This window comes from Moraxella bovoculi (assembly GCF_000988745.2).
GTDB lineage: Bacteria > Pseudomonadota > Gammaproteobacteria > Pseudomonadales > Moraxellaceae > Moraxella > Moraxella bovoculi.
Window position 1 is genome coordinate 2,076,174 of record NZ_CP011381.2, and the last position, 57,671, is coordinate 2,133,844.

The 57,671-nt window shown below is 47.2% G+C and carries 56 protein-coding genes and 7 pseudogenes (2 of these 63 cut by a window edge); 46 read left to right on the plus strand and 17 right to left on the minus strand.

Annotated features, from left to right (window positions below):
- Both AAX10_RS09640 and mpl read left to right on the plus strand, forming a co-directional pair.
- On the plus strand, window positions 1–161 hold the final stretch of the coding sequence (locus tag AAX10_RS09640) for a disulfide bond formation protein B (protein WP_036366902.1). It extends 340 nt beyond the left edge of the window; 161 of the gene's 501 nt are visible here — the last part of the coding sequence; its start codon lies beyond the left edge, outside the window; it ends in the stop codon at window positions 159–161.
- A gap of 26 nt (window positions 162–187) precedes the next feature.
- Complete coding sequence (gene mpl / locus AAX10_RS09645) at window positions 188–1,567, plus strand: UDP-N-acetylmuramate:L-alanyl-gamma-D-glutamyl-meso-diaminopimelate ligase (protein ID WP_036366901.1); 1,380 nt, start codon at window positions 188–190, stop codon at window positions 1,565–1,567.
- Between the two features lie 64 nt (window positions 1,568–1,631).
- Here the strand turns inward: mpl and AAX10_RS09650 are convergent, their stop codons facing one another.
- The 3 genes from AAX10_RS09650 to argH all read right to left on the minus strand — a co-directional run bounded on the left by AAX10_RS09650 (window position 1,632) and on the right by argH (window position 4,009).
- Window positions 1,632–2,105, minus strand: coding sequence for an acyl-CoA thioesterase (locus AAX10_RS09650; protein ID WP_046700486.1), 474 nt, complete (start codon window positions 2,103–2,105; stop codon window positions 1,632–1,634).
- Window positions 2,105–2,398 (minus strand): oxidative damage protection protein, encoded by a 294-nt coding sequence (locus AAX10_RS09655; RefSeq protein WP_036363899.1) that lies wholly within the window; start codon window positions 2,396–2,398, stop codon window positions 2,105–2,107. The genes AAX10_RS09650 and AAX10_RS09655 overlap by 1 nt, the downstream gene beginning before the upstream one ends.
- 243 nt (window positions 2,399–2,641) lie before the next feature.
- A complete protein-coding gene (argH, locus tag AAX10_RS09660) occupies window positions 2,642–4,009 on the minus strand; it encodes an argininosuccinate lyase (protein ID WP_173944416.1) in 1,368 nt (455 codons plus the stop codon).
- Between the two features lie 108 nt (window positions 4,010–4,117).
- Here argH and AAX10_RS09665 point away from each other — a divergent pair, with 108 nt between their 5' ends.
- The 12 genes and pseudogenes from AAX10_RS09665 (at window position 4,118) to AAX10_RS09730 (ending at window position 16,083) form a co-directional block, all read left to right on the plus strand.
- Entirely contained in the window at window positions 4,118–4,924 is an 807-nt protein-coding gene (locus AAX10_RS09665; RefSeq protein WP_052585290.1) for a LytR/AlgR family response regulator transcription factor, read from the plus strand.
- 44 nt (window positions 4,925–4,968) lie between these two features.
- Window positions 4,969–5,940 carry a hydroxymethylbilane synthase gene (hemC, locus tag AAX10_RS09670; protein ID WP_036363893.1) on the plus strand — a complete coding sequence of 324 codons (972 nt, stop codon included), beginning with the start codon at window positions 4,969–4,971 and terminating at the stop codon, window positions 5,938–5,940.
- Window positions 5,933–6,730, plus strand: coding sequence for a uroporphyrinogen-III synthase (locus AAX10_RS09675; RefSeq protein ID WP_052585289.1), 798 nt, complete (start codon window positions 5,933–5,935; stop codon window positions 6,728–6,730). Before hemC ends, AAX10_RS09675 begins: the two co-directional genes overlap by 8 nt.
- 116 nt (window positions 6,731–6,846) lie before the next feature.
- On the plus strand, window positions 6,847–7,368 hold the full coding sequence (gene grpE / locus AAX10_RS09680; protein WP_036363889.1) for a nucleotide exchange factor GrpE: 522 nt from the start codon (window positions 6,847–6,849) through the stop codon (window positions 7,366–7,368).
- Between the two features lie 280 nt (window positions 7,369–7,648).
- Window positions 7,649–9,562 (plus strand): molecular chaperone DnaK, encoded by a 1,914-nt coding sequence (gene dnaK / locus AAX10_RS09685; protein WP_046700487.1) that lies wholly within the window; start codon window positions 7,649–7,651, stop codon window positions 9,560–9,562.
- A gap of 152 nt (window positions 9,563–9,714) precedes the next feature.
- Entirely contained in the window at window positions 9,715–10,443 is a 729-nt protein-coding gene (locus tag AAX10_RS09690) for a response regulator (RefSeq protein ID WP_046700488.1), read from the plus strand.
- Window positions 10,444–10,488: 45 nt separating this feature from the next.
- Window positions 10,489–11,069, plus strand: a pseudogene (locus AAX10_RS09695) (transposase).
- A gap of 130 nt (window positions 11,070–11,199) precedes the next feature.
- Window positions 11,200–12,015: a benzoate/H(+) symporter BenE family transporter gene (locus AAX10_RS09700; RefSeq protein WP_080947169.1), complete on the plus strand. Its 816-nt coding sequence runs from the start codon at window positions 11,200–11,202 to the stop codon at window positions 12,013–12,015.
- Window positions 12,006–12,473 (plus strand): annotated as a pseudogene (locus AAX10_RS09705) (CoA-transferase); the annotation flags it as partial. The gene AAX10_RS09700 and the pseudogene AAX10_RS09705, both read left to right, overlap by 10 nt.
- Window positions 12,474–12,530: 57 nt before the next feature.
- Window positions 12,531–13,736: pseudogene (gene pcaF, locus AAX10_RS10430) on the plus strand (3-oxoadipyl-CoA thiolase).
- A gap of 46 nt (window positions 13,737–13,782) precedes the next feature.
- A pseudogene (gene pcaD, locus AAX10_RS09725) lies at window positions 13,783–14,568 on the plus strand (3-oxoadipate enol-lactonase).
- Between the two features lie 63 nt (window positions 14,569–14,631).
- The gene (locus AAX10_RS09730; RefSeq protein ID WP_046700491.1) at window positions 14,632–16,083 is read left to right on the plus strand and encodes a mechanosensitive ion channel family protein; all 1,452 of its coding nucleotides are present in this window, start codon (window positions 14,632–14,634) and stop codon (window positions 16,081–16,083) included.
- Between the two features lie 221 nt (window positions 16,084–16,304).
- On the opposite strand, the gene AAX10_RS09735 is transcribed toward AAX10_RS09730, so the two are convergent.
- A complete protein-coding gene (locus AAX10_RS09735; RefSeq protein ID WP_080947171.1) occupies window positions 16,305–16,946 on the minus strand; it encodes a c-type cytochrome in 642 nt (213 codons plus the stop codon).
- Between the two features lie 91 nt (window positions 16,947–17,037).
- Between AAX10_RS09735 and AAX10_RS09740 the strand changes: the two genes are divergently transcribed.
- Window positions 17,038–17,325 carry a hypothetical protein gene (locus tag AAX10_RS09740; RefSeq protein ID WP_149038896.1) on the plus strand — a complete coding sequence of 96 codons (288 nt, stop codon included), beginning with the start codon at window positions 17,038–17,040 and terminating at the stop codon, window positions 17,323–17,325.
- Window positions 17,268–17,447 (plus strand): annotated as a pseudogene (locus AAX10_RS10435) (transposase); the annotation flags it as partial. The gene AAX10_RS09740 and the pseudogene AAX10_RS10435, both read left to right, overlap by 58 nt.
- Window positions 17,448–17,474: 27 nt before the next feature.
- On the opposite strand, the gene AAX10_RS09745 reads toward AAX10_RS10435, so the two are convergent.
- Window positions 17,475–18,338: an MBL fold metallo-hydrolase gene (locus AAX10_RS09745; RefSeq protein ID WP_036363874.1), complete on the minus strand. Its 864-nt coding sequence runs from the start codon at window positions 18,336–18,338 to the stop codon at window positions 17,475–17,477.
- Window positions 18,339–18,453: 115 nt separating this feature from the next.
- Between AAX10_RS09745 and creC the strand changes: the two genes are divergently transcribed.
- The 4 genes from creC to nqrM all read left to right on the plus strand — a co-directional run bounded on the left by creC (window position 18,454) and on the right by nqrM (window position 21,818).
- On the plus strand, window positions 18,454–19,902 hold the full coding sequence (gene creC / locus AAX10_RS09750; protein ID WP_046700493.1) for a two-component system sensor histidine kinase CreC: 1,449 nt from the start codon (window positions 18,454–18,456) through the stop codon (window positions 19,900–19,902).
- A 92-nt stretch (window positions 19,903–19,994) separates the two neighbouring features.
- The gene (gene creD, locus AAX10_RS09755; RefSeq protein WP_052585286.1) at window positions 19,995–21,305 is read left to right on the plus strand and encodes a cell envelope integrity protein CreD; all 1,311 of its coding nucleotides are present in this window, start codon (window positions 19,995–19,997) and stop codon (window positions 21,303–21,305) included.
- On the plus strand, window positions 21,292–21,453 hold the full coding sequence (locus tag AAX10_RS10140) for a hypothetical protein (RefSeq protein ID WP_155399917.1): 162 nt from the start codon (window positions 21,292–21,294) through the stop codon (window positions 21,451–21,453). Before creD ends, AAX10_RS10140 begins: the two co-directional genes overlap by 14 nt.
- 116 nt (window positions 21,454–21,569) lie before the next feature.
- Complete coding sequence (gene nqrM / locus AAX10_RS09760; RefSeq protein ID WP_080702180.1) at window positions 21,570–21,818, plus strand: (Na+)-NQR maturation NqrM; 249 nt, start codon at window positions 21,570–21,572, stop codon at window positions 21,816–21,818.
- Window positions 21,819–21,906: 88 nt separating this feature from the next.
- On the opposite strand, the gene rlmB is transcribed toward nqrM, so the two are convergent.
- Window positions 21,907–22,752: a 23S rRNA (guanosine(2251)-2'-O)-methyltransferase RlmB gene (rlmB, locus tag AAX10_RS09765; RefSeq protein ID WP_080702179.1), complete on the minus strand. Its 846-nt coding sequence runs from the start codon at window positions 22,750–22,752 to the stop codon at window positions 21,907–21,909.
- Window positions 22,753–23,031: 279 nt separating this feature from the next.
- Between rlmB and recN the strand changes: the two genes are divergently transcribed.
- From recN to AAX10_RS09810, 9 genes are read left to right on the plus strand one after another with little or no spacing between them, the layout of a single operon-like run.
- On the plus strand, window positions 23,032–24,747 hold the full coding sequence (gene recN, locus AAX10_RS09770) for a DNA repair protein RecN (RefSeq protein ID WP_036363871.1): 1,716 nt from the start codon (window positions 23,032–23,034) through the stop codon (window positions 24,745–24,747).
- An 18-nt stretch (window positions 24,748–24,765) separates the two neighbouring features.
- On the plus strand, window positions 24,766–25,332 hold the full coding sequence (locus AAX10_RS09775) for a YqgE/AlgH family protein (RefSeq protein WP_046700494.1): 567 nt from the start codon (window positions 24,766–24,768) through the stop codon (window positions 25,330–25,332).
- Window positions 25,332–25,820, plus strand: a complete 489-nt coding sequence (gene ruvX, locus AAX10_RS09780) for a Holliday junction resolvase RuvX (RefSeq protein WP_046697328.1) — start codon at window positions 25,332–25,334, stop codon at window positions 25,818–25,820. The genes AAX10_RS09775 and ruvX overlap by 1 nt, the downstream gene beginning before the upstream one ends.
- A 32-nt stretch (window positions 25,821–25,852) precedes the next feature.
- Window positions 25,853–26,314 (plus strand): hypothetical protein, encoded by a 462-nt coding sequence (locus AAX10_RS09785; protein WP_046700495.1) that lies wholly within the window; start codon window positions 25,853–25,855, stop codon window positions 26,312–26,314.
- The gene (gene tusA / locus AAX10_RS09790) at window positions 26,311–26,541 is read left to right on the plus strand and encodes a sulfurtransferase TusA (RefSeq protein WP_046700496.1); all 231 of its coding nucleotides are present in this window, start codon (window positions 26,311–26,313) and stop codon (window positions 26,539–26,541) included. The genes AAX10_RS09785 and tusA overlap by 4 nt, the downstream gene beginning before the upstream one ends.
- Before the next feature lies 1 nt (window position 26,542).
- Entirely contained in the window at window positions 26,543–27,472 is a 930-nt protein-coding gene (gene xerD, locus AAX10_RS09795) for a site-specific tyrosine recombinase XerD (RefSeq protein ID WP_036363859.1), read from the plus strand.
- A 57-nt stretch (window positions 27,473–27,529) separates the two neighbouring features.
- Window positions 27,530–28,135, plus strand: a complete 606-nt coding sequence (locus tag AAX10_RS09800) for a class I SAM-dependent methyltransferase (RefSeq protein ID WP_036363856.1) — start codon at window positions 27,530–27,532, stop codon at window positions 28,133–28,135.
- 39 nt (window positions 28,136–28,174) lie between these two features.
- Entirely contained in the window at window positions 28,175–29,518 is a 1,344-nt protein-coding gene (locus tag AAX10_RS09805) for a deoxyguanosinetriphosphate triphosphohydrolase (RefSeq protein WP_036363852.1), read from the plus strand.
- Window position 29,519: 1 nt separating this feature from the next.
- Complete coding sequence (locus tag AAX10_RS09810) at window positions 29,520–30,029, plus strand: hypothetical protein (RefSeq protein ID WP_036363849.1); 510 nt, start codon at window positions 29,520–29,522, stop codon at window positions 30,027–30,029.
- 49 nt (window positions 30,030–30,078) lie between these two features.
- On the opposite strand, the gene AAX10_RS09815 is transcribed toward AAX10_RS09810, so the two are convergent.
- Together AAX10_RS09815 and AAX10_RS09820 are read right to left on the minus strand one after the other, a co-directional pair.
- Window positions 30,079–31,770, minus strand: coding sequence for an AMP-binding protein (locus tag AAX10_RS09815; RefSeq protein WP_036363846.1), 1,692 nt, complete (start codon window positions 31,768–31,770; stop codon window positions 30,079–30,081).
- A 106-nt stretch (window positions 31,771–31,876) separates the two neighbouring features.
- Window positions 31,877–32,485 (minus strand): TetR/AcrR family transcriptional regulator, encoded by a 609-nt coding sequence (locus AAX10_RS09820; RefSeq protein ID WP_036363843.1) that lies wholly within the window; start codon window positions 32,483–32,485, stop codon window positions 31,877–31,879.
- A 249-nt stretch (window positions 32,486–32,734) separates the two neighbouring features.
- On the opposite strand from AAX10_RS09820, the gene AAX10_RS09825 reads away from it, so the two are divergent.
- The 5 genes from AAX10_RS09825 to AAX10_RS09845 all read left to right on the plus strand — a co-directional run bounded on the left by AAX10_RS09825 (window position 32,735) and on the right by AAX10_RS09845 (window position 39,532).
- Complete coding sequence (locus tag AAX10_RS09825) at window positions 32,735–33,916, plus strand: isovaleryl-CoA dehydrogenase (protein ID WP_036363841.1); 1,182 nt, start codon at window positions 32,735–32,737, stop codon at window positions 33,914–33,916.
- A 117-nt stretch (window positions 33,917–34,033) separates the two neighbouring features.
- The gene (locus AAX10_RS09830; RefSeq protein ID WP_036363837.1) at window positions 34,034–35,647 is read left to right on the plus strand and encodes a carboxyl transferase domain-containing protein; all 1,614 of its coding nucleotides are present in this window, start codon (window positions 34,034–34,036) and stop codon (window positions 35,645–35,647) included.
- A gap of 65 nt (window positions 35,648–35,712) precedes the next feature.
- Window positions 35,713–36,504, plus strand: coding sequence for an enoyl-CoA hydratase-related protein (locus tag AAX10_RS09835; RefSeq protein WP_036363834.1), 792 nt, complete (start codon window positions 35,713–35,715; stop codon window positions 36,502–36,504).
- Between the two features lie 45 nt (window positions 36,505–36,549).
- Entirely contained in the window at window positions 36,550–38,526 is a 1,977-nt protein-coding gene (locus AAX10_RS09840; RefSeq protein ID WP_036363830.1) for an acetyl/propionyl/methylcrotonyl-CoA carboxylase subunit alpha, read from the plus strand.
- A gap of 106 nt (window positions 38,527–38,632) precedes the next feature.
- Window positions 38,633–39,532, plus strand: coding sequence for a hydroxymethylglutaryl-CoA lyase (locus tag AAX10_RS09845; RefSeq protein ID WP_036363827.1), 900 nt, complete (start codon window positions 38,633–38,635; stop codon window positions 39,530–39,532).
- Between the two features lie 65 nt (window positions 39,533–39,597).
- Here AAX10_RS09845 and AAX10_RS09855 read toward each other — a convergent pair.
- Window positions 39,598–40,494, minus strand: a pseudogene (locus AAX10_RS09855) (LysR family transcriptional regulator).
- A gap of 128 nt (window positions 40,495–40,622) precedes the next feature.
- Between AAX10_RS09855 and AAX10_RS09860 the strand changes: the two are divergent.
- The 12 genes and pseudogenes from AAX10_RS09860 to AAX10_RS09910 all read left to right on the plus strand — a co-directional run bounded on the left by AAX10_RS09860 (window position 40,623) and on the right by AAX10_RS09910 (window position 49,438).
- Window positions 40,623–41,750: a YbfB/YjiJ family MFS transporter gene (locus AAX10_RS09860; RefSeq protein WP_036363824.1), complete on the plus strand. Its 1,128-nt coding sequence runs from the start codon at window positions 40,623–40,625 to the stop codon at window positions 41,748–41,750.
- Window positions 41,751–41,815: 65 nt separating this feature from the next.
- Complete coding sequence (locus AAX10_RS09865; RefSeq protein ID WP_036363821.1) at window positions 41,816–42,034, plus strand: tautomerase family protein; 219 nt, start codon at window positions 41,816–41,818, stop codon at window positions 42,032–42,034.
- Between the two features lie 216 nt (window positions 42,035–42,250).
- Window positions 42,251–43,060: an acyl-CoA thioesterase domain-containing protein gene (locus AAX10_RS09870; RefSeq protein ID WP_046700497.1), complete on the plus strand. Its 810-nt coding sequence runs from the start codon at window positions 42,251–42,253 to the stop codon at window positions 43,058–43,060.
- A gap of 12 nt (window positions 43,061–43,072) precedes the next feature.
- Window positions 43,073–43,171, plus strand: a complete 99-nt coding sequence (locus AAX10_RS10440; protein ID WP_226997776.1) for a TPMT family class I SAM-dependent methyltransferase — start codon at window positions 43,073–43,075, stop codon at window positions 43,169–43,171.
- A 67-nt stretch (window positions 43,172–43,238) separates the two neighbouring features.
- On the plus strand, window positions 43,239–43,400 hold the full coding sequence (locus tag AAX10_RS10445; RefSeq protein WP_226997777.1) for a hypothetical protein: 162 nt from the start codon (window positions 43,239–43,241) through the stop codon (window positions 43,398–43,400).
- A gap of 10 nt (window positions 43,401–43,410) precedes the next feature.
- Window positions 43,411–43,653 carry a class I SAM-dependent methyltransferase gene (locus AAX10_RS10450; RefSeq protein WP_226997778.1) on the plus strand — a complete coding sequence of 81 codons (243 nt, stop codon included), beginning with the start codon at window positions 43,411–43,413 and terminating at the stop codon, window positions 43,651–43,653.
- A 222-nt stretch (window positions 43,654–43,875) separates the two neighbouring features.
- On the plus strand, window positions 43,876–44,643 hold the full coding sequence (locus AAX10_RS09880; RefSeq protein ID WP_036363815.1) for a hypothetical protein: 768 nt from the start codon (window positions 43,876–43,878) through the stop codon (window positions 44,641–44,643).
- A complete protein-coding gene (locus tag AAX10_RS09885; RefSeq protein WP_036363812.1) occupies window positions 44,631–45,905 on the plus strand; it encodes a replication-associated recombination protein A in 1,275 nt (424 codons plus the stop codon). Before AAX10_RS09880 ends, AAX10_RS09885 begins: the two co-directional genes overlap by 13 nt.
- Before the next feature lie 73 nt (window positions 45,906–45,978).
- Window positions 45,979–47,163 (plus strand): MFS transporter, encoded by a 1,185-nt coding sequence (locus AAX10_RS09890; protein ID WP_036363809.1) that lies wholly within the window; start codon window positions 45,979–45,981, stop codon window positions 47,161–47,163.
- A gap of 115 nt (window positions 47,164–47,278) precedes the next feature.
- Window positions 47,279–47,812 (plus strand): annotated as a pseudogene (locus tag AAX10_RS10695) (HI_0552 family protein); the annotation flags it as partial.
- Window positions 47,813–47,889: 77 nt separating this feature from the next.
- On the plus strand, window positions 47,890–48,990 hold the full coding sequence (gene ribBA, locus AAX10_RS09905) for a bifunctional 3,4-dihydroxy-2-butanone-4-phosphate synthase/GTP cyclohydrolase II (protein WP_046700501.1): 1,101 nt from the start codon (window positions 47,890–47,892) through the stop codon (window positions 48,988–48,990).
- 199 nt (window positions 48,991–49,189) lie between these two features.
- Window positions 49,190–49,438 carry a GlsB/YeaQ/YmgE family stress response membrane protein gene (locus AAX10_RS09910; protein WP_046700502.1) on the plus strand — a complete coding sequence of 83 codons (249 nt, stop codon included), beginning with the start codon at window positions 49,190–49,192 and terminating at the stop codon, window positions 49,436–49,438.
- Between the two features lie 100 nt (window positions 49,439–49,538).
- On the opposite strand, the gene AAX10_RS09915 is transcribed toward AAX10_RS09910, so the two are convergent.
- The 8 genes from AAX10_RS09915 to nrdR form a co-directional block, all read right to left on the minus strand.
- Window positions 49,539–50,165 carry an L-threonylcarbamoyladenylate synthase gene (locus AAX10_RS09915; RefSeq protein ID WP_046700503.1) on the minus strand — a complete coding sequence of 209 codons (627 nt, stop codon included), beginning with the start codon at window positions 50,163–50,165 and terminating at the stop codon, window positions 49,539–49,541.
- Window positions 50,152–51,336, minus strand: coding sequence for a DNA-processing protein DprA (dprA, locus tag AAX10_RS09920; protein ID WP_046700504.1), 1,185 nt, complete (start codon window positions 51,334–51,336; stop codon window positions 50,152–50,154). Before dprA ends, AAX10_RS09915 begins: the two co-directional genes overlap by 14 nt.
- 63 nt (window positions 51,337–51,399) lie before the next feature.
- Complete coding sequence (thrC, locus tag AAX10_RS09925) at window positions 51,400–52,815, minus strand: threonine synthase (protein WP_046700505.1); 1,416 nt, start codon at window positions 52,813–52,815, stop codon at window positions 51,400–51,402.
- A 69-nt stretch (window positions 52,816–52,884) separates the two neighbouring features.
- The gene (gene rsmB, locus AAX10_RS09930) at window positions 52,885–54,210 is read right to left on the minus strand and encodes a 16S rRNA (cytosine(967)-C(5))-methyltransferase RsmB (RefSeq protein ID WP_226997779.1); all 1,326 of its coding nucleotides are present in this window, start codon (window positions 54,208–54,210) and stop codon (window positions 52,885–52,887) included.
- Between the two features lies 1 nt (window position 54,211).
- Window positions 54,212–55,213, minus strand: coding sequence for a methionyl-tRNA formyltransferase (gene fmt, locus AAX10_RS09935; protein WP_036363794.1), 1,002 nt, complete (start codon window positions 55,211–55,213; stop codon window positions 54,212–54,214).
- A 169-nt stretch (window positions 55,214–55,382) separates the two neighbouring features.
- Window positions 55,383–56,045 carry a riboflavin synthase gene (locus AAX10_RS09940; RefSeq protein WP_046700506.1) on the minus strand — a complete coding sequence of 221 codons (663 nt, stop codon included), beginning with the start codon at window positions 56,043–56,045 and terminating at the stop codon, window positions 55,383–55,385.
- Between the two features lie 404 nt (window positions 56,046–56,449).
- On the minus strand, window positions 56,450–57,511 hold the full coding sequence (ribD, locus tag AAX10_RS09945; RefSeq protein ID WP_046700507.1) for a bifunctional diaminohydroxyphosphoribosylaminopyrimidine deaminase/5-amino-6-(5-phosphoribosylamino)uracil reductase RibD: 1,062 nt from the start codon (window positions 57,509–57,511) through the stop codon (window positions 56,450–56,452).
- A 4-nt stretch (window positions 57,512–57,515) separates the two neighbouring features.
- Window positions 57,516–57,671, minus strand: partial view of a transcriptional regulator NrdR gene (gene nrdR, locus AAX10_RS09950; protein WP_036363789.1) — the end only. The gene runs 315 nt beyond the window's last position; the window shows 156 of its 471 coding nt (coding positions 316–471); the start codon falls outside the window, past its right edge; its stop codon occupies window positions 57,516–57,518.

Consider the following 57,671-nt stretch of genomic DNA (forward strand, 5'->3'; position numbering starts at 1 on the left):
TGCAGGTCTTTGAACAGGTGTTAAAAGGCTCAGGCGAATGCGCACTCATTGATTGGACATTCCTAGGTCTATCCATTCCCATGCAGACACTGGTTCTGTTTGTTGTTATTTTGGTGATTTTATTGGTGCAACTCACCAAGATTCTTAAACATCGCCCTTGACCCATTTATTACAAAAAGGTTATTTCATGCACGTTCATATTTTAGGTATTTGTGGTACTTTCATGGGTTCGCTTGCCCTATTGGCGCGCGATCTGGGCCACACCGTAACAGGATCGGACACTGCCATCTACCCGCCGATGAGCACTCAGCTGCATAACGCTGGTGTTGAGATCTTAGAAGGTTATAAAGCTGAACACCTACAACCTGCGCCAGATCTTGTCATCGTGGGCAATGCCTGCAAGCGCGGCATGGAAGCGGTCGAATACATGCTAAACGAACGCCTACCCTACACGTCAGGACCGCAGTTCTTAGCCGAGCACGTCCTACAACATCGTCATGTCTTGGCGGTGGCGGGCACGCACGGCAAAACCACGACCACAACCATGCTGTCATGGATTCTGCAATATGCTGGCATTGATACGGGATTTTTGATCGGTGGTGTGCCACAAGTTAGCAGTGATGATGTGCGCTTGCAAGATGCCTTTAAGCACAGCTCGCACCTGGGTAAAGATTATTTTGTCATCGAAGCGGACGAGTATGACTCGGCATTTTTTGATAAGCGTTCTAAGTTCGTGCATTATCGCCCGACGACCGCCATCTTAAATAACCTAGAATATGATCACGCTGACATCTTCCCAGATCTAAAGGCAATCCAAACCCAATTTCACCACATGATTCGCATGATTCCTGCCAAGGGTCAGATTATCATGCCTGCCAACACCCAAAGTCTAGAAGATACTTTAAAGATGGGCGCATGGACGCCTGTGGTGCGCACCTCTCTAGGCGATGATGGCGATCACAAGGCACAGCTATTAAAAGAAGACGGCTCATCATTCAATGTGACCATCGCAGGCGACAGCGCCCAAGTAAATTGGGGCATGAGCGGTCTGCATAACGTCAATAATGCACTGGTTGCCATTAGTGCCGCTCATCATGTGGGCGTAAGCGTGGCGAATGCGTGTGAAGCGTTGTCGAACTTTGGCGGCATCAAAAGACGTATGGAGCTGATCGGCGATGTTGGTGATATTCTGGTATTCGATGACTTTGCACACCATCCTACTGCCATCACCACCACACTAGACGGCGCCAAAAAAATGCTGCAAAGTCGTAGAATTTGGGCGGTCATCGAGCCACGCTCCAACACCATGAAGCTGGGCAGTCACCGCGACCATCTTGCGCCATCAGCGTCGATCGCTGACTTTGCGCTGTGGTATGAGCCTACCAATTTGGCATGGGGCTTGGCTTGCGCCATTGGCAACGCACCAAACCAACAAGTGTTGACCAGCACAGATGACATCATCGCCTACCTAAAGGCAAACGCCAAAGCAGGCGATGCCATCATCATCATGTCAAATGGCGGCTTTGAGAGCATTCACACCCGTCTATTGGACGCATTGTCTAAGTGATGTCTAGGACATAAAAAAACCTCGATGAATTTCGAGGTTTTTTTATTGATTGCATTATTTAAGCTTAAAGCTCGCGACCTTCAAACTTAGCAAAGGCTGCTCGCTCACTGTCCGTCCACGCTTGCTTTGCGCCATGTTCATCAGCGCGCACCATCACCGCCTCGGCTGTCGCTACGATGGTGTCTTGGGCGGTGCTATAATAAGCATGTTCGAACACCACGCTTGTCGTGCCCAAGTTCTTAATGCGCACACCGACCAGCAATGTGTCTGGATAAGTGACGGGGCATTTGTACTGACAGCTGCTCGCCGCCAAGATGGTCGAGATATCAGTACGCGTCTTTACCAGCCCGGACGCACGCAAATAGCTGATGCGCGCTGACTCAGCATAACGGTAGAATACCACGTTATTTAGGTGATGAAAGCCATCCATCTCGCCCCACGCCACAGGCTGAACATGGACGCTAGGATACTCCGCCAACACATCAGGGCGATCGTTGCCCACCAATATCGGCTCATACACGCCAGTCACACTAAGCATTAGGCATCCGCCTTTGGTTTATAGCCTGCGGGGCGTTCGTAATCGCCATTATCTAGAAATAACTCACGCTGTTCAGCGATGAATTTTTTGGCTTCTTTATCCACCATACTCAGGTGCTTTTCGTTGATGAGCATGGTTTGTAGTTCTAGCCACTCGCCCCATGCCTTAGCAGAGACGGTGTCTTGAATCTCCTGCCCTTTGGCATTAGGAAAAGGTGGATTGGGTAGTTTGGGTAATTCTTGTTTGTATTTACGGCACATCACAAGATTGGCTTTAGGGTTAAAGATTTCCATGGTGCTTCCAAATGATAAAAAGGTATTATAACAAATGTGGGGATGGATTTGGTGTTATCAATGATGAGTTTTTTAGTTTATAAAGATTTAGATGCGATGGCAAGAGCTACCGTAATTAACACGGTAAAAACTTAGTGTCAAAATCTAGCCATCCTGCACATCTACCACCAATAATCTATCAGACATTTCGCCCAAACAAAAACCCAACGCTTAACACATTGGGTTTTATCAATCACTTTTTAATCAGCCTTTAACCCGACCACGCCCGCGCTCAATCGCTTTTACCACCTGCTCTGGGGCAGTACCCCCGATATGATTACGAGCATTTAGCGAGCCTTCTAGGGTTAGGCAGTCAAAGACATCATCGCCGATGAGCGGACTAAACGCCTTTAACTCATCAAGGCTAAGCTCACTCAAATCCACGCCTTTTGATACACCAAGTGCCACCGCACTCCCAACCACTTCATGAGCATCACGAAACGGCAAGCCCTTTTTGACGAGATAATCCGCCAAATCAGTCGCTGTGGCATAACCTTTCATTGTGGCGGTACGCATATTTTGGGCATTTGGCGTGATGTTTGGGAGCATATCAGCAAAGGCGATGAGCGAGCCTGTCAGCGTATCCACGCAGTCAAACAAGGGCTCTTTGTCTTCTTGGTTGTCCTTATTGTACGCTAAGGGCTGATTTTTCATAAGTGTGAGCAGGGTTGTGAGCTGTCCGAACACACGAGCGGTCTTACCACGCACAAGCTCTGGCACGTCAGGATTTTTCTTTTGGGGCATGATGGACGACCCTGTACAAAAGCGGTCAGGGATATGGATAAAACCAAACTGTGCCGACATCCACAAAATCAGCTCTTCACTCATGCGAGATAGGTGCATCATCAAAATGCTGGCGTTGGCGGTAAATTCAATGGCAAAATCACGGTCAGACACCGCATCGAGCGAGTTCTCACAAATGCCGTCAAAACCAAGCAGGCGAGCGGTGATTGTGCGGTCAATAGGGTAAGTCGTCCCTGCCAAGGCTGCCGAGCCTAGTGGCATTTGATTAATGCGAGTGTGAGTCTGGGCAAAACGCTCGCTATCACGGCAAAGCATCTCAAACCACGCCATAACATGATGAGAAAAACTCACAGGCTGGGCGGTCTGCAAATGCGTAAAGCCGGGCATGATGGTCGTGGTGTGTTTGCTTGCCAAATCAAGTAGACCGTTTTGTAATTTGCCAATTAAGGCGATGATTTTGTCGGTCTCATCTCTTAGGTACAGGCGAATGTCGGTTGCCACTTGGTCGTTACGGCTACGCCCTGTGTGCAGTTTTTTGCCGACATCGCCAATCAAGGCGGTCAAGCGACTCTCAATGTTCATATGAACGTCTTCTAGCTCCACACGCCATTCAAATTCGCCACGCTCAATCTCGCCTTTGATTTGGGTCAGTCCGTCCACGATTTGACGGCTTTCATCGGCGGTGATGATACCGCACTGCCCAAGCATGGTGGCGTGGGCGATAGAGCCTTGTATGTCTTGATTTGCCATGCGTTTGTCAAAATTGACAGAGGCGGTAAATTCGGCAACAAAACGGTCGGTGGCTTCGCTAAAACGTCCGCCCCACATTTGGGCGGTGGCTTGATCATTGTGTGTATTATTGGTCATCATAACACCTATATTCAGTCTAAAATCTCATGAATTATAACACAGCCCACCTCCAAAACTGCGCCAAAGATGGGAAAATTATCACAAAAATGCTATGATGCTCGTAAATTATTCGCAAGTTTGGCCATGCAGATTTTATTATTTAGCAATCATCGCGCGCTGATAGACCACGTTCGGCGATCCCTATCGGATGACAATAGCTCACACACGCTGATTCATGCTGGCACGCTCACAGACACCATCACATCATGCAAGCTAAACCAGCCTGCCATCATCATTATTGATGTCTCTACAGCACCCATCACGTTCTTTGTTCACAGATTCATCGAGCACTATCATAGAAAGCTGCGCCCTGCCATTGTGCTGTTTAGCCAAAATGACAACCTGCCCATGGACATCGCATCGCTTGGCGTGCAGGGCGTTCACGCGTATGGCGATAACAAATTCCCCTGCATGTCAGACATCATCGAGTGCTGCACCCAGCCAACCCTAGCGCAGCGCCAGTCGCACGAGTACGTCATGATACGCAGCCATCGCGGCGATGAGCGGATTTTTATTGATGATATTTTTTATTGCCAAGCGGAACAAAAATACACCAAGATTCGCCATCGCCACGGCACCACATTCACCGACGACACCCTAAAATCCCTAGAGTCTCTACACCCCGCCAAGCTGGTGCGCATCCATCGCCACACCTTAGTAGGCATGGCGCACATCCGCGCCATCACGAGCGATGACGGTCATCAGCTGCATTTATACGGTGTCAGCGAATCACTTGACATCTCACGGCGCTGCCTGCCAGCCCTGCGTGATAAGTTAAAAAGCAGCCAAGATAACCAAAATAGGTCAGCATTTGCCCAAAGCTCATTAATGTGATTAAATATAACCAATCAAACAACCCTACGGAAAAATGAAAAATCATGACAACTGCACTTAACATCCCTGCCACCCTAACCATCGCCACACGTCAAAGCCCGCTTGCGCTATGGCAGGCGAATTTTGTCAAAGATACGCTTGAGAAGCTGTATCCTACGATGAAAGTCGAGCTGCTTGAGATGGTTACCAAAGGCGATAAAATCCTAGACACCCCTCTTGCCAAGATCGGCGGTAAGGGTCTCTTCGTCAAAGAACTCGAAAACGCCCTATATGAAAAACGCGCTGACATTGCTGTGCACTCCCTAAAAGACGTGCCGATGGTTCTGCCAGAAGGGCTGACACTAGGCGCCTATCTAGAGCGCCACGCGCCGACAGACGCCTTCGTATCGAATCGCTATGCCAGCCTAGATGAGCTGCCTGATGGCGCAGTCCTAGGCACATCAAGCCTACGCCGCGAATGCCAAATCGCTCACACCAAGGGAAACCTGATCATCAAATCCCTGCGCGGTAATGTCGGCACCCGCCTATCAAAACTCGATGCTGGCGAATATGATGCCATCATTCTGGCAACCAGCGGACTAGAGCGCCTAGGCTTGGGTGAGCGTATCCGTCATGAGCTCGATGATGAGCTTAGTCTGCCTGCGGTGGGTCAAGGGGCATTGGCGATCGAGTGCCGAGCGGATGACGAGACGATTTTACAGTTATTAGCACCGCTAAATCACCTAGCCACACGTCTGTGTGTGATCGCAGAACGTGCGATGAACAAGACGCTAGAAGGCGGCTGCCAAGTGCCGATCGCAGGCTTTGCCACCATCGATGGCGACACGCTCAGCCTTCGCGGCCGAGTGGGCAGCATCGATGGTAAGACACTACTAAAATCTCAAAACACCATCACCTTAACACACACCGCAGATGATGAACAAAATGCCGAGAACCTAGGTAAACAAATCGCCCAAGACCTACTATCCCAAGGCGCTGATCAGATTCTAAAAGAAGTCTATCAAAACAATGGCTGACACTCTGTTCATCAATACCCGCCCCACGCACCGAAGTGATGCACTCAATCGCTTGAGCGTGCGTGTGGCAAATCTGCCCTTGCTTGCCATCAATGATTTATCACTGACGGCAAGCGAGCAGGCGATGATGGGCAGATTTTGTCACACCAACCCGTATAAAGTCCTGATCGTCACCAGTGCAGAGTCCGCCAAACGCGCCATTCGTTATCTAAGCAATCAAGGCTATAATACCGCTCAAGAACTGACAGCTCTATCAGAATGCACTATTGTCGCCGTGGGAAGTGCGACCGCCAGAGCCTTGATAAATTTTGGCTTTACGGTGGTTCTGCCTGCCACCGCCAATAACGAAGGCATGTTGGCACTTGATATCATCCAGCGCCTAACATCAGGCGATCAGGTCATGGTCTGGCGCGGTGTAGGTGGGCGCAGGCTACTGCATGATGACCTAATCGGCCGCGGCGTGCAGATAGATGCCATCGAATGGTACGAACGCACCGTCCCACATGACCTGATTAACATTCATCATGCCATCGCACCACTCATCGATGATGCGATGGCAATGCGCACACCTGTATTTATGCTCATCGCCAGTCAGATGGCGTTCGAACATTGGCAAAGCCTCAACAACCCACACGCCCCACAGCTGCACTATCTCACCCTAGGCGAGCGTTTGTTTGATATCGTCAAGACCGCGCACCCCGCCGCACAGGTATATCTGATTGATAATCTCGACGCCGACCACGTCAGCGCCATCATCACACGCCTATCTCAAGACCTCCTAGACTGCTAAACTGCTAAATATTCACCAATTTTTGGCAAATTTTTCCCACGCCCCTTGAAAAACACCCAAAAGCCTTTATCAAGATAAGGATTTTATTGTTATATCTTTTCACAGGCAGGACAACCATGACCGAACAAACTCAAGACATCACCAACGAAGAGACCACAGCCACCGAGCAGGTCGCAGGCGAAACTTGCGAATTGACCGCCAAAATTGCCGAATTAGAAGCCCAAGTCAAAGAGGCCAAAGACGCAGCAGCTCGTGCCAATGCCGAGTCCTACAACGCTCAACGCCGTATGGAGCAAGAAACCGACAAAGCCAAAAAATTCGCTCTACAAAAGTTCGCCAAAGAGCTACTGGACGTGGTGGATAACTTAGAGCGCGGTCTAGAAGCCAGCGAAAAATCAGGAACGGATGAGAGCGTTCTTGAAGGCTTGCGCCTAACCCATAAATCTCTGCTTAGTGTGCTAGAACGCAATGGCGTGATAGCAGTCGGAGAAGTTGGCGAGAGTTTCAACCCTGATTTGCACGAAGCGGTGGGTATTTTCCCTGATGCGGACAAAGACACCATTGGACAAGTACTGCAAAAAGGCTACACGCTAAATGAACGCTCCATTCGTCCTGCAATGGTGCTGGTGGGAGCTTAATACCGTCCTTGAAAGTTTGATTTATGCTTAAAACTTGGGTGGATTACAACTTACCTCAAGTTGGATAAGCATAAAAACACATGGGCGAAATTTTTATGATAGCTTATGGATTTTGTTTTAAATTTCAATGGCTTAAAACAAAATTTTTATAAAAAATTTTTTAAAAATTTGTCAAATTTTCTCTTGAAAATACAAATTTGACACAAATATAACACACCAAGTTTGACAAAACTGTTTTGCAAATTTGTCAAAAATTAACTGAACAAATCGGAGAAAAATTATGGGTAAAGTTATCGGTATTGACTTAGGTACAACCAACTCTTGTGTGGCGGTACTAGAAAATGGCAACGTCAAAGTCATTGAAAATGCCGAAGGGGCGAGAACCACGCCTTCTATCGTGGCATTCAAAGACGGCGAGACCCTAGTCGGTCAATCTGCCAAACGCCAAGCAGTTACCAACCCACAAAACACCTTATTTGCCGTAAAACGTCTTATCGGTCGCCGTTATGACGAACAAGCGGTTCAAAAAGACATCGGTCTTGTGCCTTACAAAATCGTCAAAGCCGACAATGGCGATGCGTGGGTAGAAGTGAACGGCAAGAAACAAGCACCGCCACAAATCTCTGCCGAAGTTTTGAAAAAAATGAAAAAAACCGCCGAAGATTATCTTGGCGAAACCGTAACCGAAGCGGTTGTTACCGTGCCTGCTTATTTTAACGATGCCCAGCGTCAAGCCACAAAAGACGCAGGACGTATCGCAGGGCTTGATGTTAAGCGCATCATCAACGAGCCAACCGCTGCCGCCCTTGCTTTTGGTCTTGACAAAAAAGAAGGCGACCGCACCATTGCTGTGTATGACTTGGGTGGTGGTACCTTTGACGTGTCTATCATTGAGATTGCGGACGTGGACGGCGAACAGCAGTTTGAGGTGCTGTCTACCAACGGCGATACTTTCCTAGGTGGTGAAGACTTTGACATTGCTTTGATTGACTACCTTGTGGACGAGTTCAAAAAAGAGCAAAACGTCAACCTAAAAGGCGACCCGCTAGCCATGCAACGCCTAAAAGAAGCTGCCGAAAAAGCCAAAATTGAACTGTCAAGCTCAACGTCTACCGAAGTGAACTTGCCGTACATCACCGCAGATGCCACAGGTCCTAAGCACTTGGTAGTAACAGTCAGCCGTGCCAAACTAGAAGCCTTGACCGAAGAGCTGGTGGCTCGCACGATTGCCCCATGTAAAATCGCCCTAGAAGATGCTGGTCTATCTGCCAGCGACATTGATGACGTGATTTTGGTGGGTGGTCAAAGCCGTATGCCACTTGTCCAGCAAAAAGTACAAGAGTTCTTTGGTAAAGAGCCAAGAAAAGACGTGAACCCTGATGAAGCGGTGGCAATCGGGGCGGCGATTCAAGGGGCGGTACTTGCCGGCGACAAAAAAGATGTCTTGCTACTTGACGTAACTCCGCTAACGCTAGGCATTGAGACGATGGGTGGCGTGATGACGGCAATCATTGAGAAAAACACGATGATTCCCACCAAAAAATCACAAGTGTTCTCAACCGCTGCCGACAACCAGCCTGCCGTAAGCATTCAGGTGTATCAAGGCGAGCGTAAAGTGGCGAGCCAAAACAAACTTTTGGGCAACTTTGACTTAACTGACATTCCGCCTGCACCCCGTGGCGTGCCACAGATTGAAGTTACCTTTGACATCAACGCAGACGGTATCATGAACATCTCTGCTAAAGACAAAGGCACAGGCAAATCACAATCCATCCAAATCAAAGCCGACAGCGGTTTGACGGAGGAAGAGATTGAACAAATGGTGCGTGATGCCGAAGCCAATGCCGAAGCGGATAAGAAGTTTGCCGAGCTTGCGGGCGTGCGCAACGAAGCGGACGGACGTATCGCAGGGGTACAAAAAGCCCTAAAAGAAAATGGCGACAAAGCGACCGATGAAGAAAAACAAGCGGTAGAAACGGCTATCAGCGAGCTAGAACTTGCGACCAAAGAAGATGACGTGGACGCAATCAAAGCCAAGCTAGAAGCCCTTGACAACGCATTCTTGCCAATCGGTACGAAGATTTATAGCACTGACCAAGGTGCAGGTGCGGACGCAGGTCAAGCACAGCAAGCCAAACCTGCCGATGACGGTGTGGTAGATGCTGAGTTTACCGAAGTTAAAGATGATAAATAATCTTTGATTGGTAACTACTGGAAAACAAAAGAACACCGCTCAATTTGATTGGGCGGTGTTCTTTTATGGAAAATTTGTGAAAAATTTTCTTGTGCAGTATTTGTATCTAATTTTGACGTATAATATTGACATACCAACTAATACGCCACACCATGCACATTCTCATCATCGAAGACGACCCTGCCATTGCCACGACCTTGCGTTTTGCCTTAGAGCGTGAAGGCCATACCGTGTCATGGGCGGACACGGTTTCCAAAGTCGCCCCATGCCTTGATACGCCACGCCTTGACGCTGTCGTGCTGGACGTGGGATTGCCTGACGGAGACGGTTTTGGCGTGTGCCAAATGATACGCCAAGGCGACAAGCACGCCCACGCCCCCATACTGTTCTTGACAGCACGCACGGACGAGATAGACCGCATTTTGGGTTTGGAGCTGGGGGCGGATGACTACATCGCCAAGCCATTTAGCCCCCGAGAGCTGATAGCCCGACTAAAAGCGATATGGCGTAGAGAAAACATCTTTACCCAAAAATCGGACAAATCTGATACATCAGGCAAATCAGACACCGCCCACACCGACTTTACCAAAACCACAGGCAGACACACTTGGCGTTATCAAGCCCATGATTATTCACTTTCTCTAAATAATTACGCCTTGACCTTATCAAAAACCGAGCTTGGCATCATGCTCACCTTGCTTGCCAACCCCACGCACATTTTGTCCCGTGAGCAGATTTTGGCAAGCATTTCCGACCACCCCGAACACCGTCTATCACGCACCATTGACAGTCATATCAAGACTTTACGGCAAAAATTGGCAGAAGTGTGCGATGATGAGATTATCATCACGCATCGGGGGCTTGGGTATGGATTGGCTTAACTTTTGACAAATCCACGCCCACGCTCTGATGAACGAGAAAAGATAATGTTAATGCTTGCACAAGGCATAAAACCCAGTAAAATCGCAAGCATGTTAGGACGTTCTCGTTCAACAATTTCAAGAGAAATATCAAAAAATTGTAAGTTAAACCAAGCATGCAAACCTAAGTTTAAATTAGATGACAAAGAGTTATGTCAGTTGGTGCATGATAAGTTTATGAGTCACAGGTGGTCTCCAGAGCAAATCAGTAAACGTCTTAGGCTTGAGAATACAAAACACCAAATAAGTGCCAATACAATTTATCGAGCCATTTATCATGGATGGTTTGATGAAAGTGGCAGATTGGCACGTCGTAAGCTACGCCATAAAGGTAAGACAAGACATGCTAAGACTCATGATGAAAAGCGTGGTAAAATTAAGATCAGTCATGAATTATCAGAACGTCCAGTAATGAAAATACCAATGGACTGCTTAGAGAATATTTCCCTAAGCATCAAGATTTAAGCAAGTGGCATGAAAGCGATATTATCAGTAAAGTAAATGAACTCAATCATAGACCCAAAAAGTGTTTAAACTGGAAAACACCTTATGAGGTTTATTTTGATGAAGTGTTGCAGTTAGTTTGATAATTCAAGAGTTTAAACAAGATTTTTCTTTGTCGGCGATGATTGCAGGGCTTTTGGCAGTCGTAATTTCTTATGCAGATCCTTTGGTAATTTTTTTCAAGCTGGTGAAAGTGCAGGCGTTAGCACCCCTATGATAATATCGTGGATTTGGGCGGTGTCATTGGGTTTGGCAGTTGGTAGTATTGTATTGTCTTTGTATTACAAAGTACCGATTTTACTTGCTTGGTCAATCCCAGGTACAGCACTTTTGGTCAGCTTATTTCCAAACCTAAGCCTAAATGAAGCAGTAGGTGCTTATATTGTTGCAGGGTTTATCACGCTGTTGATTGGCATAAGTGGCGGTCTTGATAAAATTTTACATCATATTCCAAAAAGCATTGCAAGTGGTATGATGGCGGGAATTTTGTTTGATTTTGGGCGTGGGGCGTTTTTGGCATCTGCCAACTCACCACTACTGGCTTTTGCGATGCTTATCAGTTTTTTATTTGCCAAGCGTTTTACGCCACGCTATGCCATTGTTTGGGTGCTATTTAGTGGTCTTGTGGTGGCGTTTTATTTGGGGCTTATTCAAACCAAACAGGTACTTACTATCTATATTACTGAGCCGATTTTTATTTTTCCTGCATTTTCGGTACAAGCAATACTCAATTTAGCAATCCCTTTGGTGTTGTTAAATTTAACAGGGCAATTTTTGCCAAGTATGGCACTTGCCAAAACCCATAAATACGCCGTATCTAGCCGTCCTATCATCACGACTGTCAGTATATTATCAGTTTTGGTAGCATTTTTTGGTGGTATTAGTATCGTACTAGCAGCGGTTACATCCGCTTTATGTATGAGCAAAGACTGCCACGACAATCCTGCCAAACGCTATGTCGGTGGTGTATTTGATGGGGTGTTTTATTTGGTGGCAGCGGTATTGGCAAAGCACCCCAAAAAGGACTAGAAGACCCAAAACTTATCAATGCTGGCAAAGAATTTGTAACTATGCTAGACGGCGGTGCATTTTTTCACCACGGCGATTCATTTAGTATGATGCGTGGTGGACATCTTGATATTTGCGTATTGGGAGCATTTTAAGTGAACGAAGACGGCGACCTTGCCAACTGGCACACAGGCGAGCCTGATGCCATTCCTGCGGTGGGCGGTGCGATGGATTTGGCAATCGGTGCTAAAAAGGTCTTTGTTGCCACCGAACATACCACCAAAACAGGCGATCCCAAAATTGTCAAAGACTTAACTTACCCTATCACTGGCAAAAAATGCGTGGACAGAATTTATACCGACCTTTGTGTTATTGATGTAACCGCTGACGGTTTAAAAGTCATTGAAAAAATTGATGGTTTGTCATTTGATGAATTACAACGCCTAACAGATGCAACTTTAATAGACAGTACAAATTAATGCCAATTATTGGATAAAACAATGATTGAATATCAATTTTTTTAATAAGGATAAATTATGCAAACAGCTTATATTATTGATGCCATTCGCACACCTTTTGGGCGTTATGGCGGTAGTTTGGCAAGTGTGCGTGCCGATGATTTGGGGGCAGTCGTCATTGAAGCACTCACAAATCGCAACACACAAGTGGATTTTGGTCAAGTGGACGATGTGATTTTTGGCTGTGCCAATCAAGCAGGCGAAGATAACCGCAATGTTGGGCGAATGTCAACACTTTTGGCGGGTCTGCCTACACACGTACCTGTAACCACCATTAATCGTTTGTGTGGTTCATCGCTAGATGCCATTGCCATTGCCAATCGTGCTATTAAAGCAGGCGAAGCCAATCTCATCATCGCAGGCGGTGTGAAGAGTATGAGCCGAGCACCATTTGTTATGGGTAAAGCTGACAACGCCTTTGACCGCACCCAAAAAAAATAGAAGACACCACGATGGGTTGGCGGTTTATTAACCCACAATTAAAAGAACAATATGGGGTGGACACTGTGCCCCAAACGGCAGAAAATGTGGCAGAAAAGTTTGGCATTAACCGTGAAGACCAAGATAAATTCGCCCTAAGAAGCCAGCAATTGACCAAAATCGCCTAAGAAAACGGCTTTTTTGACAAAGAAATTACCCCTGTTAGCATACCCCAACGCAAGGCAGAGCCTGTGATTGTAAAAAAGATGAACACCCACGAGCAGATACGACCCTTGAAGGTCTAGCAAAACTCAAACCCATTGTCAAAGCAGACGGTACAATTGCCGCTGGCAACGCATCAGGCATTAACGACGGTGCAAGTGCCATACTGATTGCCTCTGATAAAGCAGTAGCAAAATTTGGTTAAAACCTCGTGCCAAAATCATCGCCAGTACCACCGTAGGCATTGAGCCACGCATTATGGGTTTTGCCCCTGCTCCTGCTATTCAAAAATTGCTTGCTATGACACATCTTAGTCTTGATGATATAGATGTTATTGAACTTAATGAAGCCTTTGCTTCCCAAGCACTTGCTTGCACTCGTGAACTAGGACTTGCCGATGATGACAGCCGTATCAATCCCAATGGCGGTGCGATTGCCATCGGACACCCCTTAGGTGCGTCTGGGGCAAGACTGGTTACCACCGCTTTAAATCAACTAGAAAATATCAATGGCAAATACGCCCTATGCAGTATGTGTATTGGCGTAGGGCAGGGCATTGCCTTAATTATTAAAAGAGTATAGACCTTATTAAATTATTAGCACCATTAAATTATCAGGATAACTTATTATGCCTATTTTTCAAAAAAAAACAATGTCAGTTTACACTACCAAACCTTTGGTAACCCCAAAAAATCCTGCCTTGGTTTTCTCCAACTCATCGGGAACAGACTACACAATGTTGCAAGCCCAAATTGACGCTTTGCAAAAAGATTTTTTTCTTATCTGCTATGACACTCGTGGACACGGTCAAAGCACCGCGCCCAATAAGTCTTATACAATAGCAGAATTGGGGTGTGATGTGGTGAGTTTATTAGAGCATTTGCACATCAAAAAAGCCCATTTTTGTGGTATCTCTATGGGGGGGCTAACAGGTATTTGGCTGTCTATTCACGCTCCTGATAAATTTGATAAAATCATTGTTGCCAATACCGCCGCCAAAATCGGTAATCAACACGCTTGGCAAGGCAGAGCAACAAGTGTACAAGCCAATGGCTTACAACCTACCGCTGACACCGCTCCGAGTCGCTGGTTTAGCAATGGCTTTATTCAAAATCACCCCAATATTGTCAAAAATTTAAGCGACAGCCTAGCAAAAGGCGACAAAGACGGCTATGCTAACTGCTGTCAAGCCCTAGCAATCGCTGATTTGCGTGATGAGTTAGAAAACACCAAAACGCCGATAATTGTCATCACAGGCGAAAAAGACCCTGTTACTACCGTGGCAGACGGACAATTTATTGTAGATAACGCCCCCAATGCACGCCTTGTTACACTCAATGCTTCGCATATTTCCAATATAGAACAAGCTGATAAATTTACCAAGGCGATAAAAGACTTTTTGACAAAAACCTAAGACAAATTTAGACTGTTTTTGGGTAATTGGTTTATAATATACCAAATCATTATACAAATACCCATGAGACAGTTATTATTCGCCCTAGCATTTACCGTGCAAGCACTTGTTGTACCAACCTATGCTCTGATTGACGAACAAGCGGTCAGCGAGCTGATTTTAAGCGACAACAACCAAGCCACAACAGACAACAAGCCAACAGACTTAGACGACATCGCCATTGACAATAAAGCCATTGCCGACAGCGACATTCAAAACCGCATTCAGGCAATTTTTGCAGAAATAGAAGGGCTTGACAAAGTGGTCGTAACCGTCAATCAAGGCGTGGTCAAACTGTTAGGCGAAACCGCCAACGACAAAAAAGCCGTGCAAGCATTTAATTTGGCAAATCGCCTACAAGGCGTGGTGGCAGTAGAAGACGAAATCAGTCGCACGCTAAGCGTTGAAGACAATGTCACGCCTGTGGTCAATGAGCTAATGAGTAAGGTTAAATCTTGGACAAAAGCCCTGCCCTTATTGCTCACTGCTTTATTGGCGTTTTTGGTGGTGGCAAGCGTTGGCAAATTTTTGTCAAACCGCACACAGTTTTGGCAAAAAGTGACCCCAAACCCTTTTGTGGCAGAGTTGTTGTCTGGCACGGTCAAATTTGTCTTTATCGTGCTTGGGCTTATTTTGGGCTTGTCTTTAATGGGGGCTCAAGGCGTGATTGGTACTTTGCTTGGCGGTGCAGGGATTTTGGGTATTGCAGTGGGTTTTGCGGTCAAAGATTCTATTGAAAACTACATCGCCTCTATTATGCTAAGCCTACGTCAGCCATTTCGGGCGACCGACCGTGTGATTATCAACGACAAAGAGGGCATTGTGGTAAGGCTTACAAGCCGTGCGACTATTTTGATGACCCTTGATGGCAATCATTTAAGAATCCCCAATTCAGAAGTGTTTAAAGGCACGATTTTAAATTATACCAAAAATCCTGAAAGGCGGTTTCGCTTTGAGCTTGGGGTGGACGCCAACAACGACCCCTTGGCGGCGATTAAAGTGGGGCTTGATGCGATAAATTCGCTAGATTTTGTGCTTGATGAGCCAAAAGCGGTGGCGGTAATTAACGAGATTGGCGACTCAAACATCGTACTTGAATTTCAAGTGTGGGTCAATCAAAGCCAAACCGATTTTGCCAAAGCACGCAGTATCGCTATTCGCCAGACGAAACACGCCCTAGAAAACACAGGGTTTAGCTTGCCTGAACCGATTTATAAGCTAAACTTTGACCAAGCCTTAGAAGATGCGATTGTCAATCTTGCCAATAAATTTGGTCAAAATCAAGTACGCCCAATCGCAAACGCTGATGACAGCGAAAAACAAAAAGCCAAACAGCGTGCCAAACAAATCCTAGACAACGCCAGCATTGATGATATGCTAAGCACCGATCCCGACCCCAAACTTCGCCAAAAAGTCCAAGACGAGATTACCAATAAAGACAATGATTTATTAAACGATACAAGCCCAGAAGAGTGAGTTAAATGTACAAAAAAAGCACAATTTAGGTTGTGCTTTTTGGGTTGCGATTAAGCAGGAAACTATTGCCTAATCACAACTTTCTGCCATTCGACGCATTAAAAATCATCATGAAAACTGGATTGACAAGGTGATTTGCTCACTTTTTGAGTAACCTACAAAACCCAAGCCCATTTTAAAGCATATTCCAATCAATACAGCCTATTTTTGATGGTTTTTGATTAGTATCTGGCATCTTTAGGTTTATCGCCATTTGGCCAGTCCTTAACTTTCCCCTCAAAATCAGGTCTTGGCTTATGGGTAAAAAACTCAGCAACATCAACAGCATCTTGGTCGCTTAGCACACCGCCATGCCCCCAAAGCCCTTGTGTTTGCATACCCATAGGCATATTATACTTGATAAAAGCCGCCGCCTTGTAGGTTCTTGCCATGTCTGCACCGATATTAAACGATTCATCACCCCAAAGCGGTGGAAAAGCAACTAACCCTAGATGGTCTTTTTTGCCCTCACCGTTGTCACCATGGCAACTGGCACATTGAGCATGGTAAATTTGCTCACCTCTGATAGGGTCTGGGACAAGACTGGTATCAACCTTACCTGCATTTTTTACATCTACCATGCTTTGTTTGGGCAGATTTTGTGAAAGCCATTTCATATAAGCAATCATTGCTGTCATCTCAGGTGAATCAGGCTTTAAGGGTTTGCCATTCATAGAACGCCTAAAACAGCCATTGATACGCATGACCAAATCCACCTCCTTGCCTGCTCGTGGCTTGTAAGTTGGGTAGGTATTAAAGCTGTTAATGTATGGGTCGCCCAAGGGGATTTTACCGCTTGCGATATGACAGCTGTTGCAGTTCATTTGAGCACCCACGGATAAAAACCGTCAAGCATGCAAACCTAAGTTTAAATTAGATGACAAAGAGTTATGTCAGTTGGTGCATGATAAGTTTATGAGTCACAGGTGTTCTCCAGAGCAAATCAGTAAACGTCTTAGGCTTGAGAATACAAAACACCAAATAAGTGCCAATACAATTTATCGAGCCATTTATCATGGATGGTTTGATGAAAGTGGCAGATTGGCACGTCGTAAGCTACGCCATAAAGGTAAGACAAGACATGCTAAGACTCATGATGAAAAGCGTGGTAAAATTAAGATCAGTCATGAATTATCAGAACGTCCAGTAATGAAAATACCAATGGACTGCTTAGAGAATATTTCCCTAAGCATCAAGATTTAAGCAAGTGGCATGAAAGCGATATTATCAGTAAAGTAAATGAACTCAATCATAGACCCAAAAAGTGTTTAAACTGGAAAACACCTTATGAGGTTTATTTTAATGAAGTGTTGCAGTTGGTTTGATAGTTCAAGCTTAAAAACTTTTAAGGCTTAAAACTGATTAACAGGAATGCGAACATACGGCTTGCCGTTTTGGGTGGTAAAAAATTCGCCTGCGTTGATATTGACCTGCACGGACGGAAGCATGAGTCTAGGCACGGATAGGGTTTTGTCCCGAGTGTCTCTCATGTTAATAAAGTCATCTCGGCTGATACCGTCTTTGACGTGGATATTATGCCGTCTTTGCTCGCCGACTGTCGTGGTTGGGCTATACGTGCGGTGCTTTGACGGATAGTCATGGCACAGATACAATACCGTCTCATCGGGCAGTGCCAGAATGCGTTGTATCGAATCATAAAGCCGACCGCTATCACCAGCAGGAAAATCACAACGAGCCGTACCAACATCGGGAGCAAAGAGCGTATCACCCACAAAGACGATGAGTCGTGTGCCGTCCGTTACCTGATACGCCATGTCCGCAGGGGTATGCCCTGCCACGTGCATGGCGGTAATGCTAAGACTGCCAAGTGCAAGAGTCGTGCCGTCATCGGTCAAATGGTCAAATTGAGACGCATTGGGAATAAAGTCATCATCAAGGTCATAGATGTCCTTAAAAATATGCTGAACCGTGGCAATGTGTTTGCCGATGACCGTCTGCCCGCCAAGTTGCTCTTTTAGATAATGGGCGGACGTAAGATGGTCGGCATGGGCGTGGGTCTCAATGATGTATTTGACCGTCAAATCGTGCGTTGTGATAAAATTGATGAGTTTATCGGCATTATCATAACTCACCCGCCCCGACACAGGGTCATAATCTAACACAGGGTCAATGATGGCACACAGTTTGGTATCATCATCGATGAGTATGTGGCTATACGTCTGGGTCTGTGGGTCTAAAAAAGAATGTACGTTCATGTGTCCGCTCCCTGATATTCGTGGGTTTAGTTATTTATAGCATAATTTACCCACCCCTACAATGCTATTTTAGATAATTCTAAAATAAGAAGAATCAATCAAAATAATTATCATCATGCCAACTTTTCACACCCTACTTGACCGCATTTTTAAAAAACGCCTAAGTTTTAGCATTTTTGTGCGGATATGGCTCACCTTTGCCTTGATTACCCTGTTGTCATCGTCCCTTGCCCTATATTATGTCCAAAAAACCGTGCGACCGTCCGCCAAGCGTGTGGTAGAAGACAGTCTTGTAGATACATCAGTGCTACTGTCGCACATCGTGGCAGATGACGTGGCAGATTTATCAAAAGATGAGTTAAATCAATCCCTTAACGCCAAATTATCCCACGCCTTTACCAACCCTGATGAACCACTTTGGTATCACCAAAAATCCAAAAGCACTTACCACATCTATATCACAGACGGCACAGGAGTGGTCATCTATGACAGTCGTGGGGCAAGCGTGGGGGCGGATTTTAGCCGTTGGAATGACGTGTATCTGACCTTGCGTGGCAAATACGGGGCAAGAAGCACTGACATCGGCGGGCATTCGGTCATGTATGTGGCAAGCCCGATTGTCTCAGACGGGCAGATAATTGGCGTGGTGTCCGTTGGCAAGCCCACTCAAACGCTCATTCCTTATATCAACAAAAGCACCGATGAAATCATTAAGATTATCTTAACGATTATGGCGATCACGCTTACCACCGCCACGCTCATGGCATGGTGGTTAAGACGCAGCATAGACAGCGTGAACCGCTACACCAAAGGGCTTGCCAGCACCGCTCCGCCCCATTTTTATCTTGGGCGAGAGCTGAACGAACTCATGGCAAGCATTCACGCCATGAAAGACACCATAGAAAATAAGGCGTACGTCAGCGAGTACGTCCACACGCTCACGCATGAGCTAAAATCGCCCCTGACCGCCATTCGTGCCAGTAGTGAGATTTTGACGGACGAGCTGAGTCTTGCCGAGCGTGAGCAGTTTACTGGCATTATCCTATCGCAAACGGACAAATTGACCGCCTTAGTGGACAAACTTTTAACCCTTGCCAAGATTGAACAGCCCACCTTTAAACTTACCATGAGCGATGTTGATTTGGATGCACTCATTCAAACCTGCCTAAATCAGCAGTCGGCAACCCTAAAACAGCTTGGCAAAACCGTGCAATTTACCAAAAGCAGTATTCATATCCGTGCCGATGAATTTTGGCTCACCCAAGCGGTGCAAAACGTCATTGACAACGCCATTTATTATGGCAAAAGTGCGATAGCCATTTATATAAGCCAAACCGAGACGGATACCTTTATCCATATCAAAAACGACAGCGACACGCTGGACGACTTTATCATCAAGCAAGCCTTTGAGCGGTATTTTAGCATGGGCAACAGCCACCGCCAAAAAAGCACAGGGCTTGGGCTAACCCTTGTCAAGCAAGTGATAGAGCTACATGGCGGGGCAGTGAGTTTTAGGCAGGACAAGGATAATTGCGTGATTATGGTAATGAGTGTGCCGCGCTGATTTCACACATTTTTCATAAAAGTCCCACCTTTTTCCATCATTTTTGCATACAGGGTTTGTACTATTTGCATAAATTTCCCACAGGAGTATTTATGCAAAAGACCTTTACCATTAAACTATTCATCATCGGCACGCTATGCTTTTTGTTCGGCCTAGGGATGGTGTTTATAAACTCACTGGTTTACGAACGCTCAAATTACCACCAAAGCGTGATGGAAGAAATCAAAACCATGCACGCAGGCGATCAGTTCATGATTGCGCCATTTTTATTGGTCGGTGATGCGCCCATTTTCGCCCAAAGTAGCAACATCGCGGGCACAAGCGACGTACAGGATGACAAATATCGCCGCGGCATTTATCACGCCATCAGCCATCAAAGCAGCCTAGACATCTCCCAAAAATACCAACCCATCACCCCACCAAAGACCGAAGATAACGACGCAGCCCCCGTCAGCCTAATCATCCCCATATCCGACCTTCGCGGCGCAAGCAACGCCAAAATCACCATCAATGGCAAAGAATATCCGACCAAGTTCAACACTCAAGGTAAATATCACTTATCCTACATCGAGGCCATCATCACCGACGATGCGCGCACCTTGGATAAGCCTCTAAACATCCGCACCAACTTGAACGTCTTAGGCATCGACAGCCTGCACATCGCACCGACAGGTGACAATGCCGAAGTCTCATTGGCGGGCAATTGGGCAGAGCCTAAGTTTTTGGGTGATGCGCTGCCAAATAATAAGCGCATAGACGCCACAGGATTTAGCGCGGACTGGCAGAATGATTTTTTGGCGACTGCCAACACACAAGCCATCATCAGCGCCAGCGAATGCAAGAGCGAATGCAGCCCCAATCTTCATAACAACCTAAACCATTTGGCGGTGGCATTCGTCAATACCACCGACACCTACACCCTAACCGACCGCACCATCAAATACGCACTGCTGTTCTTGGTTATTTCATTTGGTACGTTCTTTTTATTTGAGACCATAAAGAAGCTGCGCATTCACCCACTACAGTACGGTCTGGTGGCGAGCGCCTTATTGATGTTTTATGTGCTGCTGCTGTCGCTTGCTGAACACATCGCCTTCTATGCAGCCTATGGCATCGCGGCAGGTGCATGCGCCTTGCTCATCGGGTTCTATACCTACTACGTATTGGATGGCGCCAAGCGTTCTGGCGCATTTACGCTCTTATTATCATCACTTTATGCAGGATTCTATTTTATCCTATCGATCGACGAACTTAATCTACTGTTGGGCGCTGTTTTTTGCTTCCTACTGTTAGCGGCGGTCATGTTCATCACACGCAAGGTGGATTGGTACGCTCTAGAATTAAACCCAATGAAGCCAAACCAAACCCATCAACCAGAAGGAGATAACCATGCAAACCCATGATCTGATCGGCTTGTCCAAATCTGCCATCATGCGGCATTTTGAAGGCGCGGTAGAGTTTTTACATTGGCTGTATCTGCCAACATTGGGGCTGATTCTTAGCTTTGATAAACAAATCTGTTGCCAAGCAAACCCTTTATCAGACCAATAAACGCACCAAAACCATACAAAAATCAGCCACGGGTTTACAAATGTGGCTGATTTTTTGTGCAAAAAAGCTTATAATAGAATAAATTTATCTTGCCATCTGACAAAAAGGAGCAAGCCATGACCGACATGTTTTATCAATTTTTACCTGTATTTGCGGTGACTTTCGGTATTTTTTTGCTGTTTTTCTTATTCATGGGCGTGGGCTATTTGGTAAAAAAACAACCCCTAAAAGGCTCATGCGGCGGTGTCGCCAATCTTATGGGTGATGAATATTGCCAGTTCTGCGGCAACGACCCCAATAAATGCGAAAGCAATATGGACAAGGCGACCAGCGATAAAGCCAAAAGCTTGGCAAAATCTGCATAAAGCTGAATCATGTTTCACGTGAAACACAATAAAAATAATCGCCCAATCTCTTGAGTTTGGGCGATTTATTATGGTGGTTTAACTAAGGTTATTTGGTGCGCTGTCTTGTTACTTCATACAGCGCCATGCCTGTGGCAACACTCACGTTAAGGCTCTGAGGTCGATCAGGGTTATCCGCCATCGGGATATAGACCAGCGTATCGCAATACTCACGCGTCAGGCGTCTCATGCCATCGCCTTCTGACCCCATGATGATGGCAACCTTACCCGAGAAGTCACAATCATACAAAGGCTTGGCCGTCTCATCTAGGGCGGTGCCAAAGACGAATACGCCTGATTTTTTGAGGGCATACAGACTACGAGCCAAATTCGTCACCGCCACCAATGGGATAACTTCTGCTGCCCCGACCGACACCTTGGCGACCGTCGGCGTGATGGAGACACTTTGATGCTTAGGAATGATGACCGCATCCACACCCATCGCACTGGCAGAACGCAGGCACGCGCCCAGATTATGCGCATCGGTAATCTGATCTAACACCAAAAATAACGCATCTGCCCTATCACACAATGCCACCAGATCGCTCTCATCATACAGCTTCGGCGCTCGCGCAGACACAACCACACCCTGATGCTGATGACTGTCGCACAGCTCAGCAAGCTTGTCCTTGTGCGTCATCTGCACACTCACGCCCACATCTTTGGCGAGCTTGATGATGTCGTCATGCGTCTGGCTAGTCGCACCATCTTCGCGCAGCTGCACGAATAACGTCAACGCGTCCTGTGGGCGGTGCTTTAATAGTGCCGTCACCGCATGAATGCCGTAGAAATGTGGCGTGCGATTGGGTTTGGCTTTTGGTGAATTTGGCTTGCCCGACTTGTCTTTTTTGAATTTATCGGTAGATTTGGCGAATGCTTTGGGTGCTTTTGACATAAAATGGGCTTATTAAGAAGGTAAAATCTTTGATATTGTGGCAAATTTATGCCAAATTGTCAAAACATCGCCTGGTAATGGTAGATAATTTTATCCAGCACTTTTGAATGGCAAGCATCATCCCCATTATAATCCCAAAGCAAACAAAAATAACCGATGCCGCCCACGATGGTGTGCGTCATCATCTCACGCATGCATTAAAATTAACATTTCATAAATTGCTAAATCGGCATAAATTGATTATCATAAACCGCCGCCTTTTTACGGAAAAATGTCGCCATGTTGGTATCTCTAAGCCTAAATAATCTTGCCCTGGTCGAGCAAAAAGAAATCAGCTTTGATGAGCGTTTTAACGTCATCACGGGTGAGACAGGTGCGGGTAAGTCATTGATTTTAGATGCATTATCCTTATGCGCTGGGGAACGTGCTGACAGTGGCATCGTGCGTCATGGCTGTGATGAGGCGACGGTTTTTGGCGAATTTGACATCACCAATAACGATGAAGTCACCGCATGGTTCGCCGAGCACGAGCGCAAATTAGAAGAAGACACCCTGCTCATCCGCCGTAAGATCAGTAGCCAAGGGCGTTCAAAGTCGTGGATCAACGGCGTGCCCGCCAGCATCAGCGAGCTAAAATCACTGGGGCAAATTCTCGTCAATATCCACTCTCAGCACGCAGGGCTTGAATTATTAAAGCCGCAATTCGTCATTGATTGGCTGGATAAAATTGGCGAACTCACCACCTTAAAGACCGCCACCAAAACAGCCTATCAGAACTGGCAAACCATCAAAAAACAAGCCTATGACGCAAAAAGCCAATCTGTACAACGTGCCGATCGCATGGCATTACTGTCTGCCAAGCTTGCTGACATTGAACCGCTGTTGTCAGTGAATTTCGACGAGATCGAAAGCGAATATGACGAGCTGTCAAACCTTGAAGCCTTGATGACCGAGGCGATGACGGCGGTGAATTTCTTGGATAATGACAGTGACGAGCCTAGCGTGGCAAGCCTGCTGGGTCGTGCGATGCGTATCTGCGATCACAGCGTGGATAAGAGCAAGGTATTTAGCGAATGCAGTCAGCTGCTGGCACTCGCCCAAGAGCAAATCATGGACGCCACCGCCAAGCTCTCCGACTATGCTGAACAGTCACTACCTGACGAAGAACGCCTGCATGAGCTGAATACCCTGCTTGGGCTGGCTCACCGGCTGTCTAATAAATACCACACGCCTGTCAATGAACTGATCGCGGATGCCTCGAACTGGCAAGCCGAACTTGATCATCTGGGCGGTCTGCCCGATAATGATACGCTTGATGCCAAGGTCAATGAAGCCTATGAAGCATATCTGTCAGCGGCAGAAGCGCTTGATAACGCACGCATCGCCATCGCGCCTGACATCTGTGAGCGCCTAGAGGCGAGACTGCTACCACTTGCTCTGCCGAATGCACGCTGCGAATTTGCCTTCAATGCCAAAGACGAAAGCCAATATAACACACACGGTAAATACGACATCACACTCTTGTTCAGTGCCAACGTCGGCATGCCGCTACAGCCATTACACAAGGTCGCCTCAGGGGGCGAGCTGTCGCGTATGGCGCTCGTCATGCAGGTAATGGCAGCAGGTGATGGCAAAGGCAGCCGCCCAACGCTGGTATTCGATGAAGTCGATGTGGGCATCAGCGGCGGCACAGCGCAGGTCGTGGGCGAACTGCTTCGCAGCTTGGGCAAGCATCAGCAGCTACTTGCCATCACCCACCAAGCCCAAGTCGCTGCCGCTGCACACCGCCACATTCTGGTCTATAAAGACCATGGTGAACAGACCACCAGCGACATCAGCGTCATCGCAGGCGAACATCAGATCGATGAACTGGCGCGCATGTCAGGTGGCGTGAACATCACTGAAGCCACGCGCAACCACGTCAAGAGCCTGCTGGCGGATATTGCCCATGCCGACCAGATTGGCGCGAATGCCGATGCCAACTTAAATAATTAAATAAAAATAACACACACGATGAATAAAAAAACCAATCCAAAAAACCTTGCGCATCATTTCTTGTTGGCAAGCCCACAGATGGATGATGAGCGCTTTGAAGATACATTGATCTATGTCTGCCGTCACAATGCCGATGGCGCGTGGGGCTTTATTGTCAATCAGCCCCTATCCATCTCGGTAGGTGGACTCTTGCACGAGCTGGATCTACCAAGCTCACAGATCGCCATGAACACGCCTGCCATCAATGGCGGGCCAATGCGCCCTGATGCAGGCTTTGTGCTGCATACAGGATTGCCCGACTTCAAATCAAGCTTCGCCATCGGAGAGAGTGTCTGTCTGACGACCAGCAAAGACATCCTAGAGCGCCTGTCAGAAGACAGCATGGCGCATTATCTGATGTGCATGGGCTTTTGTACTTGGGGTAAGGGTCAGCTTGAAGACGAGCTTGAAGCTGGAAACTGGCTGATTTGCCCTGCTGATTTGCAGATACTGTTCCGCGCACCGTTTGATGAGCGGCTGTCCTTAGCTTATGATAAAATCGGTGTCAAACCCACCGCCTTCGTCACCACCCAAGGACGCGCCTAATGACTGACAAGCCAACTCTCATCCTTGCACTGGATTTTGGTGTCAAAAAAATGGGGATGGCGCTGGGCAATAGCCTAAGTAAAGATGCGCGCCCCTTTGACATCCTAGCGATGAACAACGGTCAGCCCGACTGGGATAACCTGCTTGGCATCATCGAGACTTGGAAAATCGATGAAATACTGGTGGGCTTACCGCTGAATATGGATGGCACGGATTCGATGCTCTCAAAGCGCGCGCATAAATTCGCCCGTCGCCTATCGCATCGCCTTGGCGAACGCAAACACCCTGCCAAGGTCTTCACTTATGATGAACGCCTAAGCTCTGCTGAAGCACGTTCATTGGCATGGGAGCGCGGCTGGATGCAGAATGAGCGTGACCCGATCGATGACATCGCGGCTTGCATTCTGCTGGATGGTTATTTTTATGCGCCAGAGCTTGCCCAATATGTCGGCAGCTACCATGATAACCCCACCAAAGGCAAAGACTAACTTTATTTTGACAACGTTCACCCAAGACACTCATGACTCATACCGCCACACTCATCACCCGCACCAAAGAAGCCATCCGACTTGCCAACATTAGCATCTATCTGGGCATGGCAGCCATTATCTGTTTTGGTGTGTTTGGCACATTGGCTAGCATGGCAAGCTTTAAGGATAACGCACTCATCTATTACGCCTTTCATTACCTGCCTTATGTGCTGATCGGGCTTGGCATTCCGCTGAGTCTGTTTCATGCGATGTTCTTGCAGCGTTATCGCATCATGCAAGGCGGCATCTTGGCGACGATTCTACTAACTGCCGTTATCTTGGTTGCTTTTGCTGTTGGCGTCTATGTGCTACATGGCGCAACCACGACTTTCTTTATGAGTGTATTTTTGGCGATGGTGGCGTGGTTTGCCATGCCGTATGTGTTTCGGGTGAATTTAAAGAAATTTTTAAACTTTTTAGAAGACAAACAAAAAAGCGAAACCAACTCATGAGCGATCATCAATTAGACACCACAGGACTCATCTGCCCAGAGCCCATCATGCTGCTGCATAAGACCATCCGTAAGGCGGCAGGCGGCGAGCGCATCGAAATCATCGCCACCGATCCTGCGACGACGCGCGACATTCCGAATTTCTGTCGGCATCTGGGGCATACGCTAGAGAATCAAGAAACCCTAGCGGACGGCAAATACCGCTATCTGGTCATCAAAAAATCCTAACATGAGCAAAGTCCGCGCCAAAGAGCCACGCACGCCCACCATCATCCATGTGATGGGCGATCCCGTCTATCTGACCGAATTTCGTACAGCGATGCTGGCACGCGGTCTGTCGGTGCGCACGCGTAACGCCTACATCAGAGACCTAAGATTGTGCATGGCGACCACCGACAAGCCTTTGACCACTTGGGATAAAGCGGACGTGTATCACTGCCTAGAATCTGCCCAATCCCAAGGCAAAAATCCGCGCACCATCTCTAGAATGCTCGCCAGCCTGCGCCAGTTCTTCTTGTGGCAGATTGGCAATGAAGTACGCCTTGATAACCCCTGTCAAGACATCAAGAACCCAAAAGTCACCAAGCCCCTACCCAAGATCTTATCCGAAGCCGACATCACACGCCTGCTAGACACGCCAAACGTCGCCACTGTGTGCGGACTACGCGATAAAGCGATGCTTGAAGTCATGTACGCCTGCGGGCTGCGCGTGAGTGAGCTCGTGAATCTATCGCTAGAGCAGGTCAATCTCAACGCCGGCTGGCTACAGATCACCGGCAAAGGAAACAAGACCCGCCTTATCCCACTGGGTGAATACGCCCAAAACGCCCTACAAGACTATCTCATCAGACGCGGTGAACTGCTGTTAGGCAAGAGCGACTGTCAAGCGGTGTTCCTCACCGAACAAGGTGGCTACATGACCCGGCATAATTTTTGGCACATGATTAAAAAATACGCTCTACTGGCGGGTATCAAAACCGACATCTCACCCCACACGCTTCGCCATGCTTTTGCCACGCACCTGCTCAACCACGGGGCGGATTTGCGTAGCGTTCAGCTTTTGCTCGGGCACAGCGACCTATCCACCACGCAAATTTATACCCATGTGGCGACCGCACGCCTACAAGCACTGCACAGCGAGCATCATCCTAGGGGTTAGTCATGTTCACAAAAAAGTTTTGTGCTACAATAATCAAAACTTTTTTGGAAAAACATCATGACCACCACCTTAGCCGACCTACAACAAAAAGCCAAACAATGGCGAGACGACATCACATTTACCCAAGACGTGCTTGGCAAGCCCTTTGATTTTCGTACCACCTGGGGGATTTTTAGCCCAGAACGTCTTGATGACGGCAGTCTCATGCTCCTTGATTATATTGATTTTAAGGCTCATGATAACTCCATTGACTTAGGCTGTGGCTATGGCGTGCTGGGCATGACGGCGGCTCGCGAATGCCCCAATGGTCAGCACATCCTGATTGACAAGGACTTCGTCGCGCTAGAATACGCCCGCTTAAATTGCCAAAAAAATAATCTAAAAAATACCGAAGTCATGCTCTCCAACGGCTTTTATCACGTGGATAAAGACAAAAAATTCAGCCTTGTCATGAGTAACCTACCCGCCAAGGCAAGCAAGGAACAGCACTATCTGTACCTGCTAGACGCTTATGAACGCATGGAAGTGGGCGGACGGTTTTATGTGGTTACCATCAACGGACTGAGAGATTTTATGAAACGCTCATTTAATGAAGTATTTGGTAATGCCGATAAAATCAAACAGGGCAAAACTTATACAGTGACGCTTGCGGTGAAGGAATAGCGCCATTCGAGCAAACACCCACCATCAAAAGGAAAATTCATGAGCTGGTCACAATTACTCTCCACCAATCGATTTAAGGTTGAACGTGGCGTCGTCAGTCCAAAGATGACCAGTCAAGATGGCATCGATGTTATGCGCACGCCCTTTCATGTGGATTATGACCGTGTGGTCTTCTCGGGCGCCTTTCGCAGATTGGGTCGCAAGACTCAGGTGCACCCCTTTGCCAAGCACGACCACACCCACAACCGCCTAACTCACAGCGTCGAGGTGGCGAGTGTCGGGCGAAGCCTTGGTAATCGTGTCGGGGTACAGCTCGAACAAGGCGGTCTTCTGCCCGATCCGTTCACCCCAAGCGACATCGGCACGGTGGTTCAAGTGGCGTGTTTGGCGCACGACATGGGCAATCCGCCCTTTGGGCATACGGGCGAAGATGCGCTGCGGGCGTGGTTTCGCGATCCGAATCACTCGCATTTTTTGGCGAATCTTAGCAACCCTGAACATGATGACATCTGCACTTATGAAGGCAATGCTCACAGCCTAAGGCTGCTTGCCACGCTTGAGATGTATGCTGAACGCGGCGGCATGCGCCTCACCTCAGCCAGCCTAGGCACACTATTAAAATACCCTTGGACGTCCAGCCATCCCACCGCACGCACCCGAGGTAAATTCAACATCTATCAGACCGAACTGCCACTCATGCAGACAGTCACCGAAGATCTGGGGCTTGCCAAGCTCGGCGATAACCACTGGGCACGTCATCCCTTGTCATACCTGATGGAGGCGGCGGATGACATCTGTTATGCCCTGCTGGACTTAGAAGATGCGGTTGAGCTGGATTTATTAGATATCAATGAATTTGAGACCGTGCTACACACCCTTATCCCTGTCGAGAAAACTTGGCGCATCACCAACCAAAAAGAGCGCTGCGCTGCCTTGCGCGGCATGGCGATCGGTCAGGCGATTGAGGTGGTGGCAGATACCTTTATCCGCCATCAAAGTGCACTCGTGGCAGGTGAATTCGCCGCCAAAGACCTGCTCGCTGTCTGTGATGACAACCTACAAGAAACCCTAGAAAACGCCAAAGACCTAGCACGGCGTAAAATTTTTAACCATCATAGTAAGCTTGCGACCGAAGTGGCGAGCTTTGGCTGCATTGGGTTGATCTTAGATTTGTTGGTGCCTGCAGTGCACGCCAAAGTCACCCATCAATCATTATCCAACAAAGACGCGCTATGCCTACAGCTCATCGACACGCCGATCGATCCTCATGACACACCTTATCAGGCATACATGAAGGTGCTTGACTTTGTGGGTGGGATGACCGACAACCGCGCAGCGACATTGGCCAGAGATCTGTCAGGCATGGGCATGATGTCGGTATAACATGATCAACTGGGCATTGCCATGGCTAAAACTGCCATGGTTCATCAAAAAATACCAAAAAATCAAACCACCCGTTCGCCACCTGACAGATGGTGAGGTGGCGTTGGCGCGCGGTGTATTTGGCGAGCTCATGGATTACAATAGGGTGCGCGTGGTGAATTATCCTTACATTCCTTGGCAGTCTGACGATGTGTTTATTGCGCCTAATGGTTGGATTTTTGTGGGTGGTCGGCATTATCGTGATGATTTTAGCGCGCATGGCAGGCTGTATCAGCAGATTTTTATTCATGAGATGACGCACGTTCTGCAGTATCAGCACGGCATCAATGTTCTGCTAAAGGGTGCATGGCTACAGACGCTGCATTACCTTAGCCTAAAAAAATACAACCCTTATAGATACACTTTTGATCAATACAAGAGCTTTTGGGATTATAACATCGAGCAACAAGGGCGCATCGCTGAGCACATCTATCTAGGCAAGATTCCCAACATCTTGTGTAAAAGACACTAAAAAAGCAAGTCCGAAAACTTGCTTTTTTGTACTTTACATAGGCTAATGATTATTCAAAAATATTGCCCGTTAGGTTGAACTCAACACGCATCAGCTCTTGTAACTTAAACTTCTGCGGCTTACCCGATGCGGTCATCGGGAATTCCTTCACAAAGGCGACATAGCGCGGTACCTTGTGATGCGATACCTGCGATCGGCAGAAGTCTCTGATCTCGTCTTCGTTACCGTTCATGCCATCATTTAGGATGATACACGCGCACAGCTCTTCGCCATAGCGCTTGTCAGGCAGACCGATGACTTGTACGCTAGAGACGGCAGGATGCTTAAATAGCAGATCTTCAATCTCTTTAGGGAACAGGTTCTCACCGCCGCGGATCACGACGTCTTTGATGCGCCCTTTGATTTTCACGAAGCCATCTTCATCCATCTCAGCGATGTCGCCTGTGTGCATCCAGCCGTGCTTGTCCACGACTTCCTTGGTCTTATCTGGCTCGCCCCAGTAGCCCGCCATCACCGAATAACCTCGCGTGCACAGCTCGCCCGCGACACCGACAGGCGTAATGCTGCCATTCTCATCGATGATCTTAACCTCTAGGTGCGGATGGATCTGTCCAATCGTGCTTACGCGCTTATCAATTGGGTCATCAACATGGCTTTGCATTGATACTGGTGATGTCTCGGTCATGCCATAGCAGATGGTGATCTCGCTCATGTGCATGCGCTCAATAACACGCTGCATGATCTCACGCGGACATGGCGAGCCTGCCATGATGCCTGTGCGCAGACTTGATAAGTCAAATTCTTCAAATCGCTTATCTTCTAGCATGGTGATAAACATCGATGGCACGCCATACAGCGCAGTACAGCGTTCATCGTGAACCGCTTGTAGCGTCTCGGTCGGATTATAAGCAAAAGACGGATACACTATGGTCGCACCATGTGTCATCGCCGCCAAATTACCCATCACCATACCAAAGCAGTGGAACAGCGGCACGGACACACAGATGCGGTCATGCTCGGTCAGCTTAATGCCTTCACCAACAAAATAACCGTTATTAAGGATATTATGGTGAGTTAGCATCGTGCCTTTTGGGTTGCCTGTCGTGCCCGAGGTGAACTGAATGTTCGCCACGTCGTCGAATTGTAGCTTTTTGGCGACGTACTCTATGTGCTGTCGCTGCGCCAATGTTGGTGGGTTTAGCAGGTCCTTAAAGCGATACACACCATCGTGCTCGACATCGCTTGCCTTGATGACGACTTTTAGGTGCGGCAGGTTATGAGACACCAGATGCTTACTGTGATTGCTCTCAAGCTCAGGTGCAATACTGACCAGCATCGCGTGATAGTCTGATGTCTTGAAGGCATCAGCGATCAGAATGCCACGACACTCAACTTTATTAAGAACGTATTCTAGCTCTTTGGCTTTATAGGCAGGGTTTAGATTGACCAAAATCACGCCAATCTTGAAGCAGGCGTACTGAGCAACAATCCACTCAATGCTGTTTAACGCCCAAACCCCAAAGCGGTCGCCCGTGTCGAACCCAAGCTCAAGCAAGCTCGCTGCAAAGGCATTGACCTTATCAGCCAGCTCCTTGTAGGTTAGGCGTATGTTTTGATGAACGCTGACGATGGCTTCCTTATCAGCGTACTGTAGGCATGCACGATCGAACATCTCACCGATGGTAAGACCAATGAGCGGCTTATCGCTCGTGCCTGATAGGTAGCTTAGTTTTTGGTACATGACACTCTCCTTAGATCATGATTTATCCGCCTGATGAACAGGACAAGCAACACCCGTGTCGCTTTTTTTCAAGTTAAGATACGCCAAACCACCTTACCACAGCGCCCTACTTTCCTTGATTGACCGCTTTGAGACAGAAGTCTGCCACTTGCGTGCTAAATACTTCCTTGTTCATCGCTTGCGGATTTAGGCTTAAAGGTTCAATGACAGCAAACGTCATCGCCCCAACGATACACTGCGCAGTTACGCCCACATCCTCAAATTCAAATACTGCCTGCGCTTGACCTTCCTTTAGGATGTGCTCGATCGCCTCTTTGACGATTTGTTTGCTTTTAAATCGCGCCTCCTCCACCGCTGCATCTGCAGGCTCTAGCATGAGTGAATAGGCAAGTTTCGGGCTGTTCAATGCCCGCTTTACAAAGACTCTCACCGCCTTGTGTAATTTGTCTTGCGCTGGTCCTTCTTGACCGGCAATCTGCTTTAGAATATCAATCTCACGCATGATTGCCTCGGACAGCACTTCGATGATGATGTGGTTTTTATTATCAAAATAACGATACACCAGACCATTCGACACGCCTGCCAAATCCGCCATCGCTTGGATTTGGGCGTCCTTAATACCTCCTTGGCTAATGAGCTGCTTGGCTGCCTGTAAGATCGCTTCGCGATTTTGACGTAGGCGCTCTTGCATTAATACGGATCTTTTGTAATTCATGATTTTATTGTCTCTCATTTAAAAATGAATTGCAAATCATTTTTTTAATAAAATTCACTTTTTTTAAAAAAAATAGTGTGGTACAGTATGTAAAAGGCAAATTTTTAGGATAATTTTTTAGGCTGGGTAGTGTTATTGAAGATAACCTGACCGTTAAAAATGTGAAATTTGCTGATTATAATGTGAGGCACATTGTAACATAAACCCCCGCCAGTTTTGGCATTTTCCAAGGACTACAAGGACGAAACCATGAACCCAACCACTCTATCCAACCTAACCTTTGGCATCGATGAGACATTGCTTGCAGTTCAAGATGAGGTACGTAAGTTCTGCCAAAAAGAAGTTGCACCACTTGCTGAAACCGCCGATAAAGAAAACCACTTCCCTGCCCAGTTGTGGAAAAAATTTGGCGACATGGGCCTGTTAGGCATGACCGTCTCTGAAGAATACGGCGGTGCGAACTTGGGCTATCTGGCCCATATCCTAGTGATGCAAGAGATTTCACGTGCATCGGCTTCTATCGGTCTGTCTTATGGCGCGCACTCTAACCTGTGCGTCAACCAAATCAGCTTAAACGGCAACGAAGAACAAAAGGCGCGTTTTTTACCAAAATTAATCAGCGGTGATTATGTGGGCGCGCTTGCCATGAGTGAGCCAAACGCAGGCTCGGACGTGGTGAGCATGAAGCTAAAAGCTGAACAAAAAGGCGACCGCTTCATCTTAAATGGCTCAAAAATGTGGATTACCAACGGTGGCGACGCTGATGTCATGGTCGTCTATGCCAAAACCGACCCAAATGCAGGCGCCAAAGGCATTACCGCATTCTTGGTAGAAAAAGGCATGAAAGGATTTAGCCACGGCACGCACTTGGACAAGCTAGGCATGCGCGGCTCGAACACCTATCCGATGTTCTTTGATAATGTAGAAATCCCAGCTGAGAACGTGCTAGGCGGTGTCGGCAATGGCGTTAAGGTACTGATGAGCGGTCTGGATTATGAGCGTGCGGTACTAAGCGGCGGCCCGCTAGGCATCATGGATGCTTGTATGGATCTGGTGATGCCATATATTCACGAACGTACGCAGTTTGGTCAAGCCATCGGCGAATTCCAGCTCATGCAGGGCAAAATCGCTGACATGTACTCGACCATGCTGGCATGTAAATCACTGGTCTATGCCGTAGGCGCCGCCTGCGACAAATCAAACCACGATCGCAGCCTACGTAAAGACTGCGCCAGCGCAATCCTATACAGCGCCGAAAAAGCCACCTGGCTGGCAGGCGAAACCATCCAAACACTGGGCGGTAACGGCTACATTAATGAATTTCCAGCAGGACGTCTGTGGCGTGATGCCAAACTGTACGAGATCGGCGCAGGCACCTCAGAAATTCGACGAATGCTAATCGGTCGTGAGCTGTTTAGCGAGACCAAATAATCATCATCGGTAGCCACCATAAGGATAAGGGCGCTGAGGCTCACGCCCTTATCCAAAAACCTAAGCTAAGTGATGAGCTAATATTATTTTTTAAGGATAAAGAAAAAAGGATGCACCATGACTGCCAACCTAAACGTGTTAAATTCCAAAATCAACGTCCGCAGTGACACCTATAAGACCAACCAATCCGCCATGCTGCCATTGGTGCAGGATTTGCAAAGCCTATCCGCCAGACTTGCGCTAGGCGGTAGCCAAAAAGCCCGTGAAAAGCACACAGCACGTGGCAAGTTATTAGCGCGCGAGCGTATCAATGCCTTGGTCGATACTGGATCGGCATTCTTGGAAGTTGGACAGCTTGCAGGGCTTAACGTCTACGAAGATGACGTGCCTTGTGCTGGTGTGGTGGCAGGTATTGGTCTGGTGAATGGCGTCATGTGTATGATTGTTGCCAACGATGCCACCGTTAAAGGCGGCACCTATTATCCTTTGACCGTAAAAAAACACCTAAGAGCTCAAGAAATCGCTAAAGAAAACCGCCTGCCTTGTATCTATCTGGTAGACTCTGGCGGCGCGTTCTTGCCTTTACAGGATCAAGTTTTCCCTGACAAAGAGCACTTCGGGCGAATCTTCTACAACCAAGCCCAGATGTCTAAGCTTGGCATCCCTCAGATCGCTGTCGTCATGGGCAGCTGTACCGCAGGCGGTGCATATGTGCCTGCAATGAGTGATGAGACGATCATCGTTCGTAATCAAGGCACGATTTTCTTGGGTGGTCCACCGCTGGTGAAGGCTGCCACGGGTGAAGTGGTGTCCAGTGAAGACTTAGGCGGCGGCGATGTACACACGCGCCTATCGGGCGTGGCCGACCATCTGGCAGAGAACGACGAACACGCGCTACTGATCGCGCGTAACATCGTCGCCAACCTAAACTATCCTAAGCAGTCATTACCTAAAGAATTCGATGAGCCGTTATTTGACAGTGATGAGCTATACGGCGTCGTTCCTGCCGATGCCAAGACGCCTTTTGACATCCGTGAAGTCATCATGCGCTTAACTGACGGTTCACGATTTGATGAATTTAAGGCACGCTTTGGCACGACATTGGTGACTGGCTTTGCGGAGATCTACGGTCAAAAAGTCGGCATCATCGCCAACAACGGCATCCTCTTCTCAGAATCCGCCCAAAAAGGCGCGCACTTTATCGAGCTGTGCTGTCAGCGCAAGATTCCACTGCTGTTCTTGCAGAACATCACAGGCTTTATGGTCGGTCAAAAATACGAAAACGAAGGCATCGCCAAGCACGGGGCCAAGCTTGTCATGTCAGTCGCCACCGCCAACGTGCCGAAGATTACGCTGGTCATCGGCGGTTCATTCGGTGCTGGTAACTACGGCATGTGTGGTCGTGCTTACTCGCCACGCTTTATGTGGACATGGCCAAACTCTCGCATCTCGGTCATGGGCGGCGAGCAGGCGGCGAGGGTGCTATCCACCATCAAGCGCGAACAGATTGAAGGTGCTGGCGGCACATGGTCAGCCGAGGAAGAGAACACCTTCAAAAACCCAATCCGCGAACAGTACGAACATCAAGGCCACCCTTATTATGCTTCTGCCCGCCTGTGGGACGATGGCGTGATTGACCCAGCTCAGAGCCGTCATGTATTGGGGCTTAGCCTTGCCATTGCCATGAACGCACCGATTGATGAGATGAGCTTTGGCGTGTTCCGCATGTGATTGGCAAGTCCTATAATGGGATTCAGCATGACAGATCAACCGTTTGAATTTTATAAGGAAATAAGATGAACAGTTATACCACGATAGAATGCATCATTGACAACCAAATCGCCCATGTCTGGCTAAACCGTCCTGACGTACACAACGCCTTTAACGCCGATGTCATCAGCGAACTTCATGCTTGCTTTGATACGTTGGATAAAAAGGCGGACGTACGCGTCATCGTGCTTGGCGGTCGTGGTAAAAGCTTCTCGGCGGGCGCTGATCTGTCATGGATGAAAGAGATGGGACAGGCAGACTTTGACACCAACTCAGCCGACGCCCTAAAGCTTGCCAAAATGCTAGAACGCATCGCAACCGTTCGCCAGCCCACCATCGCTCGCGTGCATGGCGCTGCACTCGGCGGCGGCATGGGACTGGTCAGCGCCTGCAACATCACGGTAGCCAGCCAAAACGCCAAATTCGCCACATCAGAGGTGCGCCTAGGACTTGCGCCTAGCACCATCAGCCCTTATGTGGTGCGTGCGATCGGCGCAAGACAAGCCAGCCGCTACTTCTTGACCGCTGAGCGTATCAATGCCAATACAGCTCAGCAGATTGGGCTTGTGCATGAAATTGCCGAAGATGATGACGGACTTGATGAGATTATCAGTCAGATTATCAGCGAAATCAAAAAAGGCGCACCCAACGCCCAAACCGCCAGTAAAGAACTGATCACCATGGTGGATCACGCCAGCATCGATGACAGCCTACTTAACAGCACCGCTAACCACATCGCCACCGTGCGCACAGGCGACGAAGCCAAATCAGGCCTAGATGCATTCTTAAATAAGCAAACGCCGAACTGGATTAAGTAGCTGTACTTGACTGATAAATTTAATAATTTTAAAAGGATAATTGAAATGTTTAGAAAAATTCTAATTGCTAACCGCGGCGAGATCGCCTGCCGTGTGATCAAAACTTGTAAAAATCTTGGCATCGCCACCGTGGCGGTATATTCAGATGCCGATAAGAACGCCCAGCACGTCAAACAAGCGGATGAAGCGGTGCACATCGGTGAATCGCAGGTCTCAAAAAGCTATCTGCTCATGGATAAGATCATCGAAGTTGCCAAGGCGACAGGCGCCGAAGCGATTCATCCTGGTTATGGCTTCTTGTCCGAGAATGACCAATTTGCCAAAGCTTGCGCTGACAACGACATCGTCTTTATCGGCCCGCCTGTCGAAGCGATTCTTGCGATGGGTTTAAAAGCCACCTCAAAAGCCCTCATGGAAAAGGCGAACGTACCGCTAACCCCTGGCTATCACGGCGAGAATCAAGACCCAGCCTTCCTAAAAGAACAAGCAGATCGCATCGGCTATCCTGTGCTGATCAAGGCAAGCGCTGGCGGCGGCGGCAAGGGCATGAGCTTGGTTGAGCGTGCAGAGGATTTCCTAGAGAGCCTGTCGTCTTGTAAGCGTGAAGCACTGTCTAGCTTCGGCAACGATGATGTCTTGATTGAGCGATACATCGTGAATCCTCGCCATGTGGAAGTGCAGATTTTTGGTGACAGCTTTGGCAATGTGGTGCACTTATTTGAGCGCGACTGCTCAGTTCAGCGCCGCCACCAAAAAGTCATCGAAGAAGCACCAGCGCCGAACATCAGCGAAGAGAAGTTAGCTCAGATGCGTACTGCCGCCATCAACGCAGGTCGTGCAGTCGGCTATGTCGGCGCAGGGACGGTCGAGTTCATCGTAGAACAAGACGGCACAGCCTACTTCATGGAGATGAACACTCGCCTGCAAGTCGAGCATCCTGTGACAGAGATGATCACAGGTGTGGACTTAGTGGAGTGGCAGCTTCGCGTGGCCTATGGCGAACCACTACCAAAATCCCAAGACGAGCTCACCTCAACAGGTCACGCCCTAGAAGCGCGTATCTATGCTGAGATTCCAGAACAAGGCTATCTGCCAGCGACAGGCAAGATCACCCATCTGTCATATCCTGACGTGACCGACAGCGTGCGCATCGACAGCGGCATCGTGGCAGGTGATGAGATCACTACTTTCTATGATCCGATGATCGCCAAACTCATCGTCTGGGGCAAGAACCGCGAGGAGGCCATCGGCAAACTTCGCCACGCACTATCACAGACGCACATTGATGGGCTAGGCAATAACATCGCCTTCTTGGAGCGTATCTTAAGAACCGACAGCTTTAAGCATGTCAAACTAGACACCAACCTAATCGCTCGCGAAGAAGATTTCTTGCTTCGTCCGACCATTCAAGTGGATGATGAACTGATCGCCAAGACAGCATTCATTAAGCTACTAAGCGGACTTGGTAAGGGCAGCATTTGGCAAAAGTCCTCATTATGGCGACTAAACACCCCAACCACCCAAACCGTCAAAATCATCCATCAAGACGAGACGCACGTGGTGACATTCAGCCATGACAAGGATATATGGACAGCGAATGTGGGCGATAAGAGCTTTACCGTGACAGGCAGCCTAACCGATGATCACACCACTGACATGACGATCGGTGGTAAACGCCAAAGCGTGGCATTTAGCCAAAGTGCGGACGGAGTGACGGTATTTGATGATCGCTTCGGCGCCAACGCCATCAAATTCACCCACCCCAAGGCTGACTACGGCACAGATGATGATGGCGACAGCGGCGGTCTGACCGCGCCAATGCCAGGCGTGATCGTGGATGTGCGCGTCTCATCAGGTCAAAGCGTCTCAAAAGACGAGATCCTACTGACCATGGAAGCCATGAAAATCGTCTACACCATCAAAGCCCCAGAAGACGGCACGGTGTCAGAAGTGTATTATCAAGCAGGCGATCAGGTCAAAGCCGGTGATGAGCTCGTTGCTTTCACCCTAAATGACCAATAATGACAGGATGGTAATTCAGCATGGGTGTTTGGCAGATAACAAGCCAAACCGCCCATCTGCCATCCCCTGATGGATGCACTTTAACCCTATTTTTAAGGATAAAAAAATGAAACCTGACATCAAGATCGTAGAAGTGGGCGCAAGAGACGGCCTACAAAACGAAAAAACACCGCTTAGCATGGGCGATAAGCTTACTCTCATTCAAGGGCTGGCAGATGCCAATCTAAAATTCATCGAAGCTGGCTCATGCGTCTCGCCAAAATGGGTGCCGCAGATGGCGGGCAGTACGGAGATTTTTGGAAGGTTGCCCACCGATACGGACGTGAGCTTTTTTCTACTGACGCCGAATCTGCGCGGTTTTGAAGATGCCCTGGCGGCTGGCTGTAAAGAAGTGGCCGTGTTCACAGGTGCAAGCGAGACCTTCACCCAAAAGAACATCAACTGTAGCATCGATGAAAGCATAGACAGATTTGCAGACATCTTAGCGCTTGCCAAAGAGCATGACATCAAGGTCCGCGGCTATGTGTCGTGCGTGGTCGATTGTCCTTATGAAGGCGCAACAGACCCAAAAATCGTCGCCAAAGTCGCACGTCGCCTGTACGACATGGGCTGTTATGAGATTTCGCTGGGCGAGACGATCGGCACCGCCACGCCTAATCGCATCAAAGCCATGCTACAAGCCTGCATGGATGAGCTGGATGTCAGCGTCATCGCAGGGCATTATCACAACACCTACGGCATGGCGATCGCGAACATCCATGAGAGCTTAAATATGGGCGTGCGAATCTTCGATGCCAGCGTGGGCGGTCTTGGCGGCTGTCCTTATGCAAAAGGCGCATCGGGCAATGTCGCCACCGAAGACGTGCATTATCTAATGACAGGGCTTGGTCTATCGACAGGCATTGACATTGATAAGCTCGTTAAAGTGAGCGCCGACATCTGCCAAAAACTCAATCGAGACAACGGCTCGATGGCGACCAAGGCTTATCTGGCAAATTGTAGCTAATCGCCAGTCACCCATCACGTTCACTAGATAAAAATAAGTCTGTCAAGATCATGTCTGTGGTGGGCTTATTTTTTGGCGTCGATAAGTTCATTTTTCAAAGACCCAATCCACGCCTGCACTTTGGCAGGGGGGGGCAGTCGGGTCGTGGTTAGGACATAGACCCGAACTGGCATAAGCTCCCAATCAGGCAACACCTTGACCAGAGCACCTGCCTTGACGACACTGTCCGCCAACCTGCGTGGCAAGGCGACCACGTCAAGCCCTTGTAAGCCAAGCCGTAGCGTAAACCCCAAACTGTTTGAAAACAGCTAACCGTCCGCATGAATGATTGTCTCTACCCCTTGTTTGTCAAACAGCCGCCACTGCCGATTATAGCCCGCCTTGATGCGAATGAGCTTGTGTTGATACATCTCATCAGGGTTTTGCGGATTGCCATGTACATTTAGATAATCTGGCAAAGCATATAGCCCACCGTCCAAATCAAAACTAAGATGATTCACCAGGCTATCACTGTCCGCCGTCCACAGTCGAATGACCACATCATAAGGCTCACTCACCAGATCCACCTTACAAGAATTTAGGTCAAAAGACAGCCTGATATCAAGATAGCGTTCACAGAACTTAGGTACAATCGGAGCGGTGAGTTCATAAGCAAAATCCACCGGCAACGAAATCCTAACTTCGCCATACACCCCTTGCCCAAAGTCGCTAATCAGCTCATGGGTTGCCAATGCAAAATCGATGATTTTTTGGGCTTTGTCAAAATACAGCTCGCCTACTTCGGTCAGCTCAATCTTGCGTGTGGTGCGGTTTAGCAGTTGCACGCCAAGCGATTTTTCCAGTCGCTTGATACGCTCGGAGAATGTGGATTTTGGCATGGAAAGATGAACGCCTGCCTTTGAAAAGCTTTTACTGCGTACAATTTCCACAAAAAAAATTGCCATGTCGTTGAGATGCTGCATGAGATATATTGATAACTTTAGAGTAATTGTTCGGCAGATCGAGCACTGTTTTCGGATTTGTGATATTTACCTTATTATGAATGGTTGCTAGAATATTTCAATCATTTATACCACCATTTTTTAATGCTATGAAATCATCCGCCATCAAGAACGGACTTGAAGCCGCTCTCATACTTGCCCTTGTCATGGGATTTGGTCGTTTTGCTTATACGGCGTTGTACCCATATATGGTAACAGACGACGTGCTAAGTGTGGCACAAGGGAGCGTTGCCGTCTCAGCGAACTATGTCGGCTACTTAGTCGGGGCGCTCTTCGCTGTGCGCATCAAGGCGGACAAATCAAGCGTCTTTACCTTAATTGCTCTGATTGGCACGAGCGTATGCCTTGGCTTGATGTCAATGATCTCGGGGGCTTTGTGGCTTGGTGGTGTGCGGTTTTTGGCAGGGGTGTTTAGTGCCCTAGGCATCGTGTCGGCCTCAATGTGGCTACTTGCCAAACAAAAACACACCGGCACAACCCCGCTCATGTACGCAGGTGTGGGGCTTGGTATTGCCTTATCATCCGAGCTTGTCGTGTGGGGCGTAGGTGCGGGCATGGATTCATCTGGGCTGTGGCTATGGCTTGGGGTGCTTGCGGTCGTGTTGTCTTTATTTGTGCTACATGGATTATTTTTACAAAAGCCAGCCGACAGTCACCAATCAAGCAATGCACTCATCACCACACCAAAACTTACCGCCAATGCACTCATCGCACTCTATGGGCTGGCAGGGTTTGGTTATATCATCACCGCCACGTATCTGCCCCTGCTGGTGAACATGATGTTGCCCGATGTGAACGTGGGACATATCTGGGCAGTGTTTGGTTTGTCGGCGGTGCCGTCTTGTTTTGTGTGGCACATGGTTCATGTTCGCTTGGGAGCTCGTGTGGCACTGATTGCCAATTTCACCGCCCAAATCATCGGGGTCATGTTCCCCATTATCATGCCAAACATGGCAGGGTATCTGATGAGTGCCTTGCTCGTAGGCGGTGCGTTTATGGGGACGGTAACGATTGTCATGTCAGTGGCGCAGATGATCGCCAAAACCACCAGCAAAAATCTCATCGCTCTAGCCACGCTGTCATACAGCATCGGGCAGATTGTCGGGCCTTTGGTTGCAGGTGGCCTGTATGGAGCTACCCAAAGTTTCGCCCCTGCGCTTGGGCTTGCCACACTAGCGTTAATATTGGGCGCGGTCATCTGCCACCAACGAGCGTAAACTTGTAACCAAATAACGAATAAATTTATCTTTTTACCTTAACCACAACACAATAGGAGCATGTCATGCCTTATGTAAATATCAAAGTAACGGGCGGCACTGAAGCCCCCACCACCGGACAAAAAGCAGAACTCATCCAAGGCGTTACCGAACTGCTTGGGCGAGTTCTCAACAAAAACCCTGCCACGACGGTGGTAGTCATTGATGAGATTGACATGGATAATTATGGCTTGGGCGGTCGCTCCATTACCGAAGTGCGAAAAGCCGCCAAAACAAAAGACTAACACCCTCCAAAAGCACAAAACGCCATCTATGCATGGCGTTTTGTTTATTGACTTCTTGGTGAAATTATTTTAAATTTTAGGAACATGTGTCGATAATTTTTAGTGCTTTTGCTGTCAGAATCTTACAAATCTTTGACAAGTATTTTGCCAGTTAAATTAATCCGCACAGCGAGACTCTTTATTTATCGATCCACACCCACACAAAAAGGAGTTTGTATGCGTGCCTATTATGAGCCAATCAGTCGCAGCGTCAATGATGACACCACCACCGCGCACTATCAATCAACCGATTACGCCCAAGGTGCTTGGAATCCATTCGAGCAGCACATGGCTGTTGCCACAGGGCTAATGGCACGCGAGCTTGAGCAGTTTTTTCCCCGAAATGATTTGGCGATCGCACGCCTAAGTCTAGACGTTCTGGGCGTGATTTATCAGGGCGAGACGGTCGTTCGTACACACTTCATCCGCACAGGGCGCACGATCGAGCTGATCGAGAGCACTCTATCCACCTTTGATAAGAATGGCACCGAGCGAGTTAGCATCATCATGCGTGCTTGGCGACTTGCTGTCAGTGACACGAGCGCGATTGCAGGGACTGAGGACGCTTCTTGTAGTCCCATTGACCTGTCGGACTGGGATGGCATGAGCATATGGGACAGCGGCTATATTAATACACTAAAGGCGAAGGTCGCCCATCACCGTACCGGAAAAAGCCTAGTGTGGTTCGACACTGACATTGAGATGGTAGCAGACGAACCAACATCAGACTTCGTACACCTGATCGGCATGGTGGACACCGCCAACGGCATCGCCATGCGCACTAAGGACAGAGCGTGGATTTCCCCAAGTATCGACCTACAGATTCATCTGTATCGTATTCCTAGAGGGCGATGGCTGGGGTTAGATACCGTGCAGCAGATTGGCGAGAGTGGTGTGGGTCTGACGAGCAGTGTTCTGTATGACGAACATGGCTCATTTGGGCGTGCCGAACAGATTCTAACCGTTCGCCACATTGGCAAACCCTAAAAGGAGCATGGCATGGACGTTAATCAAGCCCAGTTTTGGCAAGATCGGTACAAAGCCAACCAGACAGGTTGGGACTTAGGACAAGTATCACCCCCACTAGGCGTATTTTGACACACTCACCGATAAATCCGCGCTACTGCTCATTGTCAGAGCAGGTAATACTCACGAAGCCCGTTATTTGCACGAGCTAGGATTTACCAACGTCCATGTGCTTGACATCGTGCCATCTGTACTGGATAATTTTGCCAACGCCAATCCTACCTTTAACCCCAAGCATTTGATTTGTCATGACTTTTTTGATGTGCATATGCTTGGGTTGGGCAGTTTGACATCATCATAGAGCAGACTTTTTGGGTGCGATAGACCCAAGCCGCCGTGATGAATATGCTCGCCAAGTGCATCGCTTGCTACGTGATAAGGGGCGACCGGCGGGTGTACTGTTTGATTGTGAGTTTCAGAGCAGTCCGCCGTTTGGGGGTAGTATGGCGGAGTATCGCGCGTTGTTTGAGCCTTATTCTGGCATACAGACCATGGAGTGGTTCATAATTCAGTCAAGCCTAGAGAAGGTTGAGAGCTGTTTACCAATCTTGTGAAAAGGGGTGGATAATGGCATAATGGGGCGAAAGCCCTTTTTTATTTTGGTAGTTTTTTACGTCAAACGACAATTAAAAATGTTAAAATTGGCGGTATTGTTCAACAAAGATGTATTTTAAAATTTGGACGTGTAGGGGCGAATGACATTCGCCCAAAAATTTGATATTTCAAAGGGCAAATGTGATTTGCCCCTACAAGCCTAAAAAATAGTATAATACTCCGTGAAACCCATTTTTTCACCACCCGCCCCATGCACTTGTCCGCACAGCGATTGCGGTCAGGTCTTTGATAATGTGATTTATGAAAATGGCATTATTTTTTGTCCGCATTGCCAAAGAAGCATTTTGGTTAATCCTTTTACGCCTGATTTGGAGCAAATGACCTTTTGGCAATTTACCAAATATTTTACCAAACATCAATATAAAATATATACTGTTGTTGCGGTTATGTTTGCAATTTTTTATGCCATCATATTTACCGTTGATAATTTTGATAAATTAAATCTTGGTACAGAATTTTGGATAACATTTGCCATTATTATTGGCATTTTAATTGTTATGGGTATTTTTGCCATTGAAAATAATCTTAAATATTACCATGCTTATAAATTAAAAAACAAACTCATTATAAAGGGCGTTGATATTTATGATACTATCAAAAATGATTTTAATGTATCGCTTGCTCATGATGAATTAAAAGCCACGTTTAATAGATTTACCACTTATTGCCTACATTGCCAATCGCAAAGACTACATAAAACGATTGATGATGATTTTGTGTGTCAAAATTGCCATACAACATTACGATTAAATCCAAAATTAAAGAATATCAATCTAGTAGAGTTTATATTAAATTATCTTACTGGATTTCTCATGATAAGATATCTGGGGGCTGATTTTTATTTCTTTATTTTATTTACCCCTGCATTATTTTTAATCGATTTATTGACAAAATACCATTGGTACAAAACTCCAAAATGGCTACTTTAAACACCCCGCTTGCCGAACGAGTCCGCCCAAAGAGCTTATCCGACATCATCGGACAGACGCACCTATTGGGCGACAATGCCCCCATTAGCCGTATGATTGCTCATAACCACTTGCCAAGCCTGATTTTGTATGGCGAAGCAGGCATTGGCAAGACGACTTTGGCACGTCTACTTGCCCATGCTGTTGGGCGTGAATTTCATCTGCTATCCGCCCTTGATTTGACCGTCAAGGAGTTGCGTGAGCTGATAGACGGCGGAAAAGGCATGACAGGCGGTTTTGATTTTGGCTCGCCTGTGCTTTTTATTGATGAAATTCATCGCTTCAATAAAGCCCAACAAGACGCTCTGCTTGGGGCGGTTGAGTCTGGCAAGATTACCCTGATTGGGGCGACCACCGAAAATCCGTCTTTTAGCGTAAACAACGCCCTGCTCTCTCGCTGTCAAGTGTATCGCTTGGAGCCATTGACCGTTGATGAATTGGTACAAGTATTAAAAAGGGCGTTGGCGACTGATACATTTTTGAAAAATTTCACGGTACAAGGCGACCTTGCCAATATCGTACGCCTTGCCAGTGGGGATGCTCGTAAGGCACTCAATTTATTAGAAATCGCCTGCCAAAACTCAGACAATCACACCCTAATCATAGACGACACCCTGCTCCAAAACATCGCCCAAACCGTACTCCCACGCTACGACAGGGCAGGCGATATGCACTATGATGTCATCTCGGCATTCATCAAATCAGTGCGTGGCTCGGACGCTGACGCTAGCATTTATTGGCTCGCTCGTATGTTGACTGCTGGCGAAGACCCCACCTTTATCGCAAGGCGACTGGTGATTTTGGCAAGTGAGGACATCGGACTTGCCAACCCCAACGCCCTACTACTTGCCGACACCGCCTTGCGTTCGGTGCAGTCTATCGGTATGCCCGAAGCCCGCATTATCCTTGCCCAAGCGACTGTCTATCTTACCACATCGCCCAAATCCAACAGCACCTACACCGCCATTAACGAAGCCCTTGCCTTTGTCAAAAACGACAACTCGCCCGTACCGCTGCATCTAAGGAATGGCGTAACCGAACTCATGAAACAATCAGGCTATGGTGTGGATTATGTCTATCCGCACGATTATGCCAATCATTATTATCCCCAAACCTATTTGCCTGATAATTTGATTGGCAAACGCTTTTATCATTTTGCCGACAATCAAAAAGAACAAGCAAGTTTTAATTTTATGAATTGGCTAAAGGCAAGTGTTCCATGATGTAGTGAATCAATTGAAGATTTTATATTTAAAATAAATTACTTAACCAGCCAATCAGCCTTAGGTGTTCCACGTGAAACAATCAAAAGCCACAGCCGTCCCACTCGCCCTAGTTGCCATCGCACTCATTCTACTTGCTGTTAACATGCGCGCGCCGATTGTCATGTTAGGCTCGCTTGCGCCAATTCTAAAAGACACACTGGGTCTGACAGATGGCATGATCGGCTGGCTTGGCGCGCTACCAATGCCTGCCTTTGCGATAGGCTCACTGTTATCGCCTTATCTTGCAAGGCGTCTAGGGCTTGAGCAGAGTTTAATCTTGATGGTGGGACTGCTAAGCCTTGCACTTGGTGTGCGCGTCTTGGGTGATGCTGGGCTATTCTTCGTCGGCACGGGCGTGATGGCGCTTGCGATTGGTTTTATGAACACACTTGGCGCACCACTCATCAAAAAACACGCGCCCAACCACATCGCACTGATGACAGGCCTGCTTAGTCTATGTATGTCGCTTTTTGCAGGCGGAGTGGCGTGGGCGGTGCTGCCGATGACGCAAGCTTTTGGTTGGCAAATTGGCATGGGCTCATGGGCGGTAGTCGGTGTGATGACACTCATCATCTGGCTGATAATCGCCAAGCGCAGCAAGCCTAACAGTACTTTAACAAGCCAAGGCAAATCAAACTTCAATCCATGGGCGGACATTAATGCGTGGGCACTGGCAGCATTTATGGGCATTCAGTCGCTGCTGTTCTATGGGATGGCGGCATTCTTGCCGATGATCGGGGCTGCCAAGGGGCTGCCACTACATCGTGCGACTGAGCTTGCGCTCACCTTTCAGATTGCCGCACCGTTCACCATCATCGCGCTAACCTATCTCATCAAGCGCGGCGCGCCTGTGCGTGTCACGGCTGTGGTCGCTGCCATTTTGGATGCTGTTGGTGTGGCTGGTCTGATTTATATGCCAGAGTATCTGCATCTGTGGTCTTTATTAATGGGGCTGGGTGCGGCGTCTATTTTTACCCTATCACTTATGATGTTCTCGCTGCGCACACATGATGCCGAGACCGCTCGTGATGTGTCGGGAATGGTGCAGGCGGTGGGTTATACGATTGCGTTTTTTGGGCCTGTGCTGCTTGGCAAGCTGTTTGAGATTTATCAAGATTGGCACATGCCACTTATGACATTTTTGGCGCTCATGGTTGCCAATATCTACTTTGCTTGGTTCGCCACGCGCCCTTATATGTTTGAAAGCAAATCATGATCACCCAAAGGCACGCTCATATTCTGGACAAACCACACTCGCAAATCAAACTGCTAAAGCACGATCATGCAGATAATCTGCCCATCATTAAGGCAAATCATCAAGTGCATGGCAGGATTTTAAGCCTTTCATCCTGTCTGTCTATGCCAATCTGCCCACACAATTCGCCACGCCACACATCGAAAAATGGTGCAACGGCTGGCAGATTCGCAATCACTTTTTTGCTTATTTTAAATACGATGCCTATCTTGGCAACGCACCGATCATTATTGTTATTCTGAACAAAAAACGCCTCATGATTCAGCTTGACTGGCACGCTTAGAAGGCGGCACAATCAGCATCTACGTTGGCTAACTTTGACGCATGGATGGATGCTGACTTATCCAAAATCACGGATGGTGATTTGCCGTTTTATTATTGGACGAATGACACTGATGAATATGGTAATTTTATGCCGATGAGCGGATTTTATCATGACTTTAATGATCAACATCTGCACACCGACACCAATTGGTGCCGAGTTGGCACTTATATCTTGGCAGAGGATTTGGATGATTTTGATGCTGATTCATTGGTGAGTTGGGCAGTGCAAACCATCGCGACGCTGTCTGATTTATACCGACATTGTCACGGCAAATTGACCGATTAAGATTTTGATCATCGCCCTTTATAAAATCCAAACCACCCCCATATTCTTATAAAATTATCAACTTAGGCAGACCTCCCATGGCACTAAACACCGCACAAGAAATCATCGAAGACATCAAAGCCGGCAAAATGGTCATCTTAATGGATGACGAAGACCGCGAGAATGAAGGCGACATTGTCATGGCAGCAACGCACGTGCGCGCCGAAGACATTAACTTTATGATTAAATACGCACGCGGTCTTGTGTGTCTAACCTTATCAGAAGAGCGTTGCAAACAGCTTGAGCTGCCGCTCATGAGCGACAAGAACGGCGCCAAATTCAGCACCAACTTCACCCTATCAATCGAAGCTGCCGAAGGTGTTACCACAGGCATCTCAGCGGCTGATCGCGCCCGCACCATTCAAGCTGCGGTCGCCCCATTTGCCAAACCATCAGACATCGTCCAGCCTGGGCATATCTTCCCCATCATGGCAAAAAAAGGCGGTGTACTGCATCGCGCTGGTCATACAGAAGCAGGTTGTGATCTAGCGCGCCTTGCAGGACTTGAGCCTGCAGCAGTGATCTGTGAGATCATCAAAGAAGATGGTGAGATGGCACGTCGTGCTGATCTTGAGGTATTCGCAGCAGAATACGGCCTAAAAATCGGCACCATTGCTGATCTAATTCACTATCGCATGACCAACGAACAAACCGTAGAACTCATCGATAGCCGTGAGTTTGACAGCGAATTTGGTCAATTTACCCTGCACCGCTTCCAAGAATATGGCGCAAGTGAGATTCATATCGCCCTAACCAAAGGCGAACCATCCGAAGGCGTAGCCACCGTTCGTGTCCACAGCCTAAACCCACTGCGCGACTTATTGGGCGCAAGCGACAGCACCACGGGCAAATCAGGCTGGGACATCCGAGCCGCCCTAAAAGAAATCGGTCAAAGCGATCGCGGTGTATTCGTATGGATCGATAATGGCGCACCTGTGGATCTAAGCGACGCATTGGATAAATGCAAAGCAAATAACAGTATCCACGAAGCAAAAGAGCCATACCGCAGCATTGGTGTGGGCGCGCAGATCCTAAAACTGCTAGATGTTCGCGACATGCGTCTATTGTCTAGCCCTGCCAAATTCAACGTATCGGGCTTTGATCTAAATATCGTAGAGTCTGTTAGTGCACCAAAATAACCCAAACTAACACCCAAAACCAACGCTAGTCACATAAGTTAACATTTTGATTAATTTTTGGTCAGATAACGGAATTTTGCGACACAGCTTATACAATTATCTGGCTGATTTGACTATCAAAACCATCTGAGTTATGTATAATGAAATCAAGGTTAATTGCTAGATCCCAATCATTAACAAAACTTGAGGAGATTAAAAAATGGCATGGCTTTGGACAATTATTATTGGATTTATCGTAGGTTTATTAGCACGTGCAATCAAGCCAGGCGCTGACAGCATGGGATGGATTTTAACCATCATTCTAGGTATTATAGGTGCATTCGTAGGTGATCTAATCGCTAGCGGCTTAGGCATTCGCGCTGATGGTGGCTTTGGTGGCTTAGTGCTTTCTGTGATCGGTGCGATCATTGTACTGTTCATCTATGAGTTTATTGCTAAACGCACCTAATTCATAGTATTTACAATGAAAAAGACAGGTTTTATGCCTGTCTTTTTCATTTGCTTGTTGCATTAATTATGGTTTGATTAGTTCCACGTGGAACATTTAATTATCTTAACACATCGCCTGTCATCAGATCGATAATTTGACTCGGCTTGGTAAAACCTAAACCATCTGTGTTAAGATACGCTACTTGACTGGCAAAATACGCCATCGCTTCATTAATTGTGGTGGCAGATGGTGCACCGCTGATATTACAGCTGGTAGATACCAAAAATCCAAAAGGGTTTTCGGCGCTGGTTAATTGATTGCAAATCTGCGCCAATATCGGATGATGCGTCACGCGCACCGCCAATGTGTCAAAACCGCCCGTAAGTATGTCGGGTAATTTTACCAACTTAGAGACTGGCATGAGATAAGTTTGGGCTTGATCAGCAGTGCGGATATCAAATTCATCATTTGCTTTTTGAAGCTTTTGTAAAACATCGCTCTGTAGCTCTTGAGGTATATCCTGTAATAGCGGCGCAACTTTGGCAGTACTATCAGTCAATACAATCAATCCCTTGTGCTCAGGACGTGATTTTAGCTCAAAAATCCGCTCAATGGCCGATACATTAAAAGCATCACAGCCCAGCCCCCACACGCTTTCACTAGGATAGGCAAGCACACCGCCCAAACGTAAGAAATTCACCACATCAGGGATTTGATCAATATTAAAAATCTTAGGTTCGCACATAACGACCCCCGATTTGAGCCACTAACCCCAATAATTCAAGCTCCATCAGCTGAGCCAGCAGGCTGCCCGTATCCATGCCAGTACTTGCAACCAAAGCATCCAAATCCTTCGGCTCGCTGCCAAGCCTCGATATCAAAAGCGCCAAATGATTCGGCACCACAGGCACAAAGGGCTCAGCCTTAGTAGCGGGCTTAATTTCTTCTGATGAAACTTGTTCATCACTAAATGCCGAAACGCCACGCGAGAATGTCTTAGGCAGCGCAGTATAAGCGCTCTCATCTTGAATATCTTCTAAGATCTGATCTGGATGATAGATGAGCGTTGCACCCTCTCGAATGAGATGATGGCAACCTTCAGCATTCTTATTATCAATCAAGTTTGGCACAGCGAAGACCTGTTTGCCTTGCTCAGCGGCCAGACGAGCCGTGATGAGCGAACCGCTTTGAAGTGCGGCTTCTGTAACCACGGTCGCTAATGACAGCCCTGCCACCAATCGATTGCGACGTGGAAAAGTATGCTTACTGGCAGGGGTGCTTGGCAGAAGCTCAGTAATCAGCACACCGCCATCTTGGATGATTTGTGCGAATAATGCGTTATGATTCTTAGGATAGCAGACATCGATGCCCGTACCCATCACGCCGATGGTGCACCCCAATACATCATCTTGGGACAAGGCACCAAGGTGTGCAGCACGATCTACACCTTGCGCCAGACCGCTGGTGATACTAAAACCCGACTGCACCAAATATTGCGCCATATCAAAGGTGATTTTCTGTGCATGCTCTGTCGGATTACGGCTACCAACGATGGCGATTTGTTTATCCATCAACCGAGCGACATTACCCCGATAAAACAGCACCGGCGGCGGATCATAAATATTGGTTAATTGAACAGGATAATCCTCATCACCGCAGAATAACACGCCATACACACCACGATTGACGTCATCCGAAACTTTATTGACGAATGCCATCACATTATCCTCATCTTCCCACCTTTTGATGTGGGCGGCATGAATCGACAATGAACGCCATGCATCGACAGGCTGGCTCAGTGCAGACTTAGGATCATCAAAAGCGCCCATCAGCTTATAATAAGACGATAGCGATGTATTAACGATGTACCAAAGCGCTAAAGTGGCTGTATGCGCATTTAAAGTTTGATAAGACATATTTATCATAAGCAGATAAAAACAGCCAAATCATCATGATTTTGGCTGTTTTTTATGGTGGATTTATTTGGCAGCAACTACATTTTTGATCTGTTCTGCTACCAGAAGAGCATCATTTTCCAGAATGGTTACGAACTGCTCTTTGTCCTCTAGTCCCACAGTGTGCTCAGGTCTTGGTAGGTCAATTTGACCTAAGGCTTCTGTCATGGTTTCTTCAAATTTAATCGGCAAGGCAGTCTCAGCCACGACGATTTTTTCATTGGCTTGCTTGACATCTAGTGCCACCTTGACGCCATCGGCTGTGTGCGGGTCGATAAGTCTGCCCGTCTCAGTGTGTACTTTTTTAATGGTGTCTAGACGGTCAGCATGGGTGGATTTACCAGATACGAAGCCAAATTTGCCATTGATGTCGCTTAATTTATCTTCTAGATCAAAGCCCTTGCCAGTTCTCACATCGTTGAATAAGGCGTTAACCTTGCTGGTACCCTTATCAAGCAGAAGATAAACAAAACGCTCAAAATTAGACGCTTTTGAAATGTCCATCGACGGACTAGACGTTACGAAAGTCTCGCTTGCCTTTCTTGGCGCATAATTACCAGTGGCAAAAAATTCATTTAGCACGTCATTTTCGTTGGTCGCGACAATAAGGCGATCGATCGGCAAGCCCATCTCACGAGCAATGTGACCTGCGCAGATGTTACCAAAGTTGCCCGATGGCACGCAGAAGCTCACTTTCTCATCATTACTATTCGTCGCACCAAAATAACCCTTAAAGTAATAAACAATCTGGGCTAAAATACGACCCCAGTTGATTGAATTGACCGTGCCAAGGCTATATTTCGCCTTAAAATCAGCATCTTCTTGCAGAGCCTTTACGATGTCTTGACAGTCGTCGAACATGCCATTAATGGCAATATTATGAATGTTGTCATCATCTAGGCTATACATCTGCGCGCGCTGAAAGGCACTCATCTTGCCATGTGGCGACATCATAAAGACGTGGATATTATCTTTGCCACGCAGCGCATATTCTGCTGCGCTGCCTGTATCGCCAGAGGTTGCGCCAATGATGGTCAGTCTTTCGCCTTTTTGCTTTAAGACGTATTCAAAGGCATTGCCCAAAAATTGCATCGCCATGTCTTTAAAGGCAAGCGTTGGACCATTGGACAGCTCGAGCAAATACACATCATCATACAAGCGTGTTACTGGCGTGATGTCATCTGAGTTAAACACCGCCTTGGTGTAGGTTTTATCGATTAGAGCTTTTAAATCATCGCTTGGGATGTCTGTTGCAAACAGCGACATAATCTCAAAAGCAAGCTCGGTATAAGACAGCGAACGCCATTTATCCAAAGTAGTACGGTCAATTTGCGGATACACCTCTGGCAGCATCAAACCGCCATCAGGAGCAAGACCCATCAATAGAACGTCACTAAACTGCATGGGAGCGGTATTACCACGAGTACTGATGTATTGCATAAATTTTCCAAATAAAAAGTTTATAATAAAACAAATTAGCCAAATTTTAGCACAGTTTGGCAAATGCCGTTACACTTTTTGTAGCAACGCATAATAAAACCCGTCGCCGTCATCGTCATTTAAAGGCAAGCATTGATAACCCACCGCTTGCTTGATTTGATTGGGTAGGGTCAATTCAAAATCCACCGCTTTGGCGTTTGATATTTTGGCAAGGAAATTTGTGATTTGGTGTTCGTTTTCCGCCTTTAACAAGGAGCAGGTAATATAGAACAAATGTCCGCCCACCACCAGATTCTGCCACAGATTTTGTAAAATTTTAGCTTGTAAGGCAACCGTTTGGGCGACATCTTGCTCGGTGCGAAGCAGGGCAATGTCAGGGTGTCGCCTGATGACCCCCGTGGCACTGCACGGAGCGTCAAGCACGATGACATCAAAGGGCGTGTCCGTGCGATAACTCGTGCCATCCGCACAAATCACGTCCGCCTTGTCCGCCAACTGCAAGCGAGCCAAATTGTCATGCACACGGTTTAGACGTTTTTCGTCATTGTCTAATGCCGTAACATGTTCCACGTGAAACACATCGTTTGACAACTCCAACATTTGAGCCAACTTACCCCCTGGGGCGGTGCAAGCGTCCAACAGTCTTAGGTTTTTGGGTAGGTTTAACGCCTTTAAAATATGCCCACAAAGCTGTGCATGACGGTCTTGCACACTCACAAAACCGTCTTGAAAATGTGGTAAAGATTGCACTTTTTGCGAAGCAGTCAGCTTAATCACACGCTCGTGTGCCACGCCAAGCGGTAGAATTTCGTGGGCGATATCGGCAGAATTTAACAGATTAGCATAATATGTAAGTGTGCTAAATTTGCCATTCACACGCAAAAATATCGGAGCGGGTTTTCGCAGATTTTGCCCCAAATTTTCATAATAATCGCCCCAATCTTGTTTTAATTCTTTGGCAAGCCAATTTGGCAGGCTGTGATTTTTATTTATCTTTTTGGCGAATTTTTCTTTTTTATCCGCCACTTTTCTCAATATGGCGTTAATTAGCCCTACGCCATAATTTTTATTTAAAGATTTGACCGCATTTAATGTTTCGTTAATAATGGCATAATCAGGCGTGTTCATATATAAAAGTTCATACAAGCCCATGTTTAACGCACAAGTAATGCCAATATCGGTTGGGGGCTGCTTTATCAAACTCTCGCCAATGCGACTAATGGCGTGCCAATGACGAAGCGTGCCTAATAATAATTCGTGAGTAAAGCCTTTTTCATTATCTTTGACGGCGGTCAATAAATCGTCTAATAATAATGATAAAGATTGCCCTTGATTGATTTTTTCGAGGGTTAAAATAATATTGGCTCGGACGGGTAATTGTGGATTGATTTGCATATTATTGCCCATTGTCAGCATTATTATCAAAAACCTGTCCGTCTTTTAATTTATCACCCACCGCAATTTGTTCGGCAGTCAAAGGCTTACCCCCTGCCCATTGCATTTTTGTGATATTTATCAAATGCTTATTGCCATTGTCATCAGCACCACACGCCACCAGCACCGCCTTTCGCCCAATGCTTACAATCTTACCTGCCGTCTCGGTCGTGGTTTGGTCAGGCTTTATGGGCGTGCATTCTAGCACCTTGATACGCTCGCCATTTAAAAAAGCAAACGCATTTAACGCACGGATTTGGCGGTTAATGTGATGAGCAGAATTTTGCCAGTTGATTCGCCCTTCATCGGTGCTTACTTTTTCAGCATAATTGGCAAGACTGTCGTCTTGTGGCTTAGCATTGGCTTGATAAGTTGCCAAGTCTTTTAACACTATTACCATCGCCTGCCCGCCAAGCTCGGCAAGTTTGTCATGAAGCGTTTGGGTTGTGTCAGTATCTATAATTTCGCAAGGGAGCTTGTAGAGCATATCGCCCGTGTCAAGTCCTTGATTCATCTGCATGATGGTAATGCCTGTGGTCGTATCGCCCGCCAAAATCGAGCGATGAATGGGAGCCGCCCCACGCCACCTAGGCAGTAGCGAGCCGTGAATATTTAGGCAACCATAGGTTGGAGTATTTAAGATGCCAAGCGGTAAAATCAAGCCATAAGCACAAACAATCATCACATCAGGGCGATAATTGGCAAGCGTTTCACGTGAAACCTGTCCGTTTTCATGCTTTAAGCTAAAACTTATCGGCTGTTCCACAGGAATATTATGACTAAGGGCAAGCTCTTTGACGGGACTGGCGGTCAATTTTTGTCCCCGTCCTGCCTTGCGGTCGGGCTGAGTATAGACCGCCACAATATCAAGATTTAGCTCATCTTGGCGGTCAATCAGGGCTTGTAAGGCGACTTTGGCAAATTCTGGTGTGCCTGCGAAAATTAGGCGTAATTTATGGTTCATTTTTTACCTTTATAATATTGGGTAATTATCATATATTTTTAAATTACCGCAATCCAATTTAATAATATGAATGTGGGGACGTACTGAACACGTCCTTTGGTATTATCATTTCATAGACGTGTACAGCACGCCACCACAAATCCTATACCACATATTGAATTCATTAAGCCTATTTAAAAAACCCACTTTTTATTAATAGCTCTTCGGTAATGTTGCTTTGGGGTGTGTCGGTTTTTGCTCCGATAAGTCGCTCCAAATACCGTGCCACCAAATCCACTTCTATATTCACCGCTCGCCCCACCGCCCAATGTCGTGCGATGTTGGTCATCTCAGCAGTGTGCGGAATGATATTCAGGCAGACGATATGTTCAGACGGCTTTATGCGGTTGGTCGTGAGACTGATGCCGTCCACCGTGATTGAGCCTTTGTCGGCAGTGTATTTCATCAGCTCTGACGGTAGGGCGACTTCGATATAGACCGAGCGAGCGTCTTTGGCGATTTTGGCGATTTTGCCCACGCCGTCCACATGACCTGCCACGATGTGCCCACCAAAACGCGTGATTGGGAGCATGGCTTTTTCTAGGTTCAGCGTATCGCCCACCTTCCAGACGTTTAGGGCGGAAATGGCTAATGTTTCACGTGAAACATCGACCGTATAGCTGTTGCCGTCTATTGCCACCACCGTCAAGCAAATGCCGTTGGACGCAATGGAATCGCCCAATTTGACATCGCCAAAATCAAGCTCGGGGGCGGAAATGGTTAATCGCACATCGCCACCTGTGGGCGTAATGGCGGTCAGCGTGCCTGTCGTCTCTATGATACCTGTAAACATACTTAGTCTCAACATCCTAATTTCTAGATTATTAATATTATTTAAATCAAAATTTAATTGATATAACTCATTAAATTATTTACTCATCAAGTTATCAGATTAGCGCAATATACTAATGATAAAAATCCTGTGGATAACTCTAAATCTCTTGGATATTTAGGCAATTATACTGTAAAGACAATAAAAGTTATCCACAAACAATTAACAAATAAATAGTAATCAATATTAGGTCAATGTTTCACATGGAACATTAATAAAATCATGTATTTATTGAAAAATATCAGGTAAATACGTCACTAATTCAATAAATTTATCCACAATGTTTCTTAACCTAAAAACTAGTATGAATAATGATTCAAATCATCTATTTTTATCTGTGGATAACTTTATTTCTTACTGATTCATCAGATCTTTTGGAATGTCAATTTTAGATCGTTGCCGATCTTTTTATACTCTATTAAATTAAATTTTTTTTGTGATGCTAGTGTTTCCAGCGTAAATTCAAATGCTGTTTTTGCAGTGCTGCCCAAAATACAAGGCGCTTGATATATAATAAGCTCATCTACCAGCCCCTTTTTAATAAAAGCGCCCGCCAACACACTTCCTGACTCAACCAGCACATCGTGACATTGATACTGGGCCGCCAGTACGTCAAGTAGCGTCTCTAAATCATCTCGCCATAGCAGGGTGTTTTTATCTTTAAATACTTGATAATCATCACAGTAATCAAGCTTACAGCTTCTATCAACCACCACTATCTTAGGCTGAATAATCTCATCTGCAGCAACCCCCAACATCTTGGAGCGTACATTTAAGGCTGGATCATCTGCGATAACAGTACCAGAACCAGTGATGATAGCACCACTTTTTGCACGAAGTTTTTGGACGTTTTCTCGCGCTTCTACACCAGTTATCCATTTAGATTCGCCGTTACTCATGGCAATTTTACCATCTAGGCTCATTGCCATTTTTAAGCGTACATAGGGCTTTTTGGTTGCCATCGCGGTTAAGAAGCCTTTATTTAATGCTTTAGCTTCATCTTCACACACGCCAACCGTGACTAAGATACCCGCTTGTATGAGTCTCTTAACACCGTTACCGGACACGAGAGGGTTAGCGTCTAGCGTAGCGACAACAACGCGCGCTAGATTGGCTTTTACTAGCGCCTCGGCACATGGCGGTGTCCTGCCGGTATGACTGCAGGGCTCTAACGTCACATAGGCTGTCGCTCCTGAGACATCAATACCTTTAGATTCTGCATCTCTTAGCGCATAAACTTCAGCATGTGGCATGCCAGCCTTAGGGTGAAATCCAATTCCAATTATTAAATTATTCTTAACAATAACACAGCCTACTGCAGGATTTGGTTTTGTAGTAAAACTACCTTTTTTTGCCTCCGCAATGGCAAGATTCATATAGTACACATCCTCTGATGTGTAATTTTTATCATAAGATAACTGGGTCATGAAGCTACTTCTCCACAATTTCTACATCAGCATGAATGCTGGCAAGCTCAGCTTGGAATGCCGCGATGTCTTGAAAATCCCGATAAATACTGGCAAATCTTACGTAAGCCACGTCATCCAATCCTTTTAATTCAGACATGACCACCTCGCCCACCATCTT

Coding starts and splice junctions, on each gene's coding strand:
- ribD (WP_046700507.1), bottom strand. CDS start 57,511: ATGACCCAGTTATCTTATGATAAAAATTACACATCAGAGGATGTGTAC.
- recN (WP_036363871.1), top strand. CDS start 23,032: ATGTTGGTATCTCTAAGCCTAAATAATCTTGCCCTGGTCGAGCAAAAA.
- xerD (WP_036363859.1), top strand. CDS start 26,543: ATGAGCAAAGTCCGCGCCAAAGAGCCACGCACGCCCACCATCATCCAT.
- AAX10_RS09730 (WP_046700491.1), top strand. CDS start 14,632: ATGAGACAGTTATTATTCGCCCTAGCATTTACCGTGCAAGCACTTGTT.
- ribBA (WP_046700501.1), top strand. CDS start 47,890: ATGGCACTAAACACCGCACAAGAAATCATCGAAGACATCAAAGCCGGC.
- tusA (WP_046700496.1), top strand. CDS start 26,311: ATGAGCGATCATCAATTAGACACCACAGGACTCATCTGCCCAGAGCCC.
- AAX10_RS09885 (WP_036363812.1), top strand. CDS start 44,631: ATGGCTACTTTAAACACCCCGCTTGCCGAACGAGTCCGCCCAAAGAGC.
- AAX10_RS09700 (WP_080947169.1), top strand. CDS start 11,200: ATGATAATATCGTGGATTTGGGCGGTGTCATTGGGTTTGGCAGTTGGT.
- rlmB (WP_080702179.1), bottom strand. CDS start 22,752: ATGTCAAAAGCACCCAAAGCATTCGCCAAATCTACCGATAAATTCAAA.
- AAX10_RS09775 (WP_046700494.1), top strand. CDS start 24,766: ATGAATAAAAAAACCAATCCAAAAAACCTTGCGCATCATTTCTTGTTG.
- AAX10_RS09810 (WP_036363849.1), top strand. CDS start 29,520: ATGATCAACTGGGCATTGCCATGGCTAAAACTGCCATGGTTCATCAAA.
- AAX10_RS09825 (WP_036363841.1), top strand. CDS start 32,735: ATGAACCCAACCACTCTATCCAACCTAACCTTTGGCATCGATGAGACA.
- fmt (WP_036363794.1), bottom strand. CDS start 55,213: ATGAACCATAAATTACGCCTAATTTTCGCAGGCACACCAGAATTTGCC.
- AAX10_RS09655 (WP_036363899.1), bottom strand. CDS start 2,398: ATGGAAATCTTTAACCCTAAAGCCAATCTTGTGATGTGCCGTAAATAC.
- nqrM (WP_080702180.1), top strand. CDS start 21,570: ATGACCGACATGTTTTATCAATTTTTACCTGTATTTGCGGTGACTTTC.
- AAX10_RS09815 (WP_036363846.1), bottom strand. CDS start 31,770: ATGTACCAAAAACTAAGCTACCTATCAGGCACGAGCGATAAGCCGCTC.
- AAX10_RS09915 (WP_046700503.1), bottom strand. CDS start 50,165: ATGTGCGAACCTAAGATTTTTAATATTGATCAAATCCCTGATGTGGTG.
- AAX10_RS09865 (WP_036363821.1), top strand. CDS start 41,816: ATGCCTTATGTAAATATCAAAGTAACGGGCGGCACTGAAGCCCCCACC.
- AAX10_RS10140 (WP_155399917.1), top strand. CDS start 21,292: ATGCAAACCCATGATCTGATCGGCTTGTCCAAATCTGCCATCATGCGG.
- creC (WP_046700493.1), top strand. CDS start 18,454: ATGCCAACTTTTCACACCCTACTTGACCGCATTTTTAAAAAACGCCTA.
- AAX10_RS09840 (WP_036363830.1), top strand. CDS start 36,550: ATGTTTAGAAAAATTCTAATTGCTAACCGCGGCGAGATCGCCTGCCGT.
- hemC (WP_036363893.1), top strand. CDS start 4,969: ATGACAACTGCACTTAACATCCCTGCCACCCTAACCATCGCCACACGT.
- dprA (WP_046700504.1), bottom strand. CDS start 51,336: ATGTCTTATCAAACTTTAAATGCGCATACAGCCACTTTAGCGCTTTGG.
- AAX10_RS09830 (WP_036363837.1), top strand. CDS start 34,034: ATGACTGCCAACCTAAACGTGTTAAATTCCAAAATCAACGTCCGCAGT.
- AAX10_RS09860 (WP_036363824.1), top strand. CDS start 40,623: ATGAAATCATCCGCCATCAAGAACGGACTTGAAGCCGCTCTCATACTT.
- grpE (WP_036363889.1), top strand. CDS start 6,847: ATGACCGAACAAACTCAAGACATCACCAACGAAGAGACCACAGCCACC.
- AAX10_RS09735 (WP_080947171.1), bottom strand. CDS start 16,946: ATGAACTGCAACAGCTGTCATATCGCAAGCGGTAAAATCCCCTTGGGC.
- AAX10_RS09800 (WP_036363856.1), top strand. CDS start 27,530: ATGACCACCACCTTAGCCGACCTACAACAAAAAGCCAAACAATGGCGA.
- AAX10_RS09845 (WP_036363827.1), top strand. CDS start 38,633: ATGAAACCTGACATCAAGATCGTAGAAGTGGGCGCAAGAGACGGCCTA.
- rsmB (WP_226997779.1), bottom strand. CDS start 54,210: ATGCAAATCAATCCACAATTACCCGTCCGAGCCAATATTATTTTAACC.
- dnaK (WP_046700487.1), top strand. CDS start 7,649: ATGGGTAAAGTTATCGGTATTGACTTAGGTACAACCAACTCTTGTGTG.
- AAX10_RS09650 (WP_046700486.1), bottom strand. CDS start 2,105: ATGCTTAGTGTGACTGGCGTGTATGAGCCGATATTGGTGGGCAACGAT.
- AAX10_RS09745 (WP_036363874.1), bottom strand. CDS start 18,338: ATGAACGTACATTCTTTTTTAGACCCACAGACCCAGACGTATAGCCAC.
- AAX10_RS09740 (WP_149038896.1), top strand. CDS start 17,038: ATGAGTCACAGGTGTTCTCCAGAGCAAATCAGTAAACGTCTTAGGCTT.
- argH (WP_173944416.1), bottom strand. CDS start 4,009: ATGTGGGGCGGACGTTTTAGCGAAGCCACCGACCGTTTTGTTGCCGAA.
- AAX10_RS09910 (WP_046700502.1), top strand. CDS start 49,190: ATGGCATGGCTTTGGACAATTATTATTGGATTTATCGTAGGTTTATTA.
- AAX10_RS09835 (WP_036363834.1), top strand. CDS start 35,713: ATGAACAGTTATACCACGATAGAATGCATCATTGACAACCAAATCGCC.
- AAX10_RS09820 (WP_036363843.1), bottom strand. CDS start 32,485: ATGAATTACAAAAGATCCGTATTAATGCAAGAGCGCCTACGTCAAAAT.
- ruvX (WP_046697328.1), top strand. CDS start 25,332: ATGACTGACAAGCCAACTCTCATCCTTGCACTGGATTTTGGTGTCAAA.
- AAX10_RS09665 (WP_052585290.1), top strand. CDS start 4,118: ATGGGAAAATTATCACAAAAATGCTATGATGCTCGTAAATTATTCGCA.
- AAX10_RS09805 (WP_036363852.1), top strand. CDS start 28,175: ATGAGCTGGTCACAATTACTCTCCACCAATCGATTTAAGGTTGAACGT.
- AAX10_RS09940 (WP_046700506.1), bottom strand. CDS start 56,045: ATGTTTACAGGTATCATAGAGACGACAGGCACGCTGACCGCCATTACG.
- thrC (WP_046700505.1), bottom strand. CDS start 52,815: ATGCAATACATCAGTACTCGTGGTAATACCGCTCCCATGCAGTTTAGT.
- creD (WP_052585286.1), top strand. CDS start 19,995: ATGCAAAAGACCTTTACCATTAAACTATTCATCATCGGCACGCTATGC.
- AAX10_RS09870 (WP_046700497.1), top strand. CDS start 42,251: ATGCGTGCCTATTATGAGCCAATCAGTCGCAGCGTCAATGATGACACC.
- AAX10_RS09690 (WP_046700488.1), top strand. CDS start 9,715: ATGCACATTCTCATCATCGAAGACGACCCTGCCATTGCCACGACCTTG.
- AAX10_RS10440 (WP_226997776.1), top strand. CDS start 43,073: ATGGACGTTAATCAAGCCCAGTTTTGGCAAGATCGGTACAAAGCCAAC.
- mpl (WP_036366901.1), top strand. CDS start 188: ATGCACGTTCATATTTTAGGTATTTGTGGTACTTTCATGGGTTCGCTT.
- AAX10_RS09675 (WP_052585289.1), top strand. CDS start 5,933: ATGGCTGACACTCTGTTCATCAATACCCGCCCCACGCACCGAAGTGAT.
- AAX10_RS09785 (WP_046700495.1), top strand. CDS start 25,853: ATGACTCATACCGCCACACTCATCACCCGCACCAAAGAAGCCATCCGA.